The sequence below is a fragment of the Arthrobacter sp. NPDC080073 genome, assembly GCF_040686575.1.
Classification (GTDB): Bacteria; Actinomycetota; Actinomycetes; order Actinomycetales; family Micrococcaceae; genus Arthrobacter.
Genome location: NZ_JBFBKR010000007.1, coordinates 85411 through 142075, shown reverse-complemented (window position 1 = coordinate 142075; position 56665 = coordinate 85411). Strand labels below are relative to the sequence as shown.

The following is a 56665-nucleotide window of genomic DNA, read 5'->3' as shown; positions in this document are numbered from 1 at the left end:
CACATCCGGCCTGGCCGGCGCCGACAATGACGACGCCAGCTGTGCCGGTCATATCTGGGCCTTCGGCAGCCTGATGGTGATGCCGTCGAGTTCCTCGGTTACCACAATTTGGCAACTGAGCCTGGATTCGTCTGTCCGTTCACAGACAGTGTCCTCGAGCATGACATCCTCAGCGTCACTGAGGGGCTGGAGGGCGTCCTGCCAGGGCGCCCCGACGTACACGTGGCAAGTTGCGCACATTGCCTGCCCGCCGCACTCCCCTACGATGCCGTCCACGCCGGAGGTCTGCGCGGTCTGCATGACCCGCTTGCCCGGAAGGACATCCACCGAGGTCTTGTCTCCGTCAGCGCTAATGTAATGGATTGTTGGCATGGTCTGTCCTTTCAGGCGATGCAATGGGCAGGTTTCAGGCGATGAGCTCTTCGCGCCCATCGTCCTTGAGGCTCTGGATGTACAGCGGGAAGAGGTGCTTGGTGCTGGGAACCAGCTTCAAGACCTTGATGACTGAGCCTTCGGCTTTTACGTCGCCTTTTGCCATGGCGATTGTCATGTTGACCTTTCCCTGCCAGAACCGGTTGGCCGTGTCTGTGGACATCCGCAGAGTGGCATTGGGGGCTGTAGGTGCGTCGCTGACGCTGGGGTAGACCTTTCGGGCGGGCAGGTCCAGAACCACTTCGCTCTCCGGGTCATGGCAGGCCACCAGCAGCACCGCTCCGGTGGCTGCGAGGTTCGGGCCGAGTTCGGGGTCGGCATAGGCGGTTTCGAAGATGCCGCCTACGTATTTGTGCAGATCTGTCGTATTGGTGTATCCGGGCATTTTGGATCCTCTCCATCGAGGGTGGGTATTTGAGTGGGTTCGTTTAGCTGGGTGCGTCGGGGCCGTCGGCGTGACCCGCAAGGGAGTTCAGTCAGGGGGCGATGATGTCTTCATTGCTGAAGTGAAGTGCGGCGCCCCCGGTTGCGAAGTTGCCCAGGTCAGCTGTGGCTGCTTGACCTTCCGGTGTGGCCAGGGCGGCCAGGGCCTGTTCCTTGGATTCAAAGGAAATCTCGGCAATCAGGTAGTTGTCCGGAGTGGTTCCGTCGAAGGTTTCCGTCTTTCCTGCTGCGAACCGGGTTACGCCTGGAATCTGAGATGCAAGCGGAAGATGCTTCTCGTAGTAGTAGCTGTCGAACGCTTCGGGGTCAGTCGGCTGTTTGTATCCGATGCTGATGCGGTAGGCCATGGTGATTTCTTTCTCGAGGTCCGGTGCCGGCGCTATGGCTGGTCAGAGGGAAGCGGGTTGGTTGCAGGGTCCCATTCCACGAGGACGTGTTCCGGCCCGCGGAAGGAAGTGTTGGGTAGGTACGTGAAGTCCTGCCCCTGTTTGAGTCTTAGCCCGGGGAGGCGTCGGGTGAGTTCGGTGAGGAAGACCTTCATCTCCAGACGGGCAAGGGAAGCTCCCATGCAGGTATGGATTCCGAGGCCGAACGTTAGGTGCCTGCGGGCATTGGCCCGGTTGATATCAAAGACATCAGGCTCGGGGAAGATGCTTTCGTCCCGGTTTGCTGAAGCCATGACGATCAGCAGGCGGGAGCCGGCAGGGATCTCCACGCCGCCAACAACGGCGTCCTCGGTGGTCATTCGACGCCATGCGACAACGGAGCCGCTGAAGCGGAGGCATTCCTCGACTGCCTTCGGAATGAGATCAGGATCCTCAACGATGGCTTCCCACGCTTCGCGGTTTTCCAGCAGCGTCCGCAGGGCGTTGCCTGATGCGTTGGTCGTCGTCTCATGGGCAGCAAGAATGCCGCTCATCATGATGTTTTGAAGGTAGTTGTCCGTGATCAGGCCAGGATGCTCTGCCTGGACGCGGATTGCGTGGGGAATCCATCCGGGTGCGTCCGGAGTTTTCTTCAAACGCTCGACGAGTTCGCCGGCGAAGGTCCAAAAGGCGGCCATGCCTTCAGCTACGCGGACCTGCTCGCTCACCTCAGGACGGCCCCAGGTGAAAAGCGTCTGTTGCATTCCGAATTGACGGCAGGTTTCGATGTCTTCGTCCGGGACTCCGAGGAAGATGAGGGCGACGATGCAGGGCACCTCGTAAAAGAGGTCATCGACAAGGTCAGCTTTTCCGCGTGCTGCGAATTTGTCGATGTAGGTGTTGATGACTTCGCGGATGCGCGGCTCCAGCAGAGCCACTGAGTCCTGCTCGAAAGGTTGGAAGAGGGCGCGGCGCCGCTCACCGTGGATAGGTTCGTCCTCGTTGACGATGGTTGGGCCCGGCGCGAAATCGCTGGCATCCAGGATGTCGAGGGCTTCATCGGAAATTGGAGTGACCTGCTCAAGAGTGATTGCTGCCGAGAACAGATCCGGGTTCTTGAAAATCTCCTTGACGTCGTTGTACCGGGTGACTACCCAGTAGTCCAGAACGGGGCTGTAAAAAACAGGCTCGTTGCGCCGCGCCTCGGCGAGAGCGACTGCAGGGTCGGCCTGGTATGCGCCACGGAAGGGATCGAACTCCGCTGCTCCTTCGGTGACCGGACACCCCGTCGGAGACGTCAAGGCGGAGGCAGGCCCCCCGAACCCAGTTACGGGGCAGACTCCTGCAACTGGATGCGGAGAATCCAACTTCATTGACTGAGTGCTGTCGACTGACATCATTGTCCTTTCCTGATACCGCGTCCTGCGGTGTACCAACTGATGTTAGGCAGGTCACACGAGGCGGAAAAGCCGCGAAACGAGTGGTGATATCCGGAAAGCGCAGGGTGGCTGGCGGGTACGCGGAAACCGGCGGATTATCAGGTTTCCTTGCAGTTAGTCCGCAGGTCTGTTCCAATGGGACGATGAGCAACCATGTTGTTCGGCCCGCCCTTGGCAACGCAACCCGGGGGTCTGAACCCCGTCACCTGCGAAGTGCGGACGTGGATGAAGCCCGTTCGATTGGCACTGACCTTTACTACCCCCACCGACTTAGAGTTGCTGACCTTTCAGCCGATTTCAGGATGCGCGTTGACGCCTTCGACGCCGGACCCCTGACCGTAGGGACTATCGAATACAGCACGAACGTGCGCGTGGAAACGCAGGCACTCGATGTTGCCTATCACCTTAACGTCCCGTTGGAAGGTCAACTCCGTACATCGACCGGAAAAAATCAGATCATCGCTACGCCACAGCGGGCTGCTTTATACCGCCGAGACCAACCCACAGTGATAGAAGGTTGGGACAGCCAATGCCGCATGCTGGCCATAAAATTTCCGCGAGGGGTCCTGGAAGCTCATCTGGGATCTCTCATCGGAAAACCAGTCACCAAGGCCATCGCCTTCGAACCTTCGCTTGATCTCAACGATCCATGGGCGAGGGAATGGTGGTCGTTCGTGGAAATCCTGATCCGCCAGTTGGGAAATCCGAATTCATTGGTACGAAACCCGATGATGCTGACATCGATCGCCGACAATGTCATGACCGGACTGTTGCTGTCCAGCGACCACCAGTACAGACCTGACTTGGAGGCCCTTAGCCCGGATGCAGCGCCGGCGGCCGTAAGGAAGGCAGTGGAGATCATGGAGTCCTCACCGGAGAAGCCCCTGACGGTGGCCGACCTCGCGGCGGCCTGCGGGGTTGGAGTGCGTTCGCTGCAAACGGGATTCAAAAATACGTTTGAGATGTCCCCACTTGCCTATTTGCGGGAGATCCGGCTCCTGCGCGCGCAACGGGAGCTAGTGGCTGGCACGCATGAAACAAGTACGGTAGCGGAAGTTGCGTCCACCTGGGGCTTCTCCCACCTTGGTCGATTCGCTGCCGATTATGCAGCCCGCTTCGGTGAGCTTCCCTCGGATACTCTGCGGCGGTAGATACTCCTACGTAGTAGATGCCGGTTGTCGGGACAATTTTCAACAGGCGCCGCTTGCGTCGCCCAGTCCAAGATAGGCATCCGGGCTGCCAGATGGCCGGAAGGGACGGAGCGGTCGCGTGGAAGCCAGCGACGTTCGATGAGGTGACGACGCCGAGGAGCGCGCCAACGATGATCGCCAGGAAGGCCTAGCTAAATGCCAGGCCGAAGATGACGTAGATCAGCGCAGAGGCGGCCAGCGAACTGAGCAGCAGGTGCCCGCAGCGCAGGAAACTTCGAGAATGCCGGTCATGAGGCTGTAGTACCGGGATCCCCAAAACTCCGTGATGCACGTCATGGAAACTTCTTGACAAACTTGTACAAGTATTTCCATACTGATGGGGCAAGGTTTCAACGAAGCAACTGGAGGACCGATGGCCGCAAAACTGACTGACGTCGCAAAGCTCGCGGGAGTGTCGCTCGCAACGGCGTCACGGGCCTTTGGCGATCCGGGCCGGCTTGCTGCTGAAACCCGGCAGAAAGTCATGGACGCGGCCGTTCAGCTTGGCTACGACGTCCCGGGGCTCTCGGGCAGCCGGACGTTCGGTGTCATCGTCCCGGACATCTCCAACGCCGTCTTCGCGGCCCTGATCAAGGCCATCCAGGACCAAGCCTGGCACGGGCGGCACCGCATGGTCCTCGCTGATACCTCCGAGTCGTCCACCCGTGAACGTGAGCACTTGTCCGCTTTTGCATCCGGGGTAGACGGCATCATTCTGTGCTCCCCCCGGCTCCCGTCCAAGGACATCCACGACCTTGCCGGCACCGCACCGCTCGTGGTGATCAACGGCGAAGCCGAGCATGCAGCGCGGGTGTTGATGGAAGTCGGCGAGGGACTCCGCCAGGCGGTGGAACACCTTTATGCGTTGGGGCACCGGAAGCTGGCCTACGTTCCCGGCCCGGCGTCCTCTTGGGCCAACAGCCAGCGCCTCGCCGCAGTCACACGCCTTTGTGATGAGTGGGGCATTGAACTGGTCACCGTTGGTAACCAGAACGCCACGGTCGACGGCGGCCTTGCCGCCTCTGCTTCGGTGGTCGCGAGCGGTGCCACGGCCGTCATCGCGTACAACGACCTGGTGGGCATCGGCGTGCTCGCCGGCGCGCGGACCCTCGGTTACCACTGCCCTGAGGACATCAGTGTGGTGGGTATCGACGATCTTGACATCGCTGCGGCGGCCGAGCCAGGGCTGACCTCGGTCCGTGTACCTATTAGCCGAAGCGGCTCCTTGGCCCTGGAACTCCTGCTCGAACAAATTGCCGGAAAACCGACTGCCACCGAGGCGGTCCACCTCAACTCCCAGCTCATCGTGCGCGGATCAACCTTCGCCGTCCGCAACGCAGACCACACTCTCCAGGGAAAGTAACGATGAGAATCGTCATCGCAGACTCCAACCTGATGCCGCAACGCGCCACCTTCGAAGCGGCACTGCCGGAAGGCACCGTCACCTCCTGGCACGAGAGTTGGAACGAACACTCGGTCCTGACAGACCTGAAAGACGCCGACGTCTATGTAGGACCGAAGTTCACCGCTGCCATGGGCGCCGAGGCCCGGAACCTACGGCTGGTCCACGTCGCCGGGGCCGGCTATGACGGGATCGATGCCGACGCGCTGCCAGCCGGGGCCGTCTGCGCCAACACTTTCCACCACGAAGGCTCCATCGCCGAACACATCGCCACCGTGCTCGTGGCGCTGCGCCGCAACCTGCTGGGCCAGGATGCCGCCCTGCGCACCGGCGTCTGGTCCTCCTCGGTCTACTCCCCCGACATCCGCCAGCCAGAAACGCTGCGCGGCGCTGTGGTGACCTTCCTCGGCTTCGGCCACATCGGCAGCACCGCCTGGAACCTGCTGCAGGCCTTCGGCGCGGAAGGCATTGCCATCACCCGCAGCGGCTCCGTCAGCGCCGAAGAACACTCCCTGCGGTGGACCGGGACCACGGACCGCCTGGGCGAGGCCCTCAGCGAATCCGACGTGCTGGTGGTCAGCATCCCGCTCGACGCCGGAACCACCTCCCTGATCGGCGCGGCGGAACTGGACGACCTCGGCCCCGACGGGCAGATCGTCAACGTCGCCCGCGGGCCCGTCGTCGACGAAACCGCGCTCTACGAGGCGCTGAAGGACCGCCGGATCGCCGGCGCCGCCATCGACGTCTGGTACCAGTACCCCGGCCCGGAGGGACGCGGGGAACCGTCAGCCCTGCCCTTCGGCCGCCTGGACAACATCATCATGACCCCACACTCCTCCGGCGTCACCGCCGAAACCTTCCGCGGCCGCGCAACCGAAATCGCTGAAAACATCACCCGACTGTCCACGAACCAGCCCCTGAAGAATGTAGTGATCTCCCGATGACCCGAAAAATCGTCGACGTCGACGTCATAGTCACCAGCCCAAGCCGCAACTTCGTCACCCTCAAAATCACCACAGACGACGGCATCGTCGGCTGGGGCGACGCCACCCTGAACGGCCGGGAACTCTCCGTAGCCAGCTACCTCCGCGACCACCTCTCCCCCGCCCTGCTCGGACGGGACGCCGACCGCATCGAAGACGCCTGGCAGTACTTTTACCGGGGTGCCTACTGGCGCCGAGGACCAGTCACCATGGCCGCCATCGGAGCGATCGACCTCGCCCTCTGGGACATCAAGGGCAAGGCGCTGGGCGTACCCGTCTACCAGCTGCTCGGCGGAGCCGCCAGGGACAAGATCCTCAGCTACACCCATGCGACCGGCTGGGACCTCCCCGAACTTCTCGACTCCGTTGACCGCCGCCGCGAACAAGGCTTCCGTGCCGTCCGCGCCCAGTCAGGGGTCCCCGGCCTGGACAAGGTCTACGGCGTCACCAAGGGAGCTGCCGGCTATGAGCCCGCCGGCCGCGGCGCCGGACCGGTCGAAGAGGACTGGGACACTTCCGCCTACCTCCGCCACGCCCCGAAAGTCCTGACCGCGGTCCGCGAGCACGTCGGGCCCGAACTGAAGCTGCTCCACGACGTCCACCACCGTCTCAACCCCACCGAAGCCGCGCGCCTAGCCCGGTCCCTCGAAGACGTAGACCTGTTCTGGCTCGAAGACGTGACCCCGGCCGAAAACCAGCGTCTCCTGCGCACCCTTCGCCAGCAGACCACCATCCCGCTGGCCATCGGCGAGGTCTTCAACACCATCTGGGACTGTGAGCAACTCATCACAGAACGCCTCATCGACTTCATCCGCACCGCCGTCGTCCACGCCGGAGGCATCTCCCACGTCCGCAAAATCCTGGCGCTGGCCGAGGTGTACCAGATCAAGGGCGCACCGCACGGCCCCTCCGACGTGTCCCCGATCAACCTGTCGGCATCGCTGCACCTCGGCCTTGCGACCAGCAACTTCGCCATCCAGGAATACATGGGCTACGACCCCCTGGTGTCGGAGGTTTTCCAATCCAGTTTCCGGTTCGAGGACGGCTACCTCCACCCCGGCGAAGAACCCGGCCTCGGCGTCCACGTCGACGAAGCAGCGGCAGCCCGGTTCCCCTACAAACAGGCCTACCTGCCCATCGCCCGGGAACTCGACGGCTCCATGAAGGACTGGTGAACCATGGCCACCTCCCCACTGACCGCGGCCATCCCCGGAATACTGCGGCGGCCGGCAGCACCGGCCCCCGGGATTGTCCATCTGGGCCTGGGCAACTTCCACCGCGCACACCAGGCCGTCTACACCGACGCCGCCATCACCACTCACGGCGGTGACTGGGGCATCATCGGCGTCGCCAGCCGCTCCACCACCATCCCGGACGCAATGCATGCCCAGGACATGCTCTACACCGTGGTGGAAATTTCACCCAAGGGCTCAGGTTTCACTGTTCCCCGCGTACACACGGACGCCTTCACGGCCGCCGCCGACCCGGACCGCGTAGCAAAGGCAATCGGCGACGCCGGCACCAGGATCGTGTCCCTCACCGTCACCGAGAACGGCTACAACTACACCCCCGCCACCGGCTCACTCAACCTCCAGGACCCGGCAATCCGGCACGATCTGGCCCACGCCGGCTCACCGCAGACTCCGATCGGGCAGATTGTCCGCGGCCTGCAGCACCGGTCCCGGTCCCACGGCGAACCCGTCGCCATCCTCAGCTGCGACAACCTGGCCGGCAACGGCCACCACACCCAGCGGTTGGTCCGCGAATTCGCATCCCTGCTCCCGGCCGCAGAAGCCGCCGAAGCCCTGGCCTTCATCGACGCCCGCACCAGCTTCCCCTCCTCCATGGTGGACCGCATCGTGCCGGCCACCACGGACCACTACCGGAGGATGGTCGCATCCCACCGGGGCTACGACGACCGGATCCCGGTCCCCGCCGAACCGTTCAGCATGTGGATCATCGAGGACAACTTCATTTCCGGTCGCCCCACCTGGGAGGACGGCGGAGCAGTGTTCTCCGACGAGGTGGCCGGGTACGAGCAGCTGAAGGTCCGGCTCCTCAACGGCACGCACTCCCTCATCGCCTACCTCGGGGCCCTGACCGGGGCCGTCACCATCCCCGAATCCGTTTCGCACCCTTCCATCGAACTGGCTGCCCGTTCCGTGCTCCGCCACGAGTACCTGCCCACCGTTTCGGTGCCACGCGATGTCGACGTGGACGCCTACGAGGAAGAGCTCTTCACCCGCTGGCGCAACACGGCCCTCGGCCACCGCACCAGCCAGGTGGGATCCGACGGATCCGTCAAACTCCGCCAGCGAATCCCGCTCCCTGCACTGCAGCTGCTCGACGACGGCGGGATGCCCCAGCTCCTGGCCCTCACCACCGCCGCGTATCTCGCATGCATCGCCCCGCTGCGAGGCTTCGATCCCGGACCACAGGCCCACGCCATGGATGACCCGGCACGCGCACTGCTGGCCGGCCTCGCAGCAGGATCCCGCTCCGGGCACGACCTCGCCCGCAAGGTCATCGGCGACCACCACCTCCTTGGCGAGGAACTGGCCGAACGCGACGCCTTCATCTGCCGCACCGGCGAGTTCATCGACATCATTCACACAGCGGGACCACTGGCCGCCATCACAGAAGCCGGAACACCCGTTTCCCTCGCTTCAGCCCCGGCCCTGCAGACCACACGGAGCACACCATGACCACCCAAGCCATCCACGAAACGAACACGCCTGCGCTTCCCACCGGCACCCAGGCCGCCGTGCTGCACGGCGCCCGCGATCTGCGCATCGAGCACAAACCACTGACACCCCTGGGCCCGGATGACCTCCTGGTCGAAATGCGCTCCGGCGGAATCTGCGGCTCGGACATGCACTACTTCGCCGAGGGACGAAACGGCACCAACGTGCTGCGCCAGCCCACCGTCCTGGGACACGAAGGCGCCGGCGTGGTCATCGCCGCGGGACCCAACTCGAAATTGGCCCCCGGCACCGCCGTCGTCATTGAACCTGCACTGCCCTGCCGGGAATGCGCCACCTGCCTCTCCGGACGCTACAACCTCTGCCCCACCGGAACCTGCTTCGGATCTCCCCCGACCGATGGTCTTTTCGCGCGCCACGTGGTGGTCCCCGAAGCCGCCGTCCACCCCTTGCCGGACACCATCCCGGCCGAAATCGGCGCCGCGATCGAACCGCTCGCCGTCGCCGTTTGGGCCGTCGAACGGGCGCAGGTCCGCAAAGGCCACCGCGTCCTGATCACCGGCGCCGGACCCATCGGACTGCTCGTCGCCCGTGTCGCGGCATCCCGAGGCGCCGCCGAAATCGTAGTGACGGACGTCAACGACGACTGGCTATCGGGCTCCTGCCGACCTTTGGCCAGATCGGCATCGTCGCCCCGGTCCTGCTCTGCGTCTGCCGCGCAGCCCAGGGCTTTGGCGCCGGCGCCGAACAGTCCGGCGGCGCCACCCTGCTCACCGAATCTGCCGCGCCCGGCACCCGCGGCAAGATCGCCTCACTCATCATGGTCGGCGCCGCTGCCGGAACCGCCCTCGGCGCTCTCGTGTGGATCGCGGCCCAGTCCCTCGCCCCGAACGACATGCTGACTTGGGGCTGGCGGCTCGTGTTCCTGTCCAGCATCTTTGTCACCATCGCCGCCCTGATCATCCGGCGCAAGCTCGATGAGTCCCCCGTCTTCGAAGAAATCAAGCAGGCCCGCACCGTCCCCCCGGCCCCGCTGAAGGAAGTTGCCAAGAACGGCAAGGCCAACGTCCTGCGGGTCATCCTCATGAATCTCGGCGTCAGCACCCAGTCCTACACCATCCAGGTGTTCATGGCCTCCTACCTGATCACCGTCGTCGGAACCGACCCCAAGTTCATCCCCCCGGTCCTCCTCATCGGTGCACTGTGCGGCGGGATCGCAGCCGTGTCCTTCGGAATCCTGTCGGACAAGCTCGGCCGCCGGCGCGTCGTATCGCTCATCACCGGGGCACTGGTCCTCTTTCCGGCACCGGCCTTCATGCTCCTCACCACCGGGTCCCCCGTGGCCATTGTCCTGGTGATCGTCGTGGGCTTCATGCTGGCCTGCCAGGGCGTCGTCGGCGTCCATATGAGCTACTTCCCCGAAATCTTCGGCAGCCGCTACCGCTACGCCGGCGTCACCCTGGGTCGCGAATTCTCCTCCATCATCGGCGGCGGTGTCGCACCAATGATCTGCGCCGGGCTGCTGGGGCTCTTCAGCAACTCCTGGATCCCGGTCGCCATCTACATGTCGCTGACCATGGTGGTCAGCTTCATCGCAACCCGGCTCACGCCGGAAACGCTCAACCGCGACCTCACCGATCCCGAAGACGCCCGGCACCACAGCGAAACCTCCACCGCCACGGCCGGTTCGACGGTCAACGCGACGGCCGCCCAGCACGCCAAATAGCACCCTTGAACACCCGACGGCGGCACGCGCCGCCGTCGGGAATGTCACCATCGCACACCTGACCAGAAGGAAATCCAATGCAGCGCCTCGATGACCAGGGCACTCTTCGCCGCCCGGCCCCATCAGCCATTCTCAGCGCAACCCGGGTTGTGGCCGTCCTCCGTGCCGGTCATGCTTCCGAGTACGCCCCGATCATCGAGGCCCTCGAGCTGGGCGGGGTACGGAGCATCGAACTGACCTTGAGCACGCCAGGTGTCTGGGACGAACTTCCCCGCCTTCAGGAAAGGTTCGGCGACGCCCTGGAAATCGGCGTCGGAACCGTCACCACGGCCGCCGAAGCAGAAACCGCCCTGGACCTCGGCGCGGCATACGTCGTCACCCCCGTCACCGATCCGGACATTGTTTCCGCCTGCGTCCGCCGCGGCGCACCCGTTTACCCAGGCGGCCTTACCCCCACCGAACTCCATGTTGGATGGAAGCTGGGCGCCACAGCTGTCAAGGTGTTCCCCGCCTCCACCGTTGGTGCCGGCTATGTCTCACAGCTGCGCGGGCCCTTCCCAGACATCCAGGTCATCCCTTCCGGCGGCGTGGACATCGACGACGTCCCCGCCTGGATCCGGGCAGGAGCACTTGCGGTCAGCCTGGGCGGGCCGCTCCTGGGTAACGCCTTCAAAGGCGGCGACCTCCAGGAACTTACAGCCCGGGCCCGGCGCGTCCGCGACCTGGTGGACCAGACAGCAGCCCAGCTCGGAGAAGCCCGATGAACGACGTGCCATACGTTCTCACCTTCGGCGAAACCATGGCGCTGATGCGAACTGACCAGGTGGGGCCTCTCGCCCACGCATCCACACTGAGCCTGGGCATCGGCGGCTCGGAATCCAATGTCGCCATCGGGCTCCAACGGCTCGGCGTACAGGCTGTCTGGTGCGGACGCGTGGGAGCTGACTCGGTGGGCGCCCTGGTGGAGCGGGAAATCCGCGCCGAAGGCGTAGACGTCCGCGCCGCCGTCGACCCTTTCGCCCCTACCGGGCTAATGATCAAGGAACGCCGGACGCCCACCACCCAGCGCGTCAGCTACTACCGGTCCGGCAGCGCAGGATCCAGGATCACGCCGGAGGACATCAACGAACAACTGGTCTCCGGAGCTACCTTGCTGCACGTCACCGGCATCACACCCGCGCTTTCCACGCAGGCGGAATCAACCCTCAGGTATGCGGTGAACGCGGCGCGTGCCCACGGCGTGACCGTCTCCTTTGACCTGAACTACCGCGGAAACCTGTGGTCACCGGACGCTGCACATAGTGTCTACCGGGACATCATCCCGCTCGCCGACGTCGTGTTCGCAGGCGACGATGAAGCAGCGATCGCGGTCGGCACCGGCGACCCGGAGGAACTGGCCCGACGCATCTCTGCGCTCGGTCCAAGCCAGGCCGTCATAAAGCTCGGCGCGGACGGCTCGCTGGCCCTCATCGACGGCACAATATTCCGCCAAGAGGCAGTAGCCGTAGAAGCAGTGGACACAGTTGGCGCCGGCGACGCATTCGTCGCCGGATACCTGGCTGAACTCGTAGCAGGTCGGGAACCACAGGACAGGCTCATTACCGCCACGACAACCGGCGCATTTGCCTGCCTCGTTCCTGGTGACTGGGAAGGCCTCCCCCGCCGACACGAACTTCCGATGCTGCAGACACGCGAGCCCGTCAACCGCTAACGGCCACAAACCCATGGAGACCATGATGCCTTGACAAGCCCGGAAAGAACTCCCTACTTCATTGGCGCCTATACCGCCGCACCAAGCCTCTCGGGATGGGATCCCGTTGCTAAAGGAAAGTTTTTGGGGAATCTGCACACAGAGGATGAAGCCTGGTTCCTGCGACAGCTCCCGGAAGATGCGTCTTTCGTGGTGACGACGAACCCAGGGACCATGCCGCGTCGGCTGCCGCACTTGAAGCCTCGCGGACCGAACTTGCCGGCCGGGACACGACCGGCGCCCGCCTCGTCCTGCCACAGGTCATCCTTTCGGCATGGTGGTCAACCGATTTCCACCGGACTTTGGCCGATCCAGCCGCCGCCCACGCCCGCCTCGGTGAAGCTCGTGATGCCTTCGCAGGCGTAGTGCCGCGTGGTCCGCTCCAGTGCCGCCTCGATCTGATTGATCGAATACGGCAGGATCAGCTGCTGGATCAGTGCCTGCGCCGTTTCCTGCACGAGTCCCGTGGGCCTCCCCGCGGAGTCGCGGACGATCACGCCGCCGTCGGGATCTGCGTACGACGGCGATTCGGCACCTGCCAGCCGCAGTGCGGCCGTTCGCCAGTGATGCGGTCAAGTTCGCGGATGTCCGGGAACTCGCCGCCGTGCTGCTGCTGGCTGAAACCGGTGGCCATGAGCCAGGACTCTGCCTCGACGCCAGCGTCGGCGTCGGTCTCGGTGCCGCCACCGGCCATGGCGCCCCCGTGCGCTTCCCGCCGGCAAGGCCGGTGGCGTTGGCAGGAAGCGGGGTCATGAAGCCTTCCACGCGCTCAGGCTGCGCGGCGCTTTTCAGTGCTCCGAGGTCCGAGGCGTCAGAGCACCCACGCTTAATTGAAGGAACGGGGAAATCCATTGGACCACTCCACCGTCATTGTGGATGTCACCGGAAAGATCACCTGTAGCGGAATAGATGGGTCCGCGTTCAAGGTAGAGGTCGTCGCGCACGTGGAAGCGTGCTATCGATCCCCGGGCCACGTGTTCGGTCTCAATGACGGCGATGATCCTGTCCACTTTTCATTCGTATGCGATCGGCGCCGTTGCTGTTCAGCCGTAAAAGCGGCGCGCTCCGGCGGAACCGGGCGCACCTGAAGCAGGATAAATTCAAGACGCTTGGGTGGTGCTTAGAGGGCTGCTGCGCGTTCCCGGTAGGCCCGGACGTTGGCCCGGTTCCCGCAGACCTTGACGTCATGCGGTGTGGGCGATCATATTCTGGCGTGCCAGTTCGGCTTCGCCATCTTCAAAGGCGCGAAGGATCTCGGTGTGCTCCGCGATGGCGACAGTCGGGCGAGTGCTTCCAGCATCGGCGTCGGCGACACATCGAGCTCCTGGGCCATCCCGTCGATGCTGACCGGCGTGCCGGCCTCGAGCCGACCGTCTATCAACGCGATGAGAAGAGCTTCGTAGACGTGGTCGGGAGAACCTGCCTGCTGACGCCGCGGGAGGCCGGATCCTTGATTGCCATCAGGGAATCCTAAGGCTGCCAGGCCCCGACGGGCGTCACAGCACCGCCGATACCCCCGCCGCTGCTGGCGGAAGCGCCGGCTGCGTTGGCCGTCGGCCATGCGTCGGGGTTGAGCAGGTTGCGCGGCCGGCGGCCAGAAGCGACGTCGAGGACGGCTTCGAGCGCGCTGGCTGAAACGTCGCGCGTGAAATCCGCAGTCCAGCAAAGCGCGTGCGGCGAGAGCACGACGTTTTCCATTTGGAGGAGCTCGTCGTCGGCCGCCAGCGGCTCGGGCTCGAATACATCCAGCCCTGCCCCGGCGACCCGGTCACGCCGCAGGGCGTCGCGCAACGCGTCCGTATCCACCAGTCTGCCCCTGCCGATGTTGACCAGAAAGGCCGAGGGTTTCATGAGCTCCAGCTCCCGCTGGCCGATAAGCTTCTCGGTCTCAGGCGTAAGCGCGGCACACAGCACCACGTAGTCCGATGCCCTCAACAGCTCCTCAAGGCCGACCAGTTTCACTCCGAGCTCGTCGGCCTTCGGATGGTGGCCGCTGCGGTTGTTGCCCAGCAGCTTGAGCCCGAGCGGAGCCGCCATTCGGGCCAGTTCCGCCCCCACACTCCCAAATCCGACGATACCGAGCGTGGCACCGTCGATAGAAGAGCCGCGGTGCCGTTCCCGTTCCGCCCAAGAGGACGTTCGGGTCAGCCGGTGCTTGGCGAGCAGCTGGTGCGCAAGAACGAGGACCAGGGTGAGGCCAGCGGCGGCGAGCGGCTTGCGCACCGCCGTCGGCGTATTCGTCACCAAGACCCCGGACCGGGTGCAGGCGTCTAGGTCGATCGTGTCGTAGCCAGCGCCGAACCGGGCAACGAGCTTCAGCTGGGGTGCCGCCGCCATTGTCTCCTCACCGAAGTGGATATGACCGAGCGAAAGCACGGCATCCATCCCCTGAAGGTGCTCGCGAGGGATCGGATCCTCGTAACTGGGCAGTACGTGCCACTGGATGCCCGCGTTCGTCAAACGTTCAAGGCCAAGGTCGCCATGGATCGAGGTGCCGTCTGGCCGGACGGCATCGGCGGTGATGGCGACCCTGAACGGTGCCTGCCGGCTCATGCTCCGACTACTTCGGGCGCGCGTTCGGCATCGATCGGCCGGCGCACCAGACCGATATAGGCGACCGCCGCCAGGACCGCAATGACCCCGCCCAGGACGAAGGACGGCGTGTACGAGCCGGTCGCGTCGGCTATCATTCCGGCAATCAGCGGAGAGAACGCACCGCCGAAGTAGCCGCCGAAGTTCATGATGGCGCCCAGGGATGCGACTTGCTTTGTGTCAACGATGTCCCCCGGCATGGCCCAGGCAGCAGACGTCATGGTGGCAATGCACCCCATCGCGATACTCAGCACCACCATGGAGAGGGTGAGGTCGCTGATGAAGGGCACAAGGCATACCAAAACGCCGGAGGCGATCGAGGCGGCCACCATGACATGGCGCTTGGCGGCCAGAGGGCTGGTTCCAGGACGACGTGAGTACCGCGTGATGATGTAGCCGCCGATCAGGCCCATGACTGCCGCCACGAGGTACGGGACTGCCGCAAGGAAGCCTGTGTTGGCGATGCTGACGCCGCGCGCCTGCTGCAGATACAGGGGCAGGAAGACGATAAACATATTCCAAATCCAAATCACGCAGAAGAATCCTGCCATGAGCCCCCAGACTTGGCGGTGCTTGAACAAGGCAAACCAGGACACACTGGCGGCCGAGACGGCAGTATCGGTCCGGTCCCGCTGGATGAGCTCGAACTCCTTCGTGGTGAGCCTTCGGTGCTCCTCCGGCGAGCGGTAGAAGATGAAGAAGCCAACAGCCAGCAACAGCCCGATGACGCCGAGGAACACGAAGATGGCCTGCCAGCCGAAGCCAAGCAAGATCGCAGTGAGGATGGGCGGGGCGATCGCGGGTCCCCACTTGGAGCCGCTATCCCATACAGCGGTGGCCTGCGCGCGCTCCGCACGGGGAAACCATTCCGCGGTTACCTTGGCCGACGCCGGGCTGTTGGGCGCCTCGGTGATACCGAGCAAGGCACGGAAAGTGACAAATTGCCACATCCTACTGCCAAGCGCCATTAACGCTGTCGAAACGCTCCACAGCGCTATGGCGACAAAGTACATGCGACGAGCCCCGAGCTTGTCGATCAGCCACCCCGCCGGCAACTGGCTAAAGGCATAGACCCAAGAAAACACGGTTCCCAGCAAACCGATGTCCGTTTTGGTGAGCGCGAGTTGCTTAATCATTTCCGGAGCCGCGATAGCAATGGCGCTCCGGTCCATGTAGTTCACGATCCCGGCCAGCAGTGCCCAGCCCAGAATCCACCAGCGCAGATTCTTGATGGTCCTGCGAACAGCCGATTCGTGCGGCTTTGATTGAACGGTCTCCGTTGCCACAACCCACTCCTTTGTGTTCTTTGACAGGGCCCGTCATCGTCGGCGGCACCCGCTAATCATAGACCCTATAGGATCTATGGATTCTCGCAAAGGGATCTCGCCAGGTTTTCCTTGATTGGCCCTCAAGTCACCACGGCAACGTTCGCGAGGACCTTGAGCTGCCGGCCGGCGGCGTCGAGCGGCTCGGCGTCGAGCGGCTCGGCGTCGATGCGACAGCGCCAGATCAGAAGCCCGGCCGGATGGGAGCGATCCGGAACCCAGGATATGCGAGTGTTCCCGCCCAAAAAACAGGTGCCGCCCACTCGCGCCCCAGGTGCTGGCCGGCACTTAGGCTCCGGATCGGGCGCCTTCTCGGCCGGCCGTTATGAGGGGCCCATGACACGAGGACAGCTTTCGATCGCGCCGCCAACGACGATGAACGGCTCCGTCCATCCACAGGAGGTCATGATGCGGGCGAGGATGACCAATGAAGTCGTTAACGCCGGTGGTAGCCCTTGGGCTAGCTCTCTGACTGGTCAGCGGGCAGCCTCAAGGTCCGGGCAAGCCGGCACCTCGCCCTCAGGCGTAGCAGTGCCAGCCCCCGGAGGAACACTGTCCTCCCGGGCCAGTGGGAGTGGTCCGTGCCGCACAGATCTCAGGTATGGCGCCTGCACCGGCGCCACTTCATAAGCGACAATCCCATGGCAAATACGGGGCGTAAGGGAAATTCGCCGCGAAGAGGGCGCCACCCGGCTCTGGCGGCCTCGCTTGTAATGGCCGCCTTAGTGATTTATGCAAGCTTTGGTTCGGGAGGCAACGTTCAGGCCAGTACGTCCCCCTGTAACCCCACCGCTCCGGCTCCCTCTAACGCTGACCCCGGCACAGTCGTTCTGGCCGATAACTTTGAAACCAATGATTTCAGTAGATGGACCACTGTCACCCAGTTGGGCGACGCCACCGCCACGGTGCAATCCGCAATTTCCAACTCCCCCGTCTGCGCTGCACAAATACATGTGACCGGGAATAGCGGTTCCGAGGCTAACGTGGTGAAAAATTTGCCGGCTTCGGCCAGGGAAGTTTGGGCCAGCGGCTGGTTTGACATCACGCGCGAAGGCAGCGCCTCGAACAATAACGTACCCACCTTGCGCTTCTTCAACGGCAGCACCCGCCTGTTGGACGTATCACGTCAAAACGGATCGGGCAGCCTGTTCGTGAGATGGCCTACCGGCTCAGGCTTCACCATCATAGGCATGGGGCACATAGCTGTCGGCCAAAAGTTTGCGCTGAAAATTCACCTGGTAGTCAATGGTGCGCAAAGCCAGGTCCAGGTATGGCAGGACGGCACGAAACTCTTTGACCGTTCGAACAGCACGAGCGGGTTTATAGATCTCGGTTCAAATACTTCGATGAATGTGCTCCAGCTGGGGGCAGAGCACGCGATGCAGGATGGCGACATGATCGCTGATGACATCATTTTGAAGACGGTGGCTGCCGGTATACCGGCATCTCCGGTGTTCACCGCGGACACTCCCCCGGGCACCGCCACCGTCCACACCGCCTACAGCTACACCTTCGCCGCGACCGGCAGCCCGGCCCCGACCTTTGCAGTGTCTTCCGGTGGGCTGCCCGGCGGGCTGAGCCTGGACGCCACCACCGGGATCCTCTCCGGCACCCCGACGACGGCCGGCACGGCGACGTTCACGGTCACCGCGACCAACGGGACCAGCCCCGACGCGGTCACCCCACCCCTCACGATCACCGTGGCAGCCTCGACGACCGCCCCTGCCGCTCCCACAGGGGTGAGCGCGACGGCGGGCAACGCCTCCGCGGTGGTGTCCTGGACGGCGCCGGCGAACGGCGGGTCCCCGATCACCTCCTACACCGTGACACCGTCATCCGGGGGCACGGCCCTGGCCCCGGTGACAGTCTCCGGTAACCCGCCCGCGACGACGACGACGACCATCACCGGACTCACCAACGGCACCGCCGACACCTTCACCGTGACCGCGACGAACGCCGTCGGAACATCCGCGCCGTCTCCCGCGTCAGCCCCGGTCACCCCGGCCGCGCCCGCTCCGGGCGTCGCCAACGGCGGGTTCGAATCCGGACTGGCCTCCTGGACCACCGGCGGCGTCCGGGCACCGGTGGCCTCCACCACCGCCCACACCGGCACCGGCTCCGCGCTCCTGGGCCTGGCCTCGGGGGCCGAACCGCTCGGGGACAGCAGCCTGTCCCAGACCATCACCATGCCCGCCACCGGGACCACCACCCTGTCCTTCTGGTACCAGCCCCACACCGCCGACGACACCTGCACCGGCACCACCTGCCGCTACGACTGGATGGAAGCACAAGTCCGCACCACCACCGGCACCACCCTGGCCAGCCTGTTCAAACTCAGCAGCAACAACGGCACCTGGACCCAGCTCAGCACCAACCTCTCCGCCTACAACGGGCAAAGCATCACCCTCTGGTTCAACGTCCACCTCGACGGCGCCAGCCCCGCCGACGACACCTGGATGTACCTCGACGACATCACCCTCACCAACACCCAGACAACCCCCACGGCCCCCGCCGCCCCCACCGCCGTGACGGCGACCGCCGGGAACGCCTCGGCAACCGTGTCCTGGACCGCGCCGGCCAACGGCGGCTCCCCGATCAGCTCCTACGCGGTCACCCCGCACGCCGGCGCCACCACCCTGGCCCCGGTCACCGTCACCGGGAACCCGCCCGCCACCAGCACCACCGTCACCGGGCTGAGCAACGGCACCGCCTACACCTTCACCATCACCGCCACCAACGCCGTCGGAACCTCCCCGGCCTCGGCCGCCTCGGCCCCGGTCACCCCCACCGAAACAACCACCACGACCATCACCAACGGCGGCTTCGAATCCGGGCTGGCCTCCTGGACCACCGGCGGCATCCGGGCACCCGTGGCCTCCACCACCGCCCACACCGGCACCGGCTCCGCGCTCCTGGGACTGGCCTCCGGAGCCGAGCCCCTCGGGGACAGCAGCCTGTCCCAGACCATCACCGTCCCCGCCACCGGAACCACCACCCTGTCCTTCTGGTACCAGCCCCACAGCGCCGAAGACCCCTGCACCGGCAACGCCTGCCCGTACGACTGGATGGAAGCACAAGCCCGCACCACCACCGGCACCACCCTGGCCAGCCTGTTCAAACTCTGCAACAACAACGGCACCTGGACCCAGCTCACCGCCGACCTCACCGCCTACAAAGGCCAGACCATCACCCTCTGGTTCAACGTCCACCTCGACGGCTCCACCCCCGCCGACGACACCTGGATGTACCTCGACGACATCACCCTCACCAACAGCTGAATTGCTGGATCTGAACTGTCCGCCGCGACAGAGGGCTCGTGACCTCCACCATCACCGGAGCCTAGGGGGAAGGTCGCCAGCCGTTATCGCCGGAGAACCTCAATCTCGGGGTGGTACTCCATGACCCACTTGGCCATCCGACGCATCCGTCCGTCAGCACCGTCTTCGTGCGTGTGCCGATGCGTGAATTTCCGCTCCCGCGCCCGGCTACATCGTGCTTCTCGTAGCCAAGGTGGTCGTCTATCTCCGCCTCCAGGGCGGTTTCAAGGACGTTTTTCGTTAGTCGGTTCAACAGCCCGTCGGGTCCGACGAGCTCAATTCCCTGCACCTTGGCGTGGGCCACAAGCTGCTGCGCCAACTCGTGCTGATCCACATCAGTCGCCATGGGATCCAGTGTTTCGCTCATAATGAGTCCTCCCCGCCAGGCACGCTGCCCGGCGTGTCAGGCCAACCCTGAATCCACCGTTATTCCCAGTGTCATTATTTTGGGGTGCCGGTTGGTTCGCTCCATCGTTTTTCGCCTCCGTGGCTTATGTCTGTAGTGCGGCCGGCTGGCACTGAGGGACCGGCCGGCCTGGCTTAAGAGGAGCGTGGCATCGCCCCTGATTGGGATATGCCGACCGACCGGTCCTGCACCCCGACCCGTAGACGGAAGGAGACAAGACCATGGTGATCATCGGAATTGATGCGCACAAGCGCTCCCACACGGCCGTGATCGCAAACACGGCTGGCAGGCAGATCGCAGTCAAGACGATCGGCACGACCAGCAACGACCATCTCGCGCTGCTGGCATGGGCGAACAAGCATGATGATCAGGAACGACTCTGGGCGATCGAGGACTGCCGGCATCTGAGCAGACGATTGGAACGCGATCTCCTCGCGGCGGGCGAACAGGTCGTGCGGGTGCCCCCGAAGCTGATGTCCCATGTTCGGGACAGTGCCCGCACGTTCGGCAAGTCCGACCCCATCGACGCTCTCTCGATCGCACGTGCCGCCCTGCGGGAACCCGATCTGCCCGTCGCCCGTCTCCACGGTGCCGAACGCGAGATCCGCCTCCTGGTCGACCACCGCGAGGACCTCGTCGCTGAGCGGACCCGGGTGATCAGCCGGCTCCGCTGGCACCTGCACGAGCTCGATCCTTCATGGGCGGCCCCGTCCAAATTCGACCGGGCCAGCGCGTTCGCACGCATCAAGTTCCACTTGGACGACTTCGCCGGGATCGTCGCCGATCTCGCGCGACGGCTCCTCACTCATCTGCACCGCCTCACCGAGGAGATCGATGAACTCACAGCCGAACTCAGCCGCCGGATCCCGGTCATCGCTCCGGCATTGCTGGCGATCGTGGGTTGCGGGTCCTTGACCGCGGCGAAGATCCTCGGAGAGACCGCCGGCGTTACGCGGTTCCGCTCGAAGGACGCCTACGCACGCCACAACGGCACTGCCCCGCTGCCGGTGTGGTCATCGAACAAGGCCCGGCATCGACTCTCCCGAACCGGGAACAGACAGCTGAACGCCGCGCTGCACCGCATCGCGCTCACCCAGGCCCGCTGCCATCCGGGCGCGCGAGATCTTCTGGCTCGCCGCAAAGCAGGCGGCGACGGCGGCATGGAAGCACTGCGTATCCTCAAACGCCGACTATCCGACGTCGTATACCGAGCTCTGATAGACGATCACGAAACCTCCGAAGCCAGCAAGCTGGTCCTCGCTTCTTGACAGAGGAGCCAGAGACACTCCCGCCGCCACGACAAGGGGTCCGGGGATATATTGAAGCATCTCGGCAGTGTTCATCGCCGCAGAGATAAGACCATGAACATGGTGGATGGTCTTCGGTGAACGGCCCTTGGCCGTCATCGACTTCACCCAGTGATTCATGTGCCGATAATCGAGCTTTGTCCACCGGGATATGACCGATGACGTCCCGCACATGAAGATCCAGCATCGTCTGGTAGGTCCGGGTGGTTCCACTTGAACGCCGGATCAGAGGTCAATATGCTCCGGAATCACTTCGGCCACAGTCGGTACTTTCGACTGGTTCGCGAGGATCGCTTGCTGGGCGATTTCGAAGGATTGTCCGTTCGCGTCCAACAGCCGTTTGAGGGTCTCGGCCTCGGATTCGGACGCAACGGTAAGCCCCTGTTGCTCGCGGCTCTTCGGGTCGCGCCATAGCACCATGAAGGAGGATGTTCCGTCCGTTTTCACGCGTTTGCGGATGCTGGCCACACAAAAAATGCTAGACCCGTGTCAACACTTTTGGGGTTTTTGTCAACAGTCAGGGGCCAAATAGGCCCCTGACCTGCGGAAACACTGTGCCCGAGGTGGGACCTCGAACCGCATTCCAGGCCGCGGAAACACTGGGAAGTCCCGAAAACATGCCGAGTACGCGCCAGTCCGGCCCCGGTACGGCCCAGTCCGAGGCCAAAAGTGTGTATGTTGTACACACCCCAAATCTCACCCTATGGAGTCCTCCACCAACCGCACCTCAAGAACCCCGAACCGTGAGCATTGGGACCCTTTCACAGCACCTACCGTCGGGACAGGTGTTGCTCGATCAGGATGGCACTGCGCTGCAAATCAATGTCACCGGCGGCCACTCCCACAACCAAGTCGAAACCCTCTTCGGTGTTGAAGTCGTGGCGGTAGCCGTTGATCCACAGCAGCAGGACCATGAGCGTCCACGCGGTGCGCTTGTTGCCATCGATGAGCGGATGAAACCTGGCCACGGACTCGAGGAGTGCCGCCGCCTTCATGGCCAGTTGAGGATAGGCTTCCGTGCCCATGACCGTCGTTGCGGGGCGCGCCAATGCGGAGGCGAGTAGGCCGATGTCACGGATGTGGAACCCGTACCGGTCGATCACTTGCAGTGCGTCCTCGATTTCGAGGTACGAACTCATGCATCCTCAAGGCGTTTAAGCAGATCCGCGTCATGGCTCATCACGAAATCCAGACCCTCATTGATCTCGCGGCGGCGGCCGTGCCGTTGCAGGACCAGCTCAGCCCCCCGGAGCAGCAGCGCGGATTTGGATGTGTGCTCCTCGGCAGCAAGTTCATCGAGTCGGCGGTCGAGGTCTTCGGGAACGCGCAGATTCATGGCCATACCTCATGGTACCAAACCAGTACCAGTGACTCCTGAGGTGAGGACGATTCGAACTCCGGACCTCTTCTGATGGGCCGGCATATTTCACTGTCCGCCAAGGCCTTATGACGGACTGAATATAGGCGGGGCTTAGCTGTTTTCCGTAGGAGTCGAGGTATTCTGCGATCGTCGCACGCGGTCAGAGTGGCACAGCCGGCTCGATCAGTTCCTGTTGAGGCAGAACTTGCGTGTCATCAGGGCGTCCTTGTAATGGGACTCGGCCAAGTCCACCTCTGATGAACGTGTGCTTGGCCCGAACACTCCCAGAAGGCTGAAGACGAAGTGCCGGGCTTGGCCTTTCTTAGTCCTTATCACATTCCCAACCGCACTGTCGTAGGCAAGCTGGCGGAGGGCGACGTTCCCGCCGTGACCGTCTCGTGCATAGGCTGTCCACCACTCAGCCACGTGTCCGGTCCCTGACCCCGGTCTTGTGGAATGCTCTGATCATGGCGAGGACAGACCCGGCACCTAACCACCTCGGCACCAAGGAGTGGAACACTCTCAGGCACGCCCACGACAACGTCCAGTCGACCGTTGCACCTGCCTATGACGAAGTATTCTTCGAAGTCTCCGAGCGGGTTCGTGCGTCCGGCAGCATCGGCAAGACGGACATTGGTGCCCTGCTGTTCTGGAAGAGGCTTCGGGCCGACACCAGATGGGTCAAAATGCTGATGGTCATCAGCGACAGCCAGGTTCGCCTCATCACCGAGAAGGCGGTAACCGCGGCCAACAACAACGCGCTGGAGGTGCCCGCTGCCGCGGCAGAAGGCCGGGCCTCTCTGGCCGGACTGCCAGGCTTCGTGCGAGGAGACGCTCTCGCCTCAGCACTGCTGACAGCGGCTGCGCCGCACCGCATGGCCGTGTACGATCGGCGCGCCCAAAATGGACTGGAGAAACTCGGGCTTTCCCTATCCCAAGACCCGGGGCGGTACGGACGCTATATGAAGATCGTCGAAGACTTGTCGTCATCGGCGGTGCACTTTGGCCACAAATTGTCGGCTAGGGAAATCGATTTGGCGCTCTATTGGTTGGGGCGGCCAGCTTCAGCCTCAGCTTGACGTACCCCCACGCCGGACTCCCCGGGTACGCGTTAGGCATTCCTCCTGCGATCGGGTCGGTCTGAGAACAGAGCCGGCACGTGGCGTGGCCGCCAGCGATTTAGGGCACGCCCGTAGTTGATGACGGGTTGTGTAAAGCCTTGTCGATAAAGTCAAAGTGAAGACTAAGCCGAGAAGATGGGGAAACGGTGTCACGTATCGAGTGGAGTCGCTATAGCGGAGACGAGATTGAAGCGGTCGTCGCCATGTTCATCAGCGCGATCTTTCCCTCGGCTGAGCGGATCACCCCATCCAAGGGAGACGGCGGCATTGATGTTCTTGTAAAGACCGACCGGACCCGCGTGTACCAGGTCAAACGCTTCTCGGGTCCGCTGAACGCGAGCCAGGTGAAGCAGGTCAAGAAGTCAGTCGACCGACTCGTCAACGATCCGCGCGTAAGCGATCTAACCATCGATGAGTGGCATCTGGTCATGCCGTGGGACCCGACTCTCGAAGCCAAAAAATGGCTGACCGAATATGTCACCGGAAAGGGACTCCCGGAACCAATCTGGGATGGCCTGACAAAGTGCGATCTTTGGGCGAGCACCTATCCCAATATTGTCGACTACTACCTCGGCGGTAACGCCCAACGCATTCAAGACGCCGCCCTCGCGATCGTTCATGCGGCACGCCTGAAGGACATCGATGACGACGATATAGAAAAATTCAACGTTGCAAACTTCACGAATGAGCTCGAGGAGACAGTCCGCTTCCTCAACAGAGAGGATCCCTTCTACAGTTACGGCGTCCACGTCGAACCCGTTGTCGGGCCACCAACCCCTGAGGATGCACAGGCAGCTCTGGAGCGGGTAAAGCCCGGTGTCGTATTAAGCACCACGCGGAGCAACGGCCAAGTGTCTGTGCAGGTCGATGTCTACCCCAGAAACGCCGTGGCTACCGAACTGAACCCGATATTCGGCAAATTGACCTTCTCCGCGGAGAAGGGATCGCCGGAGGAGAGAGCCCTCAGGGACTTTGTGAAATTCGGCAGCCCACTCGACCTCCCGCTCGGCACGGTGGGTGGCTCCCTGCAGGCTCCGGGAGGGCTCGGGGGAGACTTCGAGAAAGGCGCGATTCGACTGATTCCAAACTCAACCGGCAATGACGTTGGTCAAGACCTCCGCATGATCCTCTATGACGGAGACGGGAACCAATCTGATGTGATGATCCTCAATCGACGCCATACCTCGTCCGGATTCCCCACCGAAGAAGGGGTGAGCGGACTCGAAGCGAAGCTCGTCGATGAATCCCGCATTTTGGAGATTCTACTGAGGTTCGATGCAGAAACGCAGGGTCAAACCGCTGAATTCACCGTCAACCGGCCCGACGGTCGGCTCGCTACCGAAGTTCTAGCCTCGCTCGAGGCCCACCAGCACATGCGGGCACCTTACACTCTGACACTCGCACCCCGGTTCGGGCCAATCCCACCATATCGCCAGGATCTCCCCGAAATAGACCCGGAACCTGACTCTCCACTGCTTTGGTATCAAGTCGCCAAGTCTCTGTGCCTGATCCAAGAGCACACCCCTCTTGCTCTTCATGTCCCGGACCTGACGAACACGGACGATGACGTAATTCAAACGATCATCTCTACCGGCGCTCTCCTGAATGGCAAGTCTGGCGTCAGGGAAGCGAACTGGGTGCGGACCGAGCACAGAGCCGACACAAACCCGGACGCCACCACCATAGGCTTCGTCGTGCCTTGGGAGATCGAACTCGCCGAAGGGAGGGTCGACCTCGGCAACCTAGCGTGCTTTTTCTCCGGCGCCATGAGTGAACGGGCAAAGGAAGAGCCCGACGGTTTGTTCGATGTGTGGACTGTTACAGATGGCAAGCTGATGTTCAGAATGCTGACAAGCGAGGAGCAAGCGGCATTGCAGGCGACCAAATAACAGGTCAGATACTCAAAGGGGAAGCCCGTTCGTGCTCTTACATGAGGGCGTCCAGTTTCTCCCAGAAGGCAGCGCGCAGGGCTTTGCGGATTCCTTGCAGGGCGGTTTTGATTTCGCCGATCCGCTGGGCGCAGTCTTTCAACAGGACCCGGTCAATTTCAACGGGGAGAATTGGCCTGTCTGCGAGCAGCTCGACCAGGTCCCCCTGGGTGATTAAGCCATACCAGCTGGCTGCGACGCTCTCCCCCACGTCCTGGGCGACGTCCATGAGGCTGACCTCCGGGGCTATCGGAGTTCCGGCACCTCCCGAACTGTAGACAAGGCGCTTCCGCACAATGAGGCCGCGGCGGCGATCGCAGCCTCCACAGTTGGAGCGGTCATACCACCATCGTCCCATCCGGGACTGACAGTCCGATGGACCGGGGCGCGCATGCCGGGCAACGGCTCACTTCTCGACCCAGCGCTGACACGAACACAAAATATTGCCCCACAAACAGAGGAACCAGTATCCAGTCCGCAAGACGCCACCCACAGGAAGGAAGCCAGCATCCCGCTAGGCACACGTCCTGTTACCCTCGGGGCAGCGCGCCATGGATAAGCAAGCGCCGATCACGCCAGATCCACCGCAGCGCAACGAGAAGACCGCATACAAGGAAATCAACCCCGACGGGTAGACAAAAACACCAAGTACCCGCACTTAGAGGCCCAAAAAGGGCCTCTGAGCTGGGAAAACGTGCCCGAGGTGCGACTCGAACCGCATTCCAAGCCTTGGAAACACAGGGAACTCCCGAAAACATGCCGAGTACGGCCCAGTCGGGCACACGTACGGCCCAGTCCGACGGCAACGGTGTGCACATTGTGCACACCCCGTCTTTCCCATCAGCCTGCGACCCCCTCAGGACCTACCGTCGAATCAGATGTTTCTCGATCAGGACGGCGCTGCACTGCAATCCGATGTCGTCGGCGGCCACTCCCACCACCAGGTCGAAACCCGCGTCAGTGCTGAAGTCGTGCAGACAACCGTTGATCCACAGCAGCAGTACCATCAGCGTCCAGGCGGTGCGTTTGTTGCCGTCGACGAGCCGAAGAAACCTGGCCACGGATTCCAGCAGGGCGCCCGCATTAGTGGCAAGTCGAGGATGGGCTACCGCGCCCATGACCGTCGTTTGCCTGGCGGCCCAAAGGCCGAAGCGAGCAGCCCGATGTGACGAATGTGGAACCCGTACCCGTCGATCACCAGCAGCGCGTCCTCAATTTCTAGGTACGAACTCATGCATCCTCAAGGCGTTTAAGCAGCTCCGCGCCATGGCTCATCACGAAATCCAGACGCTCACTGATCTCGCGACGGCGGCCGTGCCGTTGCAGGACTAGCTCGCCCCCCTGGAGCAGCAGTGCGGACTTGGACGTGTGGTCGTCGGAGGCAAGCTCATCGAGACGGCGGTCGAAGTCTTCGGGAACGCGCAGATTCATGGCCAATCTCATGGTACGAAACAAGTACCAAAAAGGTGACTCTCTGCTGCGGCGCGGGCGGCATGCTGGGGACACGACAGGTTCTCAAGGTCTCGAGCTGCCGTAACCCGTACGGATATGTACAGGGAGTCTGCCCTGTCCGGCGGAACCGGCTTCTTACCTAGGTGAGCCTCTGACCTTACAGTGCGACGATCCGTTTTTACGAAGGTTCGGCGAGGAGCGCGCGCACCTGATCGCTCACGTTCTCGGTCACGCGGTCGACACTAAGCGACTGGAACACCGTCGCGCTCATATTGATGAACATGATCGATGAGATGATCGCGGCCAGTTGCTGTGCATCTGCCGCACGAGACGGGGCTCTGTGGCGGATGACTTCCGCGACCTCGGCGTCGACCCGTGCGGCCAGAGCCAACGCCGTCTTATGGTGCGGTTCTTCCGGGTCGCCGAAAACCAACTCCCTCAGATAGGCGCGGCCGTTCTCGACCTGAACCCGATTCCGCTCGATGATCGGTCGAACGATCGCCATGATCCCTAGAAGGGGATCCGTCTCGCGTCGCGCGGCAGCAACGCCAAGATCGATGGCTTCGGCGAAAGCGGCGTTATGGACCAGCAACAGAAGCTCTGCCTTCGTCTTGGCGTAGAAGAAGAGAGTGCCTGTTCCCACGTCAGCGGCGTCGGCGATCTGCTGGGTGGTGACCTCGTTGACGCCGTGCTCGCTGAAGAGTTGGTATGCGGCGGCCGTTATCCGGGCGAGTTTTTCTTGCTTGTTCCGCTCACGGCGGCCAAGGGCGATGTGATGCGAGCTCATGGATTCATTTTTCCACGGGAATAAAAATGGAGTGCGTTCGATTTTGATTAGAGTCAATATAACAACACGAGGGAGAGATCATGCAAAAACTGACCGACGCGGTAGTTCTGGTTACCGGAGCGAACGGGGGGATCGGAACCGAGTTCGTCCGACAGGCGCTGGAGAAGGGAGCAGCAAAGGTGTACGCGACGGCCCGCACGCCGAAGAGCTGGGACGATAATCGCGTCGTCCCGCTCCGGCTCGACGTGACGGATTCAGCGTCCCGGGCGGCTGCCGCTGAGGCGGCTCAGGACGTCACTGTACTCATCAACAACGCAGGCATAGTGATCGACGGCGACTCCATCTCGGCGCTGTCAGAGGACGAGATCCGCAGGACGATGGAGTCGAACTTCTTCGGCCCCGTCCTACTCGCCAGGACGTTCGCCCCGATCCTTGGTGCGCACGCGTCGTCCGTTCTTATCGACATCCATTCGATCGCGAGCTGGTACGCGTGGGGCGGCGTTTACAGTGCTTCGAAGGCTGCGCTCTGGTCTGCGACGAACTCGCTTCGGCTGGAGCTAGCACCGCAAGGCACGCACGTCGTAGGGGTTCACATGGGCTACGTCGACACCGCGATGGCCGCTCAGGCCAGTGGGCCCAAGATGGACCCCCATGAGCTGGTGCGACTCGTCTTGGAAACCGTAGAGAACGACGGCTACGAGGTCATCGCCGACGAGCTCACTGCCTCCGTCAAAGCCGCCCTCAGCGGCCCGATCGCTGTGATGTACCCCGAACTGCACGAGCACAGTGCCTGAAACCCTCAGCCCAGCGAAGAGAAACGGACACACACGATCATGGCCACCACGAAACCCTCCCACAGCGAGCAAGTCCTTTACCGTGACGCCACTACCCTCACCATTCCGGCGGACGGCGTCCAAGTCGCATACCGGGACCTCGGCCCCCGCCGCGGGGTACCGCTGATCTTCTTCACCCATGTCTCGGGGAACCTGGACAACTGGGATCCGCGGATTGTGGATGGCATCGCCGCGAACCGCCGGGTTATCACCTTCGATTACCGCGGCGTCGGTGCATCCAGCGGAAAGGTACGCCCCACGATCGAGCTGATGGCCGGGGACGCCGCAGACTTCATATCCGCACTCGGTCTCGATCAGGTCGACGTCCTCGGATTCTCCCTGGGCGGCATGGTGGCTCAGGCACTCGTGCAGAGCAAACCGCAGCTGATCCGTCGGCTCATTCTGGCGGGAACGAGTCCGGCCGGCAGCCCGGCCCTTGGCAAATTGACGCGTAGGTCGGATATCAACCTCGCTCGGGCCGTAGTGACCCTTCGCGACCCGAAGGAACTCCTCTTCTTCCCTCGAACCTCCGAAGGAAAAGCTGCGGCCAAGGATTTCCTCCGCCGACTGAAGGAACGCACCACCGGTCGCGATAAGACGATATCCTTCCCCGGTTATCGCACCCAGCTCAAAGCGATTCAGCGTTGGGGCCAGGATGCCGACCAGGAGCTTGGAACGATTCAGCTGCCGGTGCTGGTGGTCAATGGCGACAACGATCAAGGGGTCCCCACGAGCGACACCATAGATCTCGCGCGGCGTCTTCCGAACAGTCAACTCGTCCTCTACCCTGGCTCCGGACACGGCGCGATCTTCCAGTACCATCGAGAATTCGTGGAAACGGTCCTCGCGTTCCTCACTGGCAACGGGTAACGATTGATTCGGCGTCCCGGGCGGGAGATGCTGAGTCCACCCCGGGAGCCGATGACCTGACCGCCGACGTCGGCGAGACTACTGAGATGTCGATGCCCACCAGGGCCACCGCTGCGATGCCCCGCCGCACGCGCAAGGACGACGACCGACGTAGTCGCCTGATCGAAGAGCTCGAGTCGATCTTCCTGTCCGCGGGATTCAGCGGGCTCACCTCGAAGATCTGTGCAGACGTCTTCGCTGCTCAAACATTACCTTGTATTCCGTAGCCAGCACCCTGGAGTGACGGAAATCCCCGCCTGCGGAGAAGCCCGGCCCCTCACCCGCCAGGACCACCACCGCAGTATCTGTATCAGCTGCGACCTCGTCGACCTGCCTTTCCGAGGCGGTCGTCAAGGCGTTGTTCAGAGCGTTCCGCTTGGTCGGCCTATTCAGGAACAGCCAGGGAACCGATCCTCTCTGTTCCACCCGGAGGGGCTGCGATGTCGCCCCTGTCCTGCCTTCGCCAGCTCCGACCGCCGCACCTCCCGCAGCACGAACCGCTGAGTCTTACCGCTCGGCGTCTTCGGAAGTTCCGGTACGAAATAAACGGCACGCGGGTAGGCGAGCGCCGCGTGGTTGGTCTTAACGAAACAGTTGAGGTCATCCTCCAAGGCCGCGGACGCCTCCCAGCCGGTGCTGAGAACGACGAACGCCTCGAGGTCCTCCCCTCGGTCGGCGTCGGGAGCCGCGATGGCCGCTCTCTCCGCGACGGCCGGATGTTCGCTTCGACTCGATCTCGAAGGGCCCGACCCGTGAGCCGACCGCCTCCCTTCTTTGCCCGTCGAAAATACCAGATAACGGCACGACATAGACCCATCCCAAACGATTATTGGTGAGCCTCAGCGATAACAGGCAGTATGGAAGACATCATCCTCGTTGCCTAGCCGGCCCTATCTTTATGGTGCGCTCCTCCAAGTACTGACACCATGAGCACCGTACCGGAGTTCCAACCGACGGCTCACTGCACCCGCAAGAGGCCACACAGTTAAAGGACCTTGGCCTGAGTCGATACGAAGGAGGCCGCCACGCACCGCCCATCCGCCCAAGGCTCAGCGCTGCCGTTTATAATCACCGGCATCATGGTCTTGGCTCTGAGTCTCCGGGCCCCGATCATAGCCCCTACCACTGTGATCGGTGATATACAGGCCGGTACTGGGCTGTCCGCGGCCGGCGCCGGTCTGCTCATCGGTATCCCGGTGCTGCTCTTCGCGATTGCGACTCCCTTGGCGACCCGGACCATCCGCCGCTTCGGCCCGGAAACAACCGTGATCCTGTGCCTGATCGGCGTGCTCGCAGGCACAGTCCTGCGCTCCATTGGAGGGGCTGCCGTCATGCTGTTGGGCACGGCGATCATAGCAACCGCCATGGCGCTGGGTAACATCGTGGTGCCGGTCATCATCCGCCGCGATGTTCCGTGGCGCAAAGCGGCGGCTGCCACCGGCGCGTACTCGGCGACGGTAAACGTCGGCTCCATGGTCGCCTTAGTCAGCACTCCGCCGTTGGCCACGCTGGTCGGCTGGCGGGCCGCGATCGCCGCCTGCGGCGTCGTTACCGCAGCCGGCCTAGCTTACTGGCTGCTCAGAGAGTGGCCGCGACTCCACTCGCCGACCGCAAACAGCCCGCGTATCTCGGACGGTCCTGGGGCGGCTGCCGCCACGGCAGACCCGCTGACGAAGCATACTCGGAATCGGCGGATCGTCGCTCACCTGATTCTGACATTTTGCGGCCAGACCGCCGCATTCTATGGCACCACTGCGTGGCTGCCGTTGCTTTTGTCCGAGACCCGGGGCCTGGGCCCGGCCGCATCCGGCGCTACAGCGTCTCTCTTTCAGGTTGCAGCCATCATCGGCGCGTTCGGAGTCCCGCTCTTAGCCGCGAGGACTAAGATGACGATGACGATCGCCGTCATCGCGGTTTTTTGGGTTGCGCTGCCCGTCGGGTTGCTAGCCGCACCAGAGGCGTTCGTGCTGTGGTCCATAATCGGCGGGGTCGCGCAAGGGGGCGGCTTCACTGCAGTATTCGCCATCGTTTCGCAGATTACCCAAAGCAATGCCGAGGCCGCGTCCGCTTCGGCGCGCATCCAAGGCGTTGGTTACCTCGCCGCCACTGTAGCCCCGCCGTTGGCCGGATGGCTGAACACCTCTACCGGCGGTTGGACCGCGCCTCTACTCCTAGTCCTCGGTGCCACCTTCATGTTCACCATAAACGGGCTATGGGCCGCCCGGCTGTCCGAACGAAGGACCAACCATGCGCCCAACCGTGTCACCCAGCCGATGTAAATATCAGGAATCGGAAATCCCGCCCTGGCAGGTAACACGAACATCGCCACAGCCACCCGCGCCGCCGGCAACTGCCCCAAGCCTGCCCTGCAACTCGCCGGTATCACCATCGTCTAAACGCCGTTGCCGGAGTCCTGGCTCTGGAAGCGGGCCTGTCACCAGCGGACCGCCAGACCCCTGACACTTTCGAATCCGAGCGACGAAAGGCAACGGGATTGAGTCATGGCCGAGGAGCGGCCACAGCAACGCTTTCGCTAGTCGCAAAATCAGTCACATCAGACCAAATCTGTGGCGCGCTTGCGAGGGGCGTCGCCGCTGGGAAACGGGCTGCTGCCGAGGTCGTCTCCAAAGGACCTGCATAACCGCTAAACGTCTCCCATGCGGGTGACGTTAGAACTCAGTCGGCTTGCGGGGCTTTAAGACCTTAAACTCGGTCGACGCTGGCTTCAGTGAATCTATTAAGCCGTACCACACTTCCGGTTCGGTGAGTGCGGCCTCATGAATCGCGAACGCGACGGGAGGTTCAATGAGGCGCAGGTAGTTAACAGCGTCGGCCAGGCTCTGCCACGGGCCCGAGACGGGCAAGGCTAGGATCCTGGCGTCGAGAGCCGGCGTCAGGAATTCGTCGCCAGGGTAAAGCAGACCCGGCTCAGTGAAATAGAAGCCGATATTTGAAGTATTCGGTATATCAGGGTGAATGGTCGCGTGCTCACCGCCAACAGTCTCGAGTGCGACGCCTCTGACGTCGAACTTGTAGCCTGAGGAGACGAGTTTGATTCGCGTGGGCTCAATAGATTCCGGCACCTCACGGGCGATCGCGCGGTCGAGGACCAACGTAGCATCCGGATTCGAGTCCATCAGAGCAGAAACGCGCGCCCTATCAAAATGGTCGAAGTGCTCGTGGCTGATCAGGATCGCGTCTAGGGACCGGACTTCCGAGAATCCTTTGGCTAACGTTCCCGGATCTATCAGAACCCGGGTCCCCGCAATTTCCACGAGAAGGCACGCGTGGCCAAAATGCGTTATTTTCATTCGATCGTGTCCACATCATCTGTCATGTCGCTCCTATATGGCTCAACAATGTTTCATGTCCGTTCAGGAAACCTCAGAAGTCCCGACTCCCAGGAGTCCTCAGACGTGAAAACGCCCGAACCTGCTGGCGCCGCCGACCAGACCTTGGTCCGGGTCACTCTATAGTCCATTCCATGCTTTTGTTCCGCCCCTCCTTCAGCCAGAGTGTACAGAGCGCCGCAATCGCCGCAATCACCGCGAGGACAACTCCGAATGCGATTGGACCGTACGATGACGCAGTGATGATAGGCGCGACGATTGGAATGACCCCGCCGCCGACTACCGCCGCCAGCTGATACGACAATCCCACCGCTGTGTAACGATACTGCGTCGGAAACTGCTCAGGGATCAGGACGCCGAGAGCGCCGAGCGTGACCCCAGCCACAAGTGTGGTAGCACACAGCGCCACGGCAAACGTGACAACACCGGGCACCGCGAGAACAGGGAAGAGAGCCATGCCCCAGATCACGCCAAACACCTGCGCTACAGCAACCACTGGTCGTCGCCCATAATTGTCCGAAATCACGGCGCTGACACAAGACGATGCACCGTAAATAAGACCGGCAAGAGCCGTCACGCCTAGCACTTCGTTTTGTGAAAGGCCGAGTCTATCGACACCATAATGTGGAATGAAGGTTTGCACACTGAAATAGAATGCAAATGTGGTGAGGAGAGCTCCTCCCGAAAGCGCGATTGTCCACGGCTGTTGCTTCACTGCCCCCAACAGGGGCTGTCGTGTGGTTTTACCCCGAACTTGCTCCTTCGCAAAGATGGGCGTTTCCTCAACCCTCATACGAATGTAAAAAGCGATGAGGACAAGGATCCCACTGGCGAGGAAGGGGATCCTCCAAGCCCATTCTTGGAATGCGCTTTGCCCGAATGAACTAACGCCGAGAAGAGTCAAAGGACCCAAAACATTCGCCAAGCCATTGCCCACTTGAGGGAACATGCCATATAGTCCTCGACGACCGGAGGGCGCGTGTTCGGTCGCGAAGAGCTGTGCCCCCGCCCACTCGCCTCCAAATGCTAGCCCCTGAAAAGCGCGGAGAGTCACGACGATAATGGGTGCCGAGACACCGATACTCTGTGCCGACGGAACCAGACCCATAGCCACCGTGCAAAGACCCATGCCGAGAACCGTCGCAATGAGCGTTTTTTTCCTGCCATAGCGGTCCCCTAGATAGCCGAAGAGAATCGCCCCGGCCGGTCGCGTCACAAAGGCAACTCCCAGTGTTGCCATTGATGCCACCATAGCCGCGGAAGACCCGAGCGATGGGAAAAAAGTATGTGGAAAGACGAATGCCGCCGCAAAGCCATAGATCCCGAAGTCGTAACTTTCGACCAGCGCTCCGGCGCCGGCTGCGAATGCCACGCGACGGGCGTGCCCTGGACGCTTCGTGACTTCCAGTGTCCCTGCTTGATCCCCTAGCACGTGACTGAATCCTGAACGTGCCCCAGCGAGGCTTCGTTCGAAAATGGCATTGACCCGCTCCCGTCCAGTCGGCGCAAATCATCGTCGACACGACATTGACCGGACCGAGATGAAAGAAGAGATCCTGGGAAGCCTAGCGGATTCTGAACGAGGACAAGGGTCTTGGACCCTAACCGAGGTCCCTGGAGCCGTTCCTGATTGCTGAGGATCTTTTCCGGTGGGCTACTTGGACCCAGGTCCGGATGGCTGGTGTTATGCGTGGTCATAGGAGAACTCTTCTCATCTTCCTTCTTATGCGGCCCGGGCTTGGCAGCTTTGGCATCGCCGGGCGGCCGAAAGTAATTTGCAGTATCCTGATCGGGCTTTGCTCAGGTGGTGTTCTCCAAATCCATCGGAAGAGAAGATCCGGTGCATTCGCATGCGGTCGAGACATAAGCGCCTTGGCCTCCAATATGTGGCGCGGAGTATCCGGTCTGCAAATAGTCATTTGTGATGAGGCCATAATCCGCTGGGATGTCCCAGTTGCAGGCGCCGACAATTCAACCGCAGGGCTTCCCCGTGGATCGCTTCGGTGGCCAGTCGCTCGAGCCCAAAAAGCCGCGCTGGCTCAAGTCGCGATCCCTCTCGAACCCTGGCCGTCCAACTAGTCGACCTATGTTTGTGTCTGCTCTCGCCAGGAGGCTACCTGCCGACCGAAAAGCGTATGTTGCCATAGTGGCTCCGGTTCTTGAGTGACTTTTGGGTGTCGTCTTTTCCGGATTCGACGCACAGAGGGGCTGAGCAACGAACCCGCGAATACTAGGCCTGGGGCGGACCAGGGCGCTGGGGGGCCCTATCGCAACCTCCCAGTTCGTGCGGCAGACGCGGTCTAATGGGACTAGCGATTACCGGGCCCCCTCCCCGGAATAGCGCAGCGCTCTTGGCGCACCCAAAGCACACAAGGAGATTTTTATATGCGTGGAGTTGTCATGTACACCGCCGGGGACGTACGGGTAGAGGAACGTGAGGACCCGAAGATCATCGACCCGACCGATGCGATCGTCAGGCTCAGCGCGACCTGCATCTGTGGTTCGGACCTGTGGGCCTACCGCGGCATTGAGCCTGTAGACCACACAGTGATGGGGCACGAATACGTCGGCATAGTCGAGGAGATCGGCGCTGAGGTGAAGAACGTGAAGGTCGGCGACTTCGTCGTCGGATCCTTCGTTATCTCGGACAATACTTGCGAGATCTGCCTGTCCGGCTTCCAGTCTAAGTGCGTGCACGCCGAGTTCGTCGCTCAGATCGGCACTCAGGCCGAGAAAGCCCGCATCCCGTACGCAGACGGAACGCTGGTGGCAACGCCTGGGCAACCCGACCCGGAGCTGATCCCGTCTTTGTTGGCAGCCTCCGATGTGCTCGGCACCGGCTGGTTCGCCGCGGTCGCCGCCCAGGCGGGCCCCGGCAAAACGGTCGCCGTCGTCGGCGACGGGGCTGTGGGCCTTATGGCGATCCTGGCCGCCAAGGAACTTGGCGCGGAGCGGATCATCGCGATGAGCAGGAACAAGGACCGGCAGGATCTGGCCAAGTTCTACGGCGCAACCGACATCGTCGAAGAACGCGGCGACGAGGGCATCGCCAAGATCAAGGAGCTGACCGGCGGGCTGGGCGCTCATTCTGTCGTCGAGGCTGTCGGGACGCAGGAAGCCTTCATGCAGGCCATCGGCGCGACACGCGGGGGCGGACACCTCGGCTATGTCGGAGTAAACTACGACGTCCACGTCCCCGGCTTCGAGCTCTTCTTGGCCGGCATCCACACCCTCGGCGGCCCTGCACCGGTGCGCCGCTTCCTGCCGAACCTCATCCAGATGATCTGGGACCGGAAAATCGATCCTGGCAAAGTCTTCGACCTCACCCTCCCCCTCGAGCAGGCTCCCGACGGGTACAAGGCGATGGACGAGCGAACCGCCACCAAAGTCCTCCTCACCCTCTAAACCAGCACGGCGGGGGCCGCAGTGCCCCCGCCCTCTCACTTAGGCATAGCGTGATGACATGAGTAAGAAAGACGACGTCCGGAAGTTCCTCATCTCCCGGCGCGCGAACGTCACACTCGCCCAGGCCGGGCTGCCCGACTTCGGTGACCAACGGCGGGTGCCCGGGCTTCGGCGCGAGGAGGTCGCGCAACTCGCTGGGGTCAGCATCGATTACTACACCCGGCTGGAGCGCGGCAACATCCACGGCGCATCCGAGAGCGTGCTCAACGCGATCGCCCGGGCCCTACACCTATCTGATGTCGAGCGGGAACATCTACTGGACCTTGCCCGCATCACCCCAGCGATAACCAACGCCTTGAGAAGAACGACGGCGCACGTCCCCGTCCGCCCATCCGTCCAGCGAGTGCTGGACAACTTGGCTGTGCCCGCCGTTGTATACAATTCGCGGCAAGACCTCATCGCCTCGAACCTTCTCGGGCGTGCTCTTTTTTCGCCCCACTACGAGTCGGACCGGCCCAACATCGCCCGCTTCATCTTCCTCGACTCCCGCGCCAAGGTCTACTACGCAGACTGGCCGCTGGCCTGCAGTCTGACAGCCGCGATGCTCCGCTACGAGGTGGGCCGCGACCCTCTCAACGCACAAATGACCGAACTAATCGGCGAACTCGCGACGCGCAGCCCCCAGTTCCGGAAAGACTGGGCCGATCAAGACGTCCACGAGCACCGCACCGGCCAGAAGGTGTTTGTCCACCCTGAGGTAGGTGCCATCGACCTCACCTACGACGTATTCGGGATGCCGGGCGAGCCAGGACTGTTCATCGGCACATACACTCCGGAAACGGGTTCCGAATCGGCCGACAATATCAAACTGCTCGCCAGTTGGGGCGCCACTCAGGAGTTCCGCGCGAGTCGACCTTCTGACACGTGAAACTCAATCGAAGCAGGCGGAGCGAGGCATTTGATCCCCTAGCCTCGGGCTGGCGGTTGTGTATTCGGGGGCAGGGCCAGCCTGCTGTTTGTGTGACTAGGCCTCGTGAGGCAGGTTGACCCGTTGTGCAAGCTCGGCAGCTCTCGGTCGGATTCCGTGGTGGAACAGCATGCCTTCGGGCAGTCCCTGGACCATCGCGGTGGAACCGGAGATGTCGATTGTGATCCGGCTGTCTGCCATGGGAGCGTTGGTGATGTGCAGGTCTCCGTAAGATGCAGGGAGCACGGGATCCAACCAGAGGCCGCCCCGGGCAACGTCGGCGTAGTAGCCCATCAGGTTCTTCACCAGTTGGATGGGGGTTGTCGCGGCCCAGGCCTGCGGTGAGCATGCCGTGGGATACGGGACGGGCTCGTCGAAGTGCTCACGGCTGAAGCCACAGAACAATTCGGGCAACCGCCCTTCCGAGTACTCAGCCGCTTCAAACAGGGCCGTGGAGATCCGCTGCGCCTGCTCCACGAAGCCGTAGCGCACGAGTCCATTTGCGATGATCGCGTTGTCATGGGGCCACACTGATCCGTTGTGGTAGCTGGCGGGATTGTAGGCGCCCATGTTGCTTGCCAGGGTTCGCACGCCCCAGCCGCTGAACATTTCCGGGGACATCAGCCGTTCGACAACAAGAGGGGCTTTGTCCTCGTCGATGATGCCAAACATGAGGCATTGGCCCATGTTGGAAGTGCACGCGTCGACCGGCCGCTTGCGGCCGTCCAGGGCGACAGCGTAGTAGCCACGATCGGGCAGCCAGAACTGTTCGTTGAACTGACTCTTTAGCCGCGCCGCGCGGTCCCGGTACTTGGCCGACAGGTCCATGTCGCCGGCGTCGTACGCCATCCAGGAGCGGGCGAGATACGCGCTATAGACGTAGGCCTGTACCTCGCACAAAGCGATTGGCGGCTCGGCCAGGGTCCCGTCGGCAAAGTTGATGCCATCCCAGGAATCCTTCCAGCCCTGGTTGATCAGGCCTCGGTCGTTGAGCCGCGCATACTCGACAAAGCCATCGCCATCCTTGTCCCCGTAGTTGAGGATCCAGTCCAGCGCCCGGTCGACGTGCGGCAACAGGGTTGAGATCGTTTCTGCGGCGAAACCCCAGCGGCTGACTTCGCCGAACAAGGCCACAAATAGCGGGGTGGCATCCACGCTGCCGAAATAAGTAGATTTACCCCCTAGCGACAGCCTGCTGGAGACGTCGAACCTCACTTCATGCAGGATTTTTCCGGGCTCCTCTTCGCTCATCTCGTCCACTATCCTCCCCTGGCGGTCCGCCAGAGTCTGGATGGTGCCGAAGGCAAGGGACGGATCCACTGGCAGGGCCATGAGCGACGCCCAGAGCGAGTCGCGTCCGAATAGAGCCATGAACCACGGGGCGCCTGCGGCAACGACCACCCGCTCCGGGTGGTCGGGATCCTCGATGCGAAGCGCACCCAGGTCATCGTAGCTGCGCCGAAGGGTACGTTCGATTGAGCGGTTGCCGATGTGCAACACAGGAATCTTGGAGACCCACTCCTGGCGGCGCCGGTCTCGAGGAGAGATTTCTCCTTCGTCCGGCCGAACAAACCGTGCCATGCCACCGCTTGTGTCGGCGAGGGGCACCGCGCTCACTGTGGCACTCCACTTTCCGTTTCCAGGCACACTGATTCGGTAAATCAGCCGATCAGGGGCAATGTCGGCCCCCACGGCCGACACCACAACACCTTTCCTGATGTCCTGCCACGCAACCCGGATGGTTAGTGAATCAGCGTCAACGTCACGGGACTGCTCCCAGCGCCGCTGTATTCGTGCTTCCTTCACCTCGAAGAGGTCCGCGAAGTCCGCATCTATTTCAAGGGCCACTAAGCATTCGGCAGCGTCCGGCGAGTAATTCCGAACGGTAATCTGTTCCAGGATTCCGGCCTCTACCTCCCGGAAGCGTTCGATAATCAGTGGGCTGTCAGCGTAGACATTGGAGCGCGGTACGCGCCCGACAAACACGCCGCGGAACGGTTCCCTCGCCTTCGCGGCTAGGGGCTCCAAAGGGGCGCCGTTGATAGTAAGGTTCCAGCGGGACAGAATACGGGCGTCTTCCACAAACAGCCCGTGCGGATGCTCCGGGTAGATGTCACCATTGGCTGATGAGATGCAAAAGGATGAGCCCTCAACCAAGGTAACCGAGCCTGCCCCGACCGGCCCGGCAGCCGTGTCAGCATTCCATCCAGCCATCCGGGCTCCTTCAACCGATTGACTCCAACGGCTCAGCACGGCGAGGACCACAACCGGCCGCTTGCTGACGACGTTACGCCGGTGGGGCACTTGATGCCAGCCCGGCAAGCGCCAATCGCCGGCGAAGCTGTGGCGAGTCCCGTCGTTAAAATCAGCGAATTCAGGCGTGGATGGTCGGAGCAACACACTGTCGGGGCAGCCTGAACTATTCGCTGTACTCTCATGTTGTAAGAGAAGTCGTCCTGGTGCCAGTCCCACCAGACGAACAGGCCATCGAAAAGACACCGGGATCGGCTCAGAGGCAACGGATCACGTTCAGCAGGACTGGGCGGCCATCGTGTTAGCCAGGCGCAAGGCCAGCCACCATTCATCGGGGCCAGCACCCCTTGACAGATCTATGAGCATAGTCGTCATTGAGCACACTCATTTGTTGAATGCAGTGCGCTCATCCGGCCTGCGCTCGAGCACGTGAGCGAAGCGTCGGGCAAGTCCACTTTCCTCGCACTGGCTACTGGTACCGACTATCTCTGAGTGAACGCCCTGCAGTAGGACAAGGCCCTGCCTCTGGCCGTCCGGCCCGACGAGCGAAAGCGGTTGATCGGCGAGGCACTTTTCCACGGCCTGCTCGCAGTCGATCCTGCCGTCCGCTCCGATGATGCGCAGCGTCATGCGCCGGAGATTGCCGACGCGGAGCACTGCGGCCTCGCCCCTGGTCTGGACACCCAGCAGGCCGGATTCCTGTGTCGCTGTCGCGGTCACCACGCGCGCAGCGACCACCGTTGCCGGCTCGACGAGCCGCCTTCCGAAATCGCGATTCATCATCATCGGCGACCGGAGACGCAAGGGACTGGTCCATGTGCTGCCGGCCAATCAGGATGGCTGTAATCCTGGGCGGCTCGAACGAGCTGGTGTCTGGGGCGCCCGGGTGCGGGCGCTAGTCCCGCCATCGCGTGGTCGTAGATGACGGCCATTTTCTGTCGTACGGGTGGAACCGCACCTAACGGAGCTGTAGAGAGTCCGGCGCCTCGAGAGGGCACGCCGGGTTCGGCGATCGCCCACAGAAACGGACCAGTATGGCAACAACCGGGCACCGCACTGTGGGCCGAGCAACCAGAGCATTGTCCACGGGGTGCTGCTAGCCCCGGTCGGCTCTCGGACCACTCGGTGCTGCCGCGGTCAAGCGTGATGGCCTCATCTGTCCGCAGGCCACCCACCCCCAGAGTCCCGTAGCTCGCGGCCCACAGCGGTGGGCGGATCAAGATCGCACATGGTCCATCGGCACTTCGGACCGGCCGTGGAAGGGATGAACTACTGCCAGCAGCCCCCGCGGCCCCACCGTTGTCACCGGTGCCGAAAACGGGCTCTAGGACACGACGTGGCCCCCATCAACCAGAAGGGTGTGTCCGGTTACGGCAGAGGATGAGTCGAGGGCGAGGAAAAACACCGCGGAGGCAATTTCCTCTGGACTGAGAATGCGGCGCTGGGGGACTTGAGCGACCCACTCCTCCATTCTGGAAGGATTGTCGTTTCCGACACCATCCAAAATGGGAGTTCGGGTGCGTCCGGGAGCGACAGCATTGACCCGGATGCCGTGGCAGGCCCACTCGACGGCAAGAGACCGCGTCAGCTGCGAGACTCCAGCCTTCGACACATCATAAGCAACATGGAACTCCGGGTTCGTCCCAATAAAAGCCGAAATCGACGACAGGTTTACGATCGACCCTGAGCCCTGCTTTACGAAGTAGCCGCCGAACTCGCGCGATGCCCGGAACGCACCCGTCAGGTTGATATCGAGAATTCGAGCCCATGTGGCGTCTGGGACTTCCAATGCAGGATCTTCATGGGTCACACCAGCGTTGTTAACGAGGACGTCGACCCGACCAAATTTCTCGACAACCTCCTTAGCTGCGGCAGTCACAGAAGCACCGTCCGTCACGTCGAGTCTTACAAAGGATGCTTTGAGTGTCTCAGCGGCCGCCGCGCCCACGGTCTCGTTTATGTCGGCGACGATCACCTCAGCCCCTGAGGCAACGAAGGCTTTGCAAATTGCGTAGCCGATCCCTTGCGCCCCGCCTGTGACGACAACAACTTTTCCTATAGCCCCGCGAGCCGGTTCGTACTCAGTCATTCGAAACTCCGTTCTTGTGTACCTGCCGTGGACGTGCCGCACCTGCCCCAGTCAGGTTTGGGTTCCGCGTCTGACTCTGCTGTGAAGATGTCGGCCTGAGTCCATAGCTACCGGCGCAAGGCCTTCGTCGCCGCCGAGTCGTTCTGCGGGTTCGAAGGCCTTAGCGAACCTCCGGTCATGGACGTCGGACGAAGTAACGTCGTTCACTTGAGGTATGAGAAAGATCTAGTCGATCTCAGCCATTCCCCACGACAGTGTTGGCGTCGAGGTCGCCCCCGTCAGTTCTATATAGACACTCTTGGTGTACAGGTAAGTGTCCATATGTGCGGCAGTGCCCTTGGAGCCGTACCCACTGAGCTTGGTTCCACTGAATCCGACCAGCGGATCGATGTAGCCGTAGCAGTTCACCCACACCGTGCCTGTGTGCACGCCATGGACCACTCGAAGCGCAGTGGATAGGTTTTGTGACCACACCGCTCCCCCGAGACCGTAGTCACTATCATTGGCGATAGCGATGGCCTCGTCCACGTCGTCGAACGGCATAATCGACAACACCGGGCCGAAGATCTCTTCACGAGCGATGCGCATCTCGTTGGTCACGCCGCCAAAGACGCTCGGCTGCATGAAGTATCCCCTCCCGAGTTCCCCCTCGAGCCGCTGACCGCCGGAGAGCAGTTCGGCCCCTTCGTTTCGGCCGATATCGATGTAGGAGAGCACGTTGTCCAACTGCGGCCGGGAGATAACGGGACCCAAGGTGGAGGAGGCGTCCAGGCTATGCCCGACCCGAAGCGTCTTCATGAACGCCAGCAGCCGCTCCGTGAACTCGTCGACGATCGATCGCTGAACCAAAACCCGGGTGCCGGCAAAACAGATCTGACCGGAGTTGGCGAAGACCCCCATCGCGGCTCCGGGCACGGCCTTGTCCAGGTCTGCGTCCGCGCACACAATGTCCGCCGACTTGCCGCCCAGCTCAAGCTGCAGCTTTTTGATGTTCACGGTGGATGCCTGAATGATGCTGCGGCCAGTTTCAGTCGAGCCTGTAAAGGCGATGCGGTCGACGTCGGGGTGGGCCGCCAGCGAGTGGCCTGCTTCCTTGCCAGATCCGGTGACGACATTGATAACCCCTGCGGGCACCCCGACTTCGAGGAGAATCTCGGCCACCCGCAGCACCGACAAAGAAGCTTCCGAGGCCGGCTTGAGCACGGCGGTGCATCCGCTGGCCAGCACGGCACCAATGATCCAGAACTGACTATTGAGAGGACCGTTCCACGGAATAATTCCGCCGATGACCCCGACCGGGGCCTTCAACGTCATCGTCGTAACCTTGCCCGGAATGCCGTTCATCAGCGTCTCACCACTGACGCTGGTCGCTTGTGACGCGAAGAACGACAGCATCTTCATCAACGACGCCTTGGTGCTGCGTAATCTGGAGACCGGGGCGCCCATATCACTAGCCTCGATCTGGACCAGTTCCTCGAATCTTTCGTCAAGGACCTGGGCGATGCGGGTCAACAACGCTTGGCGCTCGTAGGGGGTCCAGGTGCTCCACTGACCTTTGAACGCCTTGCGCGCAGCTAAGACGGCACGCTCGACGTCGGACTGATCACCGGACGCGAGCCGCGCCAGGACCTCACCGGTTGACGGATTGACGGTGGTCATCGTCTTCCCCGATACAGCCGGAACCTTCTGCCCGTCAATCAAGAGATGATGCACGTCGCGGGACAAAAACTCTTGGGCCTGCTCGGACGGAGCGAAGTTCTGCTGGGATGTGGTGGTCATTTGTTTTCCTCTCCCCTGACCTTTGACATACCGTCACTTTGAAATGGAAGATGCCTATGCCGATTTCGCGTTGATCGAACACTTCCGTGGCTCCGGAAACCCGTGGCACGGATCTTTCGGTCGCCACAGAGATCGCGGGCGATCATGGGCGGGTCGCCGAGATCTGGATGGCCGCCATGACTGCCGGCACGTCACCCTTGTTTCGCCAGGCGTGCTTGGTGCCGCGCTGAACGATCGTGTCACCTGGCTTGAGCAGGGTTTCGCCGGTCTCGAGAATTGCCCAGAGCTCACCGGAGATGATCGTGACGATGTCGACCGTCTCCGTCGTGTGCATGCCGGGAATGTCCGTGTCGCTCGTCGATTCCGAGGCGGCAGCATTCGCCAGCGCTTGCGCGTATCCGGTTTCGTAGTCCCACTCGCTGTCCGGCGGGAACGCTGTGAGATTGTAGGTATAGCCCAGTGGCGGCGGGGGGATGACGGCAACCTCGGCAAGGGTGTTCTCCGCGAGGGCTGAACCGGGCACTTCCTTGGCCTGCCAGATGTCGTTGCGCATGAAGGCGTCAGTGATGAGCCTGGTTTCGGTGAGTGCGTCGCTCACGATCGTTGACCGTCCCTGGTCATCCAAGCCTGTCACGATCCGTCGCGCACGTAGGTCGCGATATTCGCCTGCCATGATGTATTCCTTTCGGTAGTTGTGTGTGTGGTTTTAGAAGCCGGCTACCCGCGCTTTGCCGAGGGTTTAGGCCGCTGAGAGCCAGTTGTATGATCTAAGGGCACCGGCTCGGTTCGTTTGGTGGCTGCTCCTTAGCCCATAACGGCGTGAACGATCGTGCCCTGCTGCGTTCTCGACCAAGAATGCCGGGAACGCGCGCCCCGACTGCCATATCAGGCATTGGCCTTCTGTTCCTTGCTTCGTATACGGCGTTTCTCCGTTTGGCTGCTACCGTTCCGCATGCGTTGCACTCCCGCATATGCGGCCACTGCGATGATCAAAATAGCCCCGTAGAGGGCCTGCTTGGCACCGTCGGGGATGTTGAGCAGAGGGGTTGCGTTGTCGATTAGGGACAGGAAGACCGCGCCAAGAACGGCGCCTATGAAGGAGCCACGCCCCCCGGTGAGTACCGCGCCGCCGAGGAATACCGCCGCAAAGCAAGGCAGGGAATATCCGGCGCCCACATCGTTGGTACCGATTCCGGTGAGCGAGGCGAGGCAGATGCCACCTGCTACTGCTCCGACTGCACACACAATCAGACCTGCGGAGCGAACCATGACCGAACGCCGCCCGACCCGGTCGCTTGACTGTTCGTTAAACCCGACAGCGCGGAGCGCGAGTCCCCCGCGTGTCCGGTACAGCCAGGTCTCAAGAGCGACGGTGAGCGCCACGAGAATTATGAACGGGATCGGGATAAAGCCCACACCCATGCTGAAGGCCGTGCCCAGATCAGGCGCAATCATCCCCCCTGGCTGAGGCCTGAGGACGATGGCGATACCTTGAATGATTCCAAGCGTCGCAATAGTCGCAACAATCGGATTGACCTTGAGTGGCCCGATGAGCAATGCGTTCAAAGCACCCACGAGACCCGCTGTAAGAAGGAGCAGCGGCACAGTGACGAGCAGCGATCCAACGCTGAGATCGGGAAGCGTCATGGATGCTAGGACCACGGTGAGACTCATGGTGGCACCCACAGATATGTCGAAGCCTCCCGACATCAGCGTGACCTGTTGCCCGAGCGCGACGAACGCGAGAGGAAGGCTAAGGAGCATCAGGTTGGCCAGGTTTGGTCCTGTCCAAAATACAGGTGAGTGAGCGCCTGTGTATATCGCCAGGAGCGCCGAGAGCAGAAGCAGCACGATGATTGGGACGTGGGGGGTCACCCGGGCCAGCGAACGGGCGAACCACGCTGGCCCAGTGAGCCGTGAGTCCGGCCGCTCCGCGATTCCGCCGGCGCTTACAAAGCTGCGAACGATCTCGCTCTCGGTTGTCGGACCGGCTAGTTCGGCGCTGATCTCTCCCCGCGACATGACATAGACGCGGTCACACAGACCCGCCAATTCAGATGAGTCCGACGAGTTCACCAGCACAGCGATACCGTCCTCGGCGGCATCCGAGAGCATCCTGTAGATGTCCATCCGAGCGCGCGCGTCAACACCTTGGGTCGGATCGTCAACGACCAACACTTTCGGTGCTCGCAGTGTAGGTCGGGCAAGAACGATCTTTTGCTGATTTCCCCCGGAGAGTGCACTGATCGGCTGGAAGGGCGACGCGGCGACGATACCGAACTGGGCCGCGGCGCTGTTCCAGGCATTCTTTAGGCGTCGGAGCAGAGCGAGGCCGCCGGGCCCGTTCGCTGCGCCCGACTGAATCGTTAGGTTGTCCATGACCGGAAGCGGACCGTAAACGGACTCTGCAGCCCGGTCCCCACTCTGAAAGTTGATGCCCGCATGCAATGCAGTGGCCGGATTAGGCTGAGTCAGCACCTCGCCGTCCACAGCGATTTCGCCGCCGCTTCGACCGATTCCGATGAGACCACGCAGCAAAGCTCGTTGACCGTTGCCTTCCGCGCCGGCTATCCCGACAATCTCACCACCCCTGACCGCCAGGGACACCGGGCCGAAGTCAGGCCCGGCAAGATCGCGGACTTCGAGACGCGGGCTTGGCGACGGCTGATTTTTACGCCCGGGAAATTCCAGTTCGGTCGGGGCGCCAACCATGAGCTCCACGATGTCATCGACATGCCAGTCTCGAGAAGTATAGGTTCCCTGGATGACACCGTCACGAAGAACAGTCAGCCGATCGGCCAGGCGACGGACCTCCTCCAGCCTATGGCTGACGTAGACGATGGCAGTGCCCTCGTCACGGGCGGTTCGCACCAGTTCCTCTAGATGAGCTGCCAGCCTCATATCCAGCGCTGCCGTTGGCTCGTCCAGGAGCAAAACGCGGGGGCGATGGCTCATGGCACGAGCAACCTCAAGGAGCTGGCGGGCCCCCGGCCCGAGCGTGGAGACAGCGGCCGACAGATCAAATGGCAGCTGGTAGCCGGCCAACAGTTTTCTCAGGTCGGCCGGCCGCTTTTCGCCGATGGCGTCAAAGGACAGCGCAATGTTGTCTGCGACCGTCAGCTCTGGCACCAGCGAAGTGTCCTGATAAGCAGTCATAAGGCCCAGGCGGCGCGCCTGCCGGATTCCGCCTCGTGACAGCGAAGTTCCTTCGATCAGCACTGATCCGCTATCCGGCGTCAAGACACCCGCGGCAATCTTAATGAGTGTCGACTTTCCCGACCCGTTCTCGCCGACCAGCGCATGCACCTCGCCGGGCCGGCAGTCAAAGTCGACCTCCGTGAGTGCTCGGACACCGGGGAACGACCTTGATACATTCGTCAGAACGAGGGCGGGCTCAGAGCTCGTCGCAGTCCGCGTCTCGCCATCTGAGTTCACCATTATTTGTTCTTTCGTCATTTGCAGTTCTCCACTACGTGGACAGGTCCACATGGTTATTTGGGTTTCCGGTCGGGGTCGGGATCCGACGGTCCAGACCCCGACCGGCACCTGGATAAACGACTCAGCCGGCGGAGAGAGCCAGATTGGCCAACTCAGGGCTGAGCAGGGTCGGTAGGGGTACGTTCCGGGGCATATCCAGTACGTTTTGGTCCTGGATATCCGCAAGTGCCACTACCGGGACGGGTGCGAGCACCTTGTTCGGGACGCTCACACCGAGCTTGATCTCGATGCCGGCAGTCACGCCCATCCGGACGTACCAAACATGCCCGTTAGAGACATAGTTCGCTGCCTTGAGGCCTCCCTTTTTCGCCTCGTTGGCGAGATCGAAGGCGGAGTAGTTGGCGGTGTCCACAAATGAGGCCGGCGGAGTTTTGCCAGCACTAATATAGGGCCGCAGGAAGGAATCCGCGCTGTAGTCGTAGAACATCGCTGAAACGTCCTTACCCGAGGCAAGAAGCTCATTAGCCGCCTGAGTCTCTCCCTGTCCTGTCCACTGTGTGAATCCAGATACGGCCTGCTGCCAGCCGGCCGCCTTCAGTACCTTTTCTGCGCAAGGCTGCCATTCACCGGCATTGCTATTTCCGGGGACGCCGGTGTAGAGCGCGTAGGACTTCGACCCAGTTGTCGTATCGGCCAAAATCTTCTTTGCCGCATCGGTGCCGATACCGCATAGGTCATAAGGGAGCTGTGCCGAGACCGCTGACGCCGCTTCCGGAGGAAGGGGCGAATTTGCGGTCACAAAGGTAATGCCGGCGGCCTTGGCTTCTTTTGCCGCCGGCAGAATAGCGGCACCGAAAACCGGGTCTTCGACAATAATGTCGACCCTTTGACTGATAAGGCTTCTCAAGTTGGCCAGTACCTCGGCAATGTTCCCGCTGGACGAGCTGGTAAAGATAATTCGCTTGACCTGCGGGTAAGCAAGCGCCTGAGCGGTCGCCTCAGCCCGGCGAACGCTCCACACTGGGTTGTTCGTGAAGTCCGCGTTGATCGCCACGGTTAGGGTTCCATGTCCAGTGTCACAAGAGCGCTGACTCAGGCAGGTCTTGAGAAGCTGCACCTGCGCGTCAGTTAGAGGCTTTGACGCTACTGCGAATGCATCGGCCACAACTGGCGGGAGCTGAGAGACCGGCACATCAGCCAAGAGCGCCTTCTTCGCTGTCGCTGCAAGCTGCGTGGGATCGACAGACGAGGCAGTGATTAGATCCGCGGGGACACCATTCGAGGCGCTGGCGGTAGTATTGGCTGCCGATGTGGTCGAACAGCCGGTCAGGATCGTGGCAAGCACAACGCCTGCCACAAGTGGCAACGGGAAGTGGCCCTTTCGCAATCCGGTCCAACCTGAGTGACTAGTTTTCATATTGTCTCCTTCATATTGAAGGGCCGGGTCGTCGTCTTAGACTCCACGCCCTGTTGTTGTTGTTTTGGTCCACCGGTCCCATGGATTCCGCGGTTGCCCCAGCGCAGACCAGAGAGTGCAAATCGCCCAAGGGTGATCGCCGATACTGCGAGAACAAGAGCGACGCCCTGGGCCACGACTCGGGGACCCGCGTCGAACCCATGGATTGAAAGTGCTTGATCGAGCAATTGCAAGAACAAGCAAGCACACAGCACACTTGCGGCGCTGGACGGGCCGCCGCTGAAGGCTGCACCCGCGACGGCCACCGCGGTGATGGTGGCGAGTTGGTAAGGGGTGCCCACCGAGGTGTCCGGCGTCACGACAATACCCGCCACCAACACGCCGGCCAGGCCGTAGAGAAGCCCCACGCCGCCGAAAGTGAAGAATTCGACGCGACGAACATTGATGCCGTGAAACTGCGCCGCCCGCCTGTTTGATCCAATGGCGGCGACTTGCCGCCCGCCTCGGGTCTTCGATAGAAGCAGGGCGATAAGGACGGCGACCACGAGCGCAACGATGAAGCAGGCGTTCAGGCTCAAAACGGACCAGTGGGTGAAATTTTGCAGGTCCGTAGGGGCCAGACCCGTGAGCGAAAAGGAGGTACCGGTCCACAGCACAACCCCGCCAGTAACGATTCCAAAGGTCGCCAACGTTACGATGATGGCGTTGAGGCGGATGACCGAAATGAATAGCCAATTGAAAAGGCTGATCACGACGGCGATTGCAAGGGCTCCGACAACAACTGCGAGGAGATCCGCCCCCGGTTTTCCGTAGTGAACAACCACCCCCGCCGAGCACGTGATTATGGCAGGAAGCGACAAATCGATGGCACCGAGCATCACCACGAGCATCTGGCCGAGGGATGCGAGTGCCAGCACTCCAGCGAGTGCTGTTGCGACCTTCAGCCCGTCTGGGCGAAGTGCAACCGGCACAACAAGTGCGATGACCAGAAGGGCAAGCATCAGTGCTCCCCAGCTTGCTAAGTATCGTCCATGAAACCGGTACTTTAGATCGGTGATCAGCCCGGGCCGCGCCTTCTCTCGGGGCGCCTTTGACACCGGATTTTTCCAGTCTCGCTGCTCGGTCAGTTCCGAGATCTGTTCGTATTTACGCACAATTTACCTTTTCTATTCAGCGTCAATCGCTTTGCGAATCCGTCGATCTCGGGCTGCGGCGCCGAGTTCGCGAAGCGGCAAGAGACATCGGCGTCCCTAGACTGAAGTCTTCGGTTGTGAAGATATGGTGAACGCGAGTAGTGCCTGCCATCCTCACCATGATCCCGGGGTGGCTGTTGGCTCAGCGTGTCCGCAGGCCCGTAATCGGTGGGCTCTCAGGCCTGTACCGTCTCGTCATGCTGGAGGGCGGCGAAGAGCGGTGCATTGTCCACGTAGATCCGCTGGTCCGCGAATTTCCCGTCGACCATCCTGCATACTGAGCAAGCCGGGATGGATAGAGAACTGCCATCCTGCAGAGTCCAGGTCCCGAGGGACTCAAAGATCAGGACGTCGTCGTCCTCCTCCCATGCGGCGATGACGTCATGATGGATTGATTCGATTTGATCGAGCAGACCGGAAAGTGTGGTGATGAAGGCGTCCTGGCCCTCGAGCTTTGGAGCGTTAGCAAATGTGACTGTCATGTCGTTGGTGTAATAACTTCTGCACCTCTCCGTATCCTTCGCCTCCATGGCGGCGTAATACTCGGTCAGAAATTCGATTGTTGATTTACTGGCACGCACCAGGTTCTCCTTCATTAGGGTCGGCAGCTTTCGGGTGATTTGTACCGACAGGTGCCAAGAGTGTGGTTTAGCGTTCACCGAAATGGCCCGTGGCCATTCCGCCGTCGACTGACAACGCGTGGCCGACGACGAACGACGCCGCGTCGGAGCACAACCACAGCACGCTATCTGCGATCTCTTCGGGACGACCCATGCGTCCGACAGGTTCCATCGCGATAGTTCCAGCCCGCCCTTCAGGCGTCCCGCCTGTTACCCGATCCATCATTGGTGTGTCGACGATGCCGGGACAAATCGCGTTTATCCGCACTTTTTGCCTTGCGTAGTCGAGGGCTGCAGACTTGGTGAGGCCCACAATGCCGTGCTTCGCTGCGGTATAGGCGGCCTGACCTTTGAATCCAATCAGTCCAGCGGCAGACGCGGTGTTGACAATGGCGCCACCACCGTTGGCAAGCATGAACGGGATCTGATACTTCATGCTAAGGAAAACCCCTCGCAGGCTCACATCTACGATGCGGTCGAATTCAGCTTCAGATATGTCAGCTGCCGCGATGAGCCCGTGCTCTAGGCCAGCGTTGTTGAAGGCTGCATCGAGACGTCCATAGGCCGCGATCGTCGCGTCCGTCGCCGCCTTTACGTCTTCGCTCCGGGTCACATCGCACCGAACAGCAATTGCCTCGCCACCGCGTTCCTTGATGAGATCCGCGGTCTCCCTTCCCGTCTCATCGGACAGGTCGATAACCACGGTACGCGCCCCGGCTGCCGCAAACGCTAGCGCAGTGGCACGACCCATTCCGCTCCCGCCGCCAGTCACCATGGCGACTTTGCCCGAAAAACTATTCTCATGGCCAGTCATACTGTTTTCTTCTCCCGTCCAATGCCGCCCGCGTCCATCGAGGGCGAACCGACGTACTCGAATCTTCGGGAGGTCTGATGCCTTCAACGCTTGGGTGACCCGAGTCACAGCCTGTTGAGATCCATCATGTGACGTGAAGGGACAACCTTGCAAATGATCATTTGTGATGGGTCCATGCCCCGCCCGCATCCTCCAGTTGGCCGGCGGCTACCCGGGCTTTGTTGCCTTTCAAGCCCTGCTGCGCGCGCCCGGGGTGGGAGATCGAAGCGCTATGGATTCAGCATGTGATGGAGTGATGCAGGTATCAGTGAATATTATTTGAAAAGGACGGTATCACTAGGCAGTATGGCTGCTGTGGGGCCAGTGGGGCGATAAAAGTATCGGGGTGGCGCTGAGTCTGCGCCCTTTCCCGCTACAGCTCCTTCCGTCCCCACCAGCTGTCTTCGTAGTGTCTAGGTTCAGGAGGAACAATTGAGAGCCCTTGTGAAGAGTGAAGCCGCCCCCGGCGGTGTGGAGCTGCGCGATATGCCGGTGCCCCAGATCGGAGAAGACGAGGTTCTCCTGGAGCTAATTTACGGCGGCCTGTGTCGAACCGACGTATCCTTCGTCCAGTGGAATGCAGCCGCACGGGCGACCTACCGACCCAATTTCCCTCAGATCATCGGACATGAATACCTGGGACGAGTTGTCGCCTCAGCACCAGGAAGCGGACTCCCTGTCGGCTCCAGGGTAGTAGGCTCCGGTCACGTCGTTTGCGGAATGTGTCCACCCTGCCTCGCGGGTCGGTCCATGCTCTGTCGGAGTTTGAAGGTTCTGGGACTAGACATCGACGGCGTATTCGCTGAGCGGTTCGTTGTCCCGCGCCGCAATGTTGCCATTGTCCCTGATGAGGTCCCCGACGTGGTGGCTGCCCTCGCAGAGCCCTTTGCAGTGGGCCTGCACGCACTGAAGCGGGGCTCGGTTCGGTCTGGAATGAAAGTAGCAGTAATCGGGCCCGGGTCCGTCGGTCTCATGACAATCGCGGCGCTGGGCGCCGAGGACGGAGTGTTGACGACTGCTGTCGGCACTGAAGCCGATCTGAAACAATTGGAGCTTGCGTCCTCGATGGGCGTGGAGCAGATCAGGGTCGTCGGGCGTGACACCGATTCGGTCGTGGGCACGTTCGACGTCGTATTTGAGACAGCCGGCCATGAATCCGCCGTGTCTCTGGCGGTCGAGCTTGCCGCACCAGGCGGAACCGTTGTTTGCGTGGGGCTGCCTGCGGACCCTGTTCAGATCAACTCGGGCAGGCTCGCCATGACCGAAAAAAGCCTCGTCGGCGCCCGGGCGCACGACATCTCGGACTGGAAAGACGTACCGCACATGCTAGCGAAGGCCACAGGGCTCGCAGCGATAGACGTCAAGACAGTCGGACTGGATGAGCTTGACCATGCCATCCATCTCACCGCAACGCGCCAGGCCTCTAAAGTCCTGTTGGCCCCGTAATTCTCCTCGCCACGCGACATCAGTCAGTAGTCAGGGCGCAAAATGCCCGACACAAACGGCCCGCGGATGTCAAAAGGCAATCCCGACATGTCTCATGGACACAACTCCCGCATTAAGGAGGTCACATGGAAATGAAACAGCTCGTGGCCATGGTGACCGTAGCCGAGGCCGGGAGTGTGACACACGCTGCCCAGATGCTCCATATCGTGCAGCCGGCGGTGACGCGACAGATTAAGACGCTCGAGGACGAGCTGGGCGTCGTACTCTTCGACCGGACCCGGCAAGGAATGGTCCTGACGTCAGGCGGTGAAGTCTTCCTTCTCCATGCCCGCCGTGCGCTCCAGGAGATGGAACGCGCGCGCATTGAGCTGACGCCTCAGACAGGTGAAGTCACGGGGCTGGTGTCTGTGGGTGTTTTAGAGAGCCTGCTTGATGTGATCGTTCCCCCACTTGCGAAAGCAGTCGCTAAGAGATTCCCAGGAGTAGAGCTCCGGGTAATGTCAGGGTTTTCGGGCTACCTTCAGAAATGGCTGGACGACGGTGTTGTCGACATCGCGGTACTGTACAACCTCGCGGATACACCCGCGATGCGCGTAAAACCCCTGCTCTCCGAACGTCTCTGGGCCGTCGCTCCCGCTGACGCAGGGCTGCTGCCGGCAGAACCTGTCACGTGGGAACGAGTGCTGAGCGGACCGTTGATCCTGCCGATCCTCGGCCACGGGTTGCGTACACTCATCGATAAAGCGCGGTTCGATATTCCAATCGAGCCGAAGATCTCTCTCGAGACAAACTCCATGAGCGTTCAAAAACAAATGGTCCTCGCCGGGCGCGGTTGGACCATCCTGCCCGGGGCTGGCGTCGCTCGCGATATTCAGGCCGGCACGCTCAGCGGTGCACCCTTGGCCGAGCCGAGCCTCTCGCGCTCTGTCGTAGTGGGATTGCAGCGAACCGCCCGCATTCCACGTGCCGTCGAAGCAGTCAACGCCGAACTGATGCGAGTATCACGTAACTTAGTGGTCTCAGGCGCATGGCCGTCTGCCACGCTCGTGGACGGATCAAAGCAGTGACTGCGCCCAGGCAACAGCCGCCCACACGGCCACGGTCCGACCGTGCACTGCAACAACGGACTGTCATGTCCCAGGAACACACCCTCATCAGCAAATACCAATATCGAAGACTTCCATCACACATTGTTACGGAACCGTTCCGACGACGCAGGACGCTGCTGGGAGCGGGAACGAAGTGAGTCGTAGGGCCGAAGTCCATAAAAATCTCAAAAGACGTCATCGCTTCCCCCGGCAAGGTTCCGGCCCGAGTCCGGCGGTGCCTATGACCTCGGCCTCCCCATCCCTCAGGGACCCTCTTCCCGCGAGGATATGCGCAACTCACCATTCGTCCCGAACCAGACGCGGGACAAACACATCTATCTGAGAAGAGTCAAAGGAGATTCCCGATGCAAGGAGTCGTTTTCCGCGGAGACCGCGAACTAGAGCTACGGCACTTCCCCGACCCTACTCCAGGCCCGGAGGAGGTCGTCGTCGAGGTACGCGCCTCTGGCATGTGCGGGTCCGATCTGCACGAGTACCGCAAACCCAAGGGTTCAGCGCCGGAGGTGATTGCGGGGCATGAGCCGGCGGGTGTAATCGTCGCTGTCGGCGAATTGGTGCCCACGTCCTGGGTTGGGCGCTCGGTGATGATCCATCACTACATCGGTTGCCGTCGCTGCGACCAATGCCGCTCGGGGTGGACCCACTTGTGCCGCAAGGCGTTACGCGCGCTGGCATTGAATGTCCACGGAGGGCACGCCGACTTCATCAACATGCCGTTCTCGAGTGTTATGCCTCTACCGGAAGGCTTGTCGTTTTCGGCCGCGGCTGCCATCAGCTGCGGGACGGGCACCGCGTGGGGGGCACTCGAGATGATCGGTGTGCGCGGCGACGACACCATCGCCATCTTCGGTCAGGGTCCCGTCGGCCTCGCGGCGACGCAACTGGCGACCGCGATGGGCGCCAAGGTGATCGCACTTGACATCGAACCGAAGCGGCTGGAACGTTCGCGGGAGTTCGGCGCCGTGGAGACAATCAATCCCCGCGAGGTCGACTCGGTCCAAGACGCGGTGCTTGATCTTACCAGCGGCCGCGGCGTGACCAAGAGTCTGGAGACTTCGGCGGCGCCGATCGCTACCCAGCAAGCGCTGCAGGTGCTAGGCCTCTGGGGCGCAGTGTGTTGGATTGGGCGAGGAGCGTCACTGCAGGTGGACATGACGGAGCAGCTCACGAAGCAGATCACGGCCAAGACCTCTTGGACGCTCTCCTCCGTGCAAATGGAACACCTTGCGGACTTCGTACTAGACCGCAGCATTGATGTCGACGCCCTCTTCACCAAAAACTGGACGCTGAACGAGGCCACGGAGGCGTACCAGTGGTTCGATCGCCAGACCGACGGCAAGGGCGTTTTTGTGCCCAAGAATTAAGAGGTACAGATGGCGCCCGGGACGCAGCAGCCCGGGATCCCCTTGCAGCAGACCGCGATACACACGGGAAAGGAATCATCATGGAATACCGCAACTTAGGACGTTCAGGGTTGAAAGTCTCCACCATTACCCTCGGGGCGATGATGTTTGGCGGCCGGGGCTTTTTCGCATACGCCGGCAGTACCGGTCTGGATGAAGCGAAACGGCTGCTGGATGTGGCGCTCGATCACGGGGTGAACCTGGTCGACACAGCGAATGTGTATTCCTACGGCGCCTCTGAAGAGATGCTTGGGGAGGCACTCAAAGGGCGACGAGACCGCACGCTTGTCGCTACCAAGGTGCGCATGGCTATGGGAGACGGTCCAAACGACGGCGGGCTGTCACGGCATCAGATTGTCGCCCAGGCCGAGGCGAGCCTGCGTCGCCTCAATATCGACCATATCGACCTCTATCAGGTACACGAGTGGGATGGACAGACTCCCCTCGAAGAGACACTCGAGGCACTCGACTCGCTCGTGCGCTCAGGCAAGGTGCGTTATGTCGGCAGTTCAAACTACGCGGGCTGGCAGTTGATGAAAGCCCTCGGCGTGTCCGAGCGAAACGGATACCAGCCGTTCGTTTCCCAACAGATTCACTACACCCTGCAGGCTCGCGAGGCCGAATACGAATTGCTCCCGATCGCCGAAGACTCTGGCGTCGGGGTGCTGGTCTGGAGCCCACTGGCGGGCGGCTTGCTTTCGGGCAAATACCGACGGGGGCAGCAGGCACCAGAGGGCACCCGCCAACTCGCCGAATGGAATGAGCCACCGGTCCGTGACGAGGACGCCCTGTATGACATCGTGGACGAACTGGTCGCTATCGGCGATGCCCGAGGGGTTTCCGCCGCTCAGATATCGCTGGCGTGGCTGCTAGGCCGGCCGGGCATGTCGTCGCTCGTCGTGGGTGCCAAGACTGAACAGCAGCTCTTGGACAACCTCGCCGCCGTAGACATTGCCCTCACCGAAGAGGAGCGCCATCGCTTGGACAAGGTATCCGCGCCTACGCTGATCTACCCGTACTGGCACCACGCGAAGTCCGCTTCAGACCGGCTCGGTCCTCACGACATCGTTGCCAACGAGGCACTCCGACACACCCGGGAACCGCTGGGAATCTCCGTATAGGAAGGACGGCTCGGGGCGTGCAGCTCGCAGCACGACCCGAGCACAGCCTTGTCACACCGGTTCTGGCGTGACCCGGCGATGAATGAGCGACGTCGGCCCCGCATATCCGCGTCCTCCAAGGCAGGGTTGTGGAAACGAGCCCACTTCCAGGCTCGTCGAGGAGGTAGTCGCAGGTTCGAAAAACGCTCCTGTCCAGGCCGGCTCCGGTCAGTTAGCCTTCAGCAGTTTCGTCGTCGGCAAATAGCGAGTGAGGCCCTAGCTGGTTTTGGCCGGGTTCGCTCTGTGAACGTGTCGCCGTTCTGGTTTTTAAGGCCGCGATCCGGTGAAGCCGAGTAGGGGCACCGGCCGACCGTGTAACTACAGAGGGAAGGAACCGTGGTGAGCTATGACTTCAGGGGGAGACCCGCATTCGTCACAAGGCGCGAGTGCCGAGAGGGGAACTGCCATACCCC

General features: G+C 62.0%; 54 protein-coding genes and 4 pseudogenes (1 of these 58 cut by a window edge). 22 read left to right on the top strand and 36 right to left on the bottom strand.

Annotated features, from left to right (window positions below):
- The 5 genes from AB0O52_RS10750 to AB0O52_RS10730 all read right to left on the bottom strand — a co-directional run.
- On the bottom strand, positions 1–52 hold the 5' portion of the coding sequence (locus AB0O52_RS10750) for an FAD-dependent oxidoreductase (protein WP_364537339.1). It extends 1190 nt beyond the left edge of the window; the window shows 52 of its 1242 coding nt (coding positions 1–52); it begins with the start codon at positions 50–52; its stop codon lies off the left edge, out of view.
- A complete protein-coding gene (locus tag AB0O52_RS10745; protein ID WP_364537337.1) occupies positions 49–372 on the bottom strand; it encodes a 2Fe-2S iron-sulfur cluster-binding protein in 324 nt (107 codons plus the stop codon). The genes AB0O52_RS10750 and AB0O52_RS10745 overlap by 4 nt, the downstream gene beginning before the upstream one ends.
- A gap of 34 nt (positions 373–406) precedes the next feature.
- Positions 407–817 carry an SCP2 sterol-binding domain-containing protein gene (locus AB0O52_RS10740; RefSeq protein WP_364537334.1) on the bottom strand — a complete coding sequence of 137 codons (411 nt, stop codon included), beginning with the start codon at positions 815–817 and terminating at the stop codon, positions 407–409.
- A gap of 91 nt (positions 818–908) precedes the next feature.
- Positions 909–1223 (bottom strand): EthD family reductase, encoded by a 315-nt coding sequence (locus AB0O52_RS10735; protein WP_364537331.1) that lies wholly within the window; start codon positions 1221–1223, stop codon positions 909–911.
- A gap of 32 nt (positions 1224–1255) precedes the next feature.
- Positions 1256–2542, bottom strand: a complete 1287-nt coding sequence (locus tag AB0O52_RS10730) for a cytochrome P450 (protein WP_364537328.1) — start codon at positions 2540–2542, stop codon at positions 1256–1258.
- 281 nt (positions 2543–2823) lie between these two features.
- Between AB0O52_RS10730 and AB0O52_RS10725 the strand changes: the two genes are divergently transcribed.
- From AB0O52_RS10725 to AB0O52_RS10685, 9 genes and pseudogenes are all read left to right on the top strand, one after another.
- Positions 2824–3831 (top strand): AraC family transcriptional regulator, encoded by a 1008-nt coding sequence (locus AB0O52_RS10725; protein ID WP_364537325.1) that lies wholly within the window; start codon positions 2824–2826, stop codon positions 3829–3831.
- 412 nt (positions 3832–4243) lie between these two features.
- The gene (locus tag AB0O52_RS10720) at positions 4244–5233 is read left to right on the top strand and encodes a LacI family DNA-binding transcriptional regulator (protein WP_364537323.1); all 990 of its coding nucleotides are present in this window, start codon (positions 4244–4246) and stop codon (positions 5231–5233) included.
- Between the two features lie 2 nt (positions 5234–5235).
- Positions 5236–6216 (top strand): 2-hydroxyacid dehydrogenase, encoded by a 981-nt coding sequence (locus AB0O52_RS10715; protein WP_364537320.1) that lies wholly within the window; start codon positions 5236–5238, stop codon positions 6214–6216.
- Positions 6213–7430, top strand: a complete 1218-nt coding sequence (gene manD / locus AB0O52_RS10710; RefSeq protein ID WP_364537317.1) for a D-mannonate dehydratase ManD — start codon at positions 6213–6215, stop codon at positions 7428–7430. The genes AB0O52_RS10715 and manD overlap by 4 nt, the downstream gene beginning before the upstream one ends.
- A 3-nt stretch (positions 7431–7433) precedes the next feature.
- Positions 7434–8960 (top strand): mannitol dehydrogenase family protein, encoded by a 1527-nt coding sequence (locus tag AB0O52_RS10705; RefSeq protein WP_364537314.1) that lies wholly within the window; start codon positions 7434–7436, stop codon positions 8958–8960.
- A pseudogene (locus tag AB0O52_RS10700) lies at positions 8957–9397 on the top strand (alcohol dehydrogenase catalytic domain-containing protein); the annotation flags it as partial. The gene AB0O52_RS10705 and the pseudogene AB0O52_RS10700, both read left to right, overlap by 4 nt.
- Positions 9286–10683, top strand: a complete 1398-nt coding sequence (locus AB0O52_RS10695) for an MFS transporter (protein WP_364537311.1) — start codon at positions 9286–9288, stop codon at positions 10681–10683. The pseudogene AB0O52_RS10700 and the gene AB0O52_RS10695, both read left to right, overlap by 112 nt.
- A gap of 77 nt (positions 10684–10760) precedes the next feature.
- On the top strand, positions 10761–11447 hold the full coding sequence (locus tag AB0O52_RS10690; RefSeq protein WP_364537308.1) for a bifunctional 4-hydroxy-2-oxoglutarate aldolase/2-dehydro-3-deoxy-phosphogluconate aldolase: 687 nt from the start codon (positions 10761–10763) through the stop codon (positions 11445–11447).
- Positions 11444–12394 (top strand): sugar kinase, encoded by a 951-nt coding sequence (locus AB0O52_RS10685; RefSeq protein ID WP_364537305.1) that lies wholly within the window; start codon positions 11444–11446, stop codon positions 12392–12394. Before AB0O52_RS10690 ends, AB0O52_RS10685 begins: the two co-directional genes overlap by 4 nt.
- Before the next feature lie 320 nt (positions 12395–12714).
- Here AB0O52_RS10685 and AB0O52_RS10680 read toward each other — a convergent pair whose 3' ends face one another.
- The 8 genes and pseudogenes from AB0O52_RS10680 to AB0O52_RS10645 form a co-directional block, all read right to left on the bottom strand.
- Positions 12715–12930 (bottom strand): hypothetical protein, encoded by a 216-nt coding sequence (locus tag AB0O52_RS10680; RefSeq protein ID WP_364537302.1) that lies wholly within the window; start codon positions 12928–12930, stop codon positions 12715–12717.
- Complete coding sequence (locus tag AB0O52_RS10675) at positions 12927–13127, bottom strand: hypothetical protein (protein ID WP_364537299.1); 201 nt, start codon at positions 13125–13127, stop codon at positions 12927–12929. Before AB0O52_RS10675 ends, AB0O52_RS10680 begins: the two co-directional genes overlap by 4 nt.
- A 94-nt stretch (positions 13128–13221) precedes the next feature.
- A complete protein-coding gene (locus AB0O52_RS10670; protein WP_364537296.1) occupies positions 13222–13443 on the bottom strand; it encodes a hypothetical protein in 222 nt (73 codons plus the stop codon).
- 110 nt (positions 13444–13553) lie between these two features.
- Positions 13554–13619 (bottom strand): annotated as a pseudogene (locus tag AB0O52_RS10665) (CGNR zinc finger domain-containing protein); the annotation flags it as partial.
- Between the two features lie 90 nt (positions 13620–13709).
- Positions 13710–13894, bottom strand: a pseudogene (locus tag AB0O52_RS10660) (GntR family transcriptional regulator); the annotation flags it as partial.
- Positions 13895–13903: 9 nt separating this feature from the next.
- Positions 13904–14986 (bottom strand): NAD(P)-dependent oxidoreductase, encoded by a 1083-nt coding sequence (locus tag AB0O52_RS10655; RefSeq protein ID WP_364537293.1) that lies wholly within the window; start codon positions 14984–14986, stop codon positions 13904–13906.
- Positions 14983–16311, bottom strand: a complete 1329-nt coding sequence (locus AB0O52_RS10650; protein ID WP_364537290.1) for an MFS transporter — start codon at positions 16309–16311, stop codon at positions 14983–14985. The genes AB0O52_RS10655 and AB0O52_RS10650 overlap by 4 nt, the downstream gene beginning before the upstream one ends.
- 122 nt (positions 16312–16433) lie before the next feature.
- Entirely contained in the window at positions 16434–16595 is a 162-nt protein-coding gene (locus tag AB0O52_RS10645) for a hypothetical protein (protein ID WP_364537287.1), read from the bottom strand.
- 741 nt (positions 16596–17336) lie between these two features.
- On the opposite strand from AB0O52_RS10645, the gene AB0O52_RS10640 reads away from it, so the two are divergent.
- Positions 17337–19628 (top strand): fibronectin type III domain-containing protein, encoded by a 2292-nt coding sequence (locus AB0O52_RS10640; protein ID WP_364537284.1) that lies wholly within the window; start codon positions 17337–17339, stop codon positions 19626–19628.
- Positions 19629–19770: 142 nt separating this feature from the next.
- Here AB0O52_RS10640 and AB0O52_RS10635 read toward each other — a convergent pair.
- Positions 19771–20034 (bottom strand): annotated as a pseudogene (locus AB0O52_RS10635) (transposase); the annotation flags it as partial.
- Between the two features lie 260 nt (positions 20035–20294).
- Between AB0O52_RS10635 and AB0O52_RS10630 the strand changes: the two are divergent.
- Positions 20295–21341, top strand: a complete 1047-nt coding sequence (locus AB0O52_RS10630; protein ID WP_364537281.1) for an IS110 family transposase — start codon at positions 20295–20297, stop codon at positions 21339–21341.
- Between the two features lie 264 nt (positions 21342–21605).
- On the opposite strand, the gene AB0O52_RS10625 is transcribed toward AB0O52_RS10630, so the two are convergent.
- The 3 genes from AB0O52_RS10625 to AB0O52_RS10615 all read right to left on the bottom strand — a co-directional run bounded on the left by AB0O52_RS10625 (position 21606) and on the right by AB0O52_RS10615 (position 22716).
- Positions 21606–21848, bottom strand: coding sequence for a hypothetical protein (locus tag AB0O52_RS10625; RefSeq protein ID WP_364537278.1), 243 nt, complete (start codon positions 21846–21848; stop codon positions 21606–21608).
- A gap of 302 nt (positions 21849–22150) precedes the next feature.
- Positions 22151–22519, bottom strand: coding sequence for a type II toxin-antitoxin system death-on-curing family toxin (locus AB0O52_RS10620; protein ID WP_364537275.1), 369 nt, complete (start codon positions 22517–22519; stop codon positions 22151–22153).
- Positions 22516–22716: a ribbon-helix-helix protein, CopG family gene (locus AB0O52_RS10615; RefSeq protein ID WP_364537272.1), complete on the bottom strand. Its 201-nt coding sequence runs from the start codon at positions 22714–22716 to the stop codon at positions 22516–22518. Before AB0O52_RS10615 ends, AB0O52_RS10620 begins: the two co-directional genes overlap by 4 nt.
- A gap of 491 nt (positions 22717–23207) precedes the next feature.
- Here AB0O52_RS10615 and AB0O52_RS10610 point away from each other — a divergent pair, with 491 nt between their 5' ends.
- Complete coding sequence (locus AB0O52_RS10610) at positions 23208–23819, top strand: hypothetical protein (protein ID WP_364537269.1); 612 nt, start codon at positions 23208–23210, stop codon at positions 23817–23819.
- 188 nt (positions 23820–24007) lie between these two features.
- The gene (locus tag AB0O52_RS10605; RefSeq protein WP_364537267.1) at positions 24008–25750 is read left to right on the top strand and encodes a hypothetical protein; all 1743 of its coding nucleotides are present in this window, start codon (positions 24008–24010) and stop codon (positions 25748–25750) included.
- Between the two features lie 37 nt (positions 25751–25787).
- On the opposite strand, the gene AB0O52_RS10600 is transcribed toward AB0O52_RS10605, so the two are convergent.
- The 5 genes from AB0O52_RS10600 to AB0O52_RS10580 form a co-directional block, all read right to left on the bottom strand.
- The gene (locus AB0O52_RS10600) at positions 25788–26147 is read right to left on the bottom strand and encodes a hypothetical protein (protein ID WP_364537264.1); all 360 of its coding nucleotides are present in this window, start codon (positions 26145–26147) and stop codon (positions 25788–25790) included.
- Between the two features lie 505 nt (positions 26148–26652).
- Entirely contained in the window at positions 26653–26850 is a 198-nt protein-coding gene (locus tag AB0O52_RS10595; protein WP_364537261.1) for a hypothetical protein, read from the bottom strand.
- A 44-nt stretch (positions 26851–26894) separates the two neighbouring features.
- Positions 26895–27023: a hypothetical protein gene (locus AB0O52_RS10590; RefSeq protein WP_364537258.1), complete on the bottom strand. Its 129-nt coding sequence runs from the start codon at positions 27021–27023 to the stop codon at positions 26895–26897.
- The gene (locus AB0O52_RS10585) at positions 27020–27220 is read right to left on the bottom strand and encodes a hypothetical protein (RefSeq protein WP_364537255.1); all 201 of its coding nucleotides are present in this window, start codon (positions 27218–27220) and stop codon (positions 27020–27022) included. The genes AB0O52_RS10590 and AB0O52_RS10585 overlap by 4 nt, the downstream gene beginning before the upstream one ends.
- 199 nt (positions 27221–27419) lie before the next feature.
- Positions 27420–28028 carry a helix-turn-helix domain-containing protein gene (locus tag AB0O52_RS10580; protein WP_364537252.1) on the bottom strand — a complete coding sequence of 203 codons (609 nt, stop codon included), beginning with the start codon at positions 28026–28028 and terminating at the stop codon, positions 27420–27422.
- Between the two features lie 80 nt (positions 28029–28108).
- On the opposite strand from AB0O52_RS10580, the gene AB0O52_RS10575 reads away from it, so the two are divergent.
- Together AB0O52_RS10575 and AB0O52_RS10570 are read left to right on the top strand one after the other, a co-directional pair.
- Positions 28109–28822, top strand: coding sequence for an SDR family oxidoreductase (locus AB0O52_RS10575; protein ID WP_364537249.1), 714 nt, complete (start codon positions 28109–28111; stop codon positions 28820–28822).
- 39 nt (positions 28823–28861) lie between these two features.
- Positions 28862–29731: an alpha/beta hydrolase gene (locus AB0O52_RS10570; protein ID WP_364537246.1), complete on the top strand. Its 870-nt coding sequence runs from the start codon at positions 28862–28864 to the stop codon at positions 29729–29731.
- A 207-nt stretch (positions 29732–29938) separates the two neighbouring features.
- Here the strand turns inward: AB0O52_RS10570 and AB0O52_RS10565 are convergent, their stop codons facing one another.
- Positions 29939–30196, bottom strand: a complete 258-nt coding sequence (locus AB0O52_RS10565; RefSeq protein ID WP_364537243.1) for an enoyl-CoA hydratase/isomerase family protein — start codon at positions 30194–30196, stop codon at positions 29939–29941.
- Positions 30160–30579 carry a hypothetical protein gene (locus AB0O52_RS10560; protein WP_364537240.1) on the bottom strand — a complete coding sequence of 140 codons (420 nt, stop codon included), beginning with the start codon at positions 30577–30579 and terminating at the stop codon, positions 30160–30162. Before AB0O52_RS10560 ends, AB0O52_RS10565 begins: the two co-directional genes overlap by 37 nt.
- A gap of 270 nt (positions 30580–30849) precedes the next feature.
- Between AB0O52_RS10560 and AB0O52_RS10555 the strand changes: the two genes are divergently transcribed.
- Positions 30850–32049, top strand: a complete 1200-nt coding sequence (locus AB0O52_RS10555) for an MFS transporter (protein WP_364537237.1) — start codon at positions 30850–30852, stop codon at positions 32047–32049.
- Positions 32050–32439: 390 nt separating this feature from the next.
- On the opposite strand, the gene AB0O52_RS10550 is transcribed toward AB0O52_RS10555, so the two are convergent.
- Together AB0O52_RS10550 and AB0O52_RS10545 are read right to left on the bottom strand one after the other, a co-directional pair.
- Positions 32440–33081, bottom strand: a complete 642-nt coding sequence (locus tag AB0O52_RS10550; protein ID WP_364537234.1) for an MBL fold metallo-hydrolase — start codon at positions 33079–33081, stop codon at positions 32440–32442.
- 154 nt (positions 33082–33235) lie between these two features.
- Positions 33236–34492: an MFS transporter gene (locus AB0O52_RS10545; protein WP_364537231.1), complete on the bottom strand. Its 1257-nt coding sequence runs from the start codon at positions 34490–34492 to the stop codon at positions 33236–33238.
- Positions 34493–35505: 1013 nt separating this feature from the next.
- On the opposite strand from AB0O52_RS10545, the gene AB0O52_RS10540 reads away from it, so the two are divergent.
- Positions 35506–36525, top strand: a complete 1020-nt coding sequence (locus AB0O52_RS10540) for a zinc-dependent alcohol dehydrogenase family protein (RefSeq protein ID WP_364537228.1) — start codon at positions 35506–35508, stop codon at positions 36523–36525.
- Between the two features lie 58 nt (positions 36526–36583).
- Positions 36584–37453 carry a helix-turn-helix transcriptional regulator gene (locus AB0O52_RS10535; protein WP_364537225.1) on the top strand — a complete coding sequence of 290 codons (870 nt, stop codon included), beginning with the start codon at positions 36584–36586 and terminating at the stop codon, positions 37451–37453.
- A 96-nt stretch (positions 37454–37549) separates the two neighbouring features.
- Here AB0O52_RS10535 and AB0O52_RS10530 read toward each other — a convergent pair whose 3' ends face one another.
- The 10 genes from AB0O52_RS10530 to AB0O52_RS10485 all read right to left on the bottom strand — a co-directional run bounded on the left by AB0O52_RS10530 (position 37550) and on the right by AB0O52_RS10485 (position 51095).
- The gene (locus AB0O52_RS10530) at positions 37550–39706 is read right to left on the bottom strand and encodes a glycogen debranching N-terminal domain-containing protein (RefSeq protein WP_364537222.1); all 2157 of its coding nucleotides are present in this window, start codon (positions 39704–39706) and stop codon (positions 37550–37552) included.
- A gap of 423 nt (positions 39707–40129) precedes the next feature.
- Positions 40130–40531, bottom strand: a complete 402-nt coding sequence (locus AB0O52_RS10525) for a hypothetical protein (RefSeq protein ID WP_364537219.1) — start codon at positions 40529–40531, stop codon at positions 40130–40132.
- Positions 40532–41069: 538 nt separating this feature from the next.
- Positions 41070–41834: an SDR family oxidoreductase gene (locus tag AB0O52_RS10520; RefSeq protein ID WP_364537216.1), complete on the bottom strand. Its 765-nt coding sequence runs from the start codon at positions 41832–41834 to the stop codon at positions 41070–41072.
- A 225-nt stretch (positions 41835–42059) separates the two neighbouring features.
- Positions 42060–43613 carry an aldehyde dehydrogenase family protein gene (locus AB0O52_RS10515; RefSeq protein WP_364537213.1) on the bottom strand — a complete coding sequence of 518 codons (1554 nt, stop codon included), beginning with the start codon at positions 43611–43613 and terminating at the stop codon, positions 42060–42062.
- A gap of 142 nt (positions 43614–43755) precedes the next feature.
- Positions 43756–44286: a cupin domain-containing protein gene (locus tag AB0O52_RS10510; protein WP_364537210.1), complete on the bottom strand. Its 531-nt coding sequence runs from the start codon at positions 44284–44286 to the stop codon at positions 43756–43758.
- Between the two features lie 212 nt (positions 44287–44498).
- Positions 44499–47051 carry an ATP-binding cassette domain-containing protein gene (locus AB0O52_RS10505; protein WP_364537207.1) on the bottom strand — a complete coding sequence of 851 codons (2553 nt, stop codon included), beginning with the start codon at positions 47049–47051 and terminating at the stop codon, positions 44499–44501.
- A 121-nt stretch (positions 47052–47172) separates the two neighbouring features.
- On the bottom strand, positions 47173–48468 hold the full coding sequence (locus tag AB0O52_RS10500; RefSeq protein ID WP_364537204.1) for a substrate-binding domain-containing protein: 1296 nt from the start codon (positions 48466–48468) through the stop codon (positions 47173–47175).
- Positions 48465–49622, bottom strand: coding sequence for an ABC transporter permease (locus tag AB0O52_RS10495; protein WP_364537201.1), 1158 nt, complete (start codon positions 49620–49622; stop codon positions 48465–48467). Before AB0O52_RS10495 ends, AB0O52_RS10500 begins: the two co-directional genes overlap by 4 nt.
- A 215-nt stretch (positions 49623–49837) precedes the next feature.
- Positions 49838–50257, bottom strand: a complete 420-nt coding sequence (locus AB0O52_RS10490) for a nuclear transport factor 2 family protein (protein ID WP_364537198.1) — start codon at positions 50255–50257, stop codon at positions 49838–49840.
- A 52-nt stretch (positions 50258–50309) separates the two neighbouring features.
- Positions 50310–51095 carry an SDR family oxidoreductase gene (locus AB0O52_RS10485; protein WP_364537445.1) on the bottom strand — a complete coding sequence of 262 codons (786 nt, stop codon included), beginning with the start codon at positions 51093–51095 and terminating at the stop codon, positions 50310–50312.
- 525 nt (positions 51096–51620) lie between these two features.
- On the opposite strand from AB0O52_RS10485, the gene AB0O52_RS10480 reads away from it, so the two are divergent.
- The 4 genes from AB0O52_RS10480 to AB0O52_RS10465 all read left to right on the top strand — a co-directional run bounded on the left by AB0O52_RS10480 (position 51621) and on the right by AB0O52_RS10465 (position 56213).
- The gene (locus tag AB0O52_RS10480) at positions 51621–52580 is read left to right on the top strand and encodes an alcohol dehydrogenase catalytic domain-containing protein (protein ID WP_364537443.1); all 960 of its coding nucleotides are present in this window, start codon (positions 51621–51623) and stop codon (positions 52578–52580) included.
- Between the two features lie 125 nt (positions 52581–52705).
- Complete coding sequence (locus tag AB0O52_RS10475) at positions 52706–53647, top strand: LysR substrate-binding domain-containing protein (RefSeq protein WP_364537195.1); 942 nt, start codon at positions 52706–52708, stop codon at positions 53645–53647.
- Positions 53648–54033: 386 nt separating this feature from the next.
- A complete protein-coding gene (locus AB0O52_RS10470; RefSeq protein ID WP_364537192.1) occupies positions 54034–55053 on the top strand; it encodes a zinc-binding dehydrogenase in 1020 nt (339 codons plus the stop codon).
- Positions 55054–55133: 80 nt separating this feature from the next.
- Positions 55134–56213: an aldo/keto reductase gene (locus AB0O52_RS10465; protein ID WP_364537189.1), complete on the top strand. Its 1080-nt coding sequence runs from the start codon at positions 55134–55136 to the stop codon at positions 56211–56213.
- Positions 56214–56665 lie beyond the last annotated feature (452 nt).

What these genes read in the sequence shown, in the direction of transcription:
- AB0O52_RS10745 (WP_364537337.1), bottom strand. Translation starts at nt 372, where the DNA reads ATGCCAACAATCCATTACATTAGCGCTGACGGAGACAAGACCTCGGTG.
- AB0O52_RS10740 (WP_364537334.1), bottom strand. Translation starts at nt 817, where the DNA reads ATGCCCGGATACACCAATACGACAGATCTGCACAAATACGTAGGCGGC.
- AB0O52_RS10735 (WP_364537331.1), bottom strand. Translation starts at nt 1,223, where the DNA reads ATGGCCTACCGCATCAGCATCGGATACAAACAGCCGACTGACCCCGAA.
- AB0O52_RS10725 (WP_364537325.1), top strand. Translation starts at nt 2,824, where the DNA reads ATGAGCAACCATGTTGTTCGGCCCGCCCTTGGCAACGCAACCCGGGGG.
- AB0O52_RS10720 (WP_364537323.1), top strand. Translation starts at nt 4,244, where the DNA reads ATGGCCGCAAAACTGACTGACGTCGCAAAGCTCGCGGGAGTGTCGCTC.
- AB0O52_RS10715 (WP_364537320.1), top strand. Translation starts at nt 5,236, where the DNA reads ATGAGAATCGTCATCGCAGACTCCAACCTGATGCCGCAACGCGCCACC.
- manD (WP_364537317.1), top strand. Translation starts at nt 6,213, where the DNA reads ATGACCCGAAAAATCGTCGACGTCGACGTCATAGTCACCAGCCCAAGC.
- AB0O52_RS10705 (WP_364537314.1), top strand. Translation starts at nt 7,434, where the DNA reads ATGGCCACCTCCCCACTGACCGCGGCCATCCCCGGAATACTGCGGCGG.
- AB0O52_RS10695 (WP_364537311.1), top strand. Translation starts at nt 9,286, where the DNA reads ATGCGCCACCTGCCTCTCCGGACGCTACAACCTCTGCCCCACCGGAAC.
- AB0O52_RS10690 (WP_364537308.1), top strand. Translation starts at nt 10,761, where the DNA reads ATGCAGCGCCTCGATGACCAGGGCACTCTTCGCCGCCCGGCCCCATCA.
- AB0O52_RS10685 (WP_364537305.1), top strand. Translation starts at nt 11,444, where the DNA reads ATGAACGACGTGCCATACGTTCTCACCTTCGGCGAAACCATGGCGCTG.
- AB0O52_RS10675 (WP_364537299.1), bottom strand. Translation starts at nt 13,127, where the DNA reads ATGGCCGGTGGCGGCACCGAGACCGACGCCGACGCTGGCGTCGAGGCA.
- AB0O52_RS10655 (WP_364537293.1), bottom strand. Translation starts at nt 14,986, where the DNA reads ATGAGCCGGCAGGCACCGTTCAGGGTCGCCATCACCGCCGATGCCGTC.
- AB0O52_RS10630 (WP_364537281.1), top strand. Translation starts at nt 20,295, where the DNA reads ATGGTGATCATCGGAATTGATGCGCACAAGCGCTCCCACACGGCCGTG.
- AB0O52_RS10620 (WP_364537275.1), bottom strand. Translation starts at nt 22,519, where the DNA reads ATGAGTTCGTACCTCGAAATCGAGGACGCACTGCAAGTGATCGACCGG.
- AB0O52_RS10615 (WP_364537272.1), bottom strand. Translation starts at nt 22,716, where the DNA reads ATGAATCTGCGCGTTCCCGAAGACCTCGACCGCCGACTCGATGAACTT.
- AB0O52_RS10610 (WP_364537269.1), top strand. Translation starts at nt 23,208, where the DNA reads ATGGCGAGGACAGACCCGGCACCTAACCACCTCGGCACCAAGGAGTGG.
- AB0O52_RS10600 (WP_364537264.1), bottom strand. Translation starts at nt 26,147, where the DNA reads ATGGGACGATGGTGGTATGACCGCTCCAACTGTGGAGGCTGCGATCGC.
- AB0O52_RS10590 (WP_364537258.1), bottom strand. Translation starts at nt 27,023, where the DNA reads ATGAGTTCGTACCTAGAAATTGAGGACGCGCTGCTGGTGATCGACGGG.
- AB0O52_RS10585 (WP_364537255.1), bottom strand. Translation starts at nt 27,220, where the DNA reads ATGAATCTGCGCGTTCCCGAAGACTTCGACCGCCGTCTCGATGAGCTT.
- AB0O52_RS10580 (WP_364537252.1), bottom strand. Translation starts at nt 28,028, where the DNA reads ATGAGCTCGCATCACATCGCCCTTGGCCGCCGTGAGCGGAACAAGCAA.
- AB0O52_RS10575 (WP_364537249.1), top strand. Translation starts at nt 28,109, where the DNA reads ATGCAAAAACTGACCGACGCGGTAGTTCTGGTTACCGGAGCGAACGGG.
- AB0O52_RS10570 (WP_364537246.1), top strand. Translation starts at nt 28,862, where the DNA reads ATGGCCACCACGAAACCCTCCCACAGCGAGCAAGTCCTTTACCGTGAC.
- AB0O52_RS10560 (WP_364537240.1), bottom strand. Translation starts at nt 30,579, where the DNA reads ATGTCGTGCCGTTATCTGGTATTTTCGACGGGCAAAGAAGGGAGGCGG.
- AB0O52_RS10555 (WP_364537237.1), top strand. Translation starts at nt 30,850, where the DNA reads ATGGTCTTGGCTCTGAGTCTCCGGGCCCCGATCATAGCCCCTACCACT.
- AB0O52_RS10550 (WP_364537234.1), bottom strand. Translation starts at nt 33,081, where the DNA reads ATGAAAATAACGCATTTTGGCCACGCGTGCCTTCTCGTGGAAATTGCG.
- AB0O52_RS10540 (WP_364537228.1), top strand. Translation starts at nt 35,506, where the DNA reads ATGCGTGGAGTTGTCATGTACACCGCCGGGGACGTACGGGTAGAGGAA.
- AB0O52_RS10535 (WP_364537225.1), top strand. Translation starts at nt 36,584, where the DNA reads ATGAGTAAGAAAGACGACGTCCGGAAGTTCCTCATCTCCCGGCGCGCG.
- AB0O52_RS10530 (WP_364537222.1), bottom strand. Translation starts at nt 39,706, where the DNA reads ATGGCTGGATGGAATGCTGACACGGCTGCCGGGCCGGTCGGGGCAGGC.
- AB0O52_RS10525 (WP_364537219.1), bottom strand. Translation starts at nt 40,531, where the DNA reads ATGATGATGAATCGCGATTTCGGAAGGCGGCTCGTCGAGCCGGCAACG.
- AB0O52_RS10520 (WP_364537216.1), bottom strand. Translation starts at nt 41,834, where the DNA reads ATGACTGAGTACGAACCGGCTCGCGGGGCTATAGGAAAAGTTGTTGTC.
- AB0O52_RS10515 (WP_364537213.1), bottom strand. Translation starts at nt 43,613, where the DNA reads ATGACCACCACATCCCAGCAGAACTTCGCTCCGTCCGAGCAGGCCCAA.
- AB0O52_RS10510 (WP_364537210.1), bottom strand. Translation starts at nt 44,286, where the DNA reads ATGGCAGGCGAATATCGCGACCTACGTGCGCGACGGATCGTGACAGGC.
- AB0O52_RS10505 (WP_364537207.1), bottom strand. Translation starts at nt 47,051, where the DNA reads ATGGTGAACTCAGATGGCGAGACGCGGACTGCGACGAGCTCTGAGCCC.
- AB0O52_RS10500 (WP_364537204.1), bottom strand. Translation starts at nt 48,468, where the DNA reads ATGAAAACTAGTCACTCAGGTTGGACCGGATTGCGAAAGGGCCACTTC.
- AB0O52_RS10490 (WP_364537198.1), bottom strand. Translation starts at nt 50,257, where the DNA reads ATGAAGGAGAACCTGGTGCGTGCCAGTAAATCAACAATCGAATTTCTG.
- AB0O52_RS10485 (WP_364537445.1), bottom strand. Translation starts at nt 51,095, where the DNA reads ATGACTGGCCATGAGAATAGTTTTTCGGGCAAAGTCGCCATGGTGACT.
- AB0O52_RS10480 (WP_364537443.1), top strand. Translation starts at nt 51,621, where the DNA reads ATGCCGGTGCCCCAGATCGGAGAAGACGAGGTTCTCCTGGAGCTAATT.
- AB0O52_RS10475 (WP_364537195.1), top strand. Translation starts at nt 52,706, where the DNA reads ATGGAAATGAAACAGCTCGTGGCCATGGTGACCGTAGCCGAGGCCGGG.
- AB0O52_RS10470 (WP_364537192.1), top strand. Translation starts at nt 54,034, where the DNA reads ATGCAAGGAGTCGTTTTCCGCGGAGACCGCGAACTAGAGCTACGGCAC.
- AB0O52_RS10465 (WP_364537189.1), top strand. Translation starts at nt 55,134, where the DNA reads ATGGAATACCGCAACTTAGGACGTTCAGGGTTGAAAGTCTCCACCATT.